The organism is Sphingomonas lacusdianchii (genome assembly GCF_022664395.1).
GTDB classification, from domain to species: Bacteria; Pseudomonadota; Alphaproteobacteria; order Sphingomonadales; family Sphingomonadaceae; genus Sphingomonas; species Sphingomonas lacusdianchii.
Window position 1 is genome coordinate 111,207 of record NZ_JAKRET010000009.1, and the last position, 55,292, is coordinate 166,498.

A 55,292-nucleotide genomic window follows, 5' to 3' on the forward strand; every position below is an offset into this window, starting at 1 on the left:
GGTCAACAGCCTCGGCCTCATCCGACCCGGCGCGGAAGGGACGGCGCAGGCGGCCCCGGCCAAGACCTTCACCGCGCAGGCGCCGGTGGCGATGCGGGCATCGGCGGTCGCCTCCGCTAAGGTCATCCGCACCTTGCCGGTCGGCAGCATCGTCTATCCCACCGGCAACAAGAGCGGGCTGTTCTGGGAAGTCGCCGACGAAAACGACAATGTCGGCTGGGTGCTGAACACGAAGCTGGCTCCGTCGCAGACCTCGCCCGACGCGCCCGATATCCACTGATCGGCTAGAGCGGTTTCCGATCAGGTTGGATCACCGGCACGGAGGTGATTTTGGTTCGGGGCAAGGCGCAAGGAGGGAGCGATGCCGAAGCATCGTGACCGACGAAGCAACGCTGCCCCGAGCCGAAATCACTCCGCCGCGTCAGCGGTCGCCCGTAGGGCGATGATGGTGGTTCAAGCTGGTCGGAAACCGCTCTAAGGGCTCTGAAGCCCTTTACGTCGAACCGGCGTCATCCCGGTGCAGACTGGGATAATCTGGCGTCCGATCCTGCCAACCGGAACGTCGCCCCAGCGAAGGCTGGGGCCTCACGCGGCGCTTGTCCCGTGCCATCACCGGGAGATCCCAGCCTGCGCTGGGATGACGTTTTGGTCGGCCGGATCAGGCCTTGAGGAGCCGGTCGCCGGGCAGGAGGCGGAGGAAGGCGTTTGCGCGACGGCAAGCGCCCGCGCGGGCGTTGCGTCCGTGGCACGCCCCCTCCACCGTCCTGCGGACGGTCCCCCTCCCCGTGAACGGGGAGGATCACCAATTAGTCGAACAGGCTCGACACCGACGATTCGTCGGCGATGCGGCGGATCGCTTCGGCCAGCAAGGGCGCGATGGTCAGATGGCGGATCTTCTTGCCCTGCGCGATGACGTCGTGGTTGCCGATCGAGTCGGTGATGACCAGTTCTTCGAGCGCCGACGCCTCGACCCGGGCGACCGCGCCGCCCGACAGGACGCCGTGGGTGCAATAGGCGACGACGCCGACCGCGCCGGCCTGTTTCAGGGCGGCGGCGGCGTTGCACAGCGTGCCGGCCGAATCGACGATATCGTCGATCAGGACGCAGAAGCGCCCTTCGACATCGCCGATGATGTTCATCACCTCCGATTCGCCGGCGCGTTCGCGACGCTTGTCGACGATGGCGAGCGGGGCGTTGTGCAGGCGCTTGGCGAGGCTGCGCGCGCGGACCACGCCGCCGACGTCGGGCGACACGACCATCAGATTGTGTTCGCCGAAGCGGGTCTTGATATCCTCCGACATGACCGGCGCGGCATAGAGATTGTCGGTCGGGATATCGAAGAAGCCCTGAATCTGCCCGGCATGGAGATCGACGCACAGCACGCGGTCGGCGCCGGCTTCGGTCACGATGTTCGCAACCAGCTTGGCCGAGATCGGGGTGCGGGGCCCGGGTTTGCGGTCCTGCCGCGCATAGCCGAAATAGGGGATGACCGCGGTGATGCGCCGCGCCGACGCGCGCTTCAGCGCGTCGATCATGATCAGCATCTCCATCAGATTGTCGTTGACCGGATAGCTGGTCGACTGGACGACGAACACGTCCTCACCGCGGACATTCTCCAGCACCTCGACGAAGATTTCCTCGTCGGCGAAGCGGCGCACGCTGGCTTTCGTCAGCGGGATTTCCAGATAGTCCGCGATCGCGGTCGACAGGGGAAGGTTGGAATTGCCCGCCAGCAGCTTCATGGGTGCGCCCGTATCCACGATGAAAAGAATGGGTGCGCCATAGAGTGCGCGGACGAATTGTGAAACCCATGTGACGCCCGCGTTTGCGCCGATGCGACAAATGGGCGATTGGGCAGCCCCATGACCGTCACCCGTTTCGCCCCCAGCCCGACCGGCTTCCTCCATATCGGCAATCTGCGCACCGCGCTCCACAACTGGATGTTCGCGAAGAAGGCGGGGGGCAGGTTCCTGCTTCGTATCGACGATACCGATGGCGCGCGCAGCGAGGAGCGGTTCGTCGACGCGATCCGTGCCGATCTGGCGTGGCTGGGGCTGGTGCCCGATGGCGAGGAACGCCAGTCGGCGCGGTTCGACCGGTACGAGGCGGTGTTCGCCGATATGGTGGCGCGCGGGCGGATCTATCCGGCGTATGAGACGCCCGAGGAGCTGGACCTGCGGCGCAAGATTCTGGCGGGGCGGGGGTTGCCGCCGGTCTATGATCGCGCGGCGTTGAAGTTGAGCGACGAGGATCGGGCGCGGCTGGAGGGCGAGGGGCGGCGGCCGCACTGGCGGTTCCGGCTCGAGGCCGAACCGATCGAGTGGGACGATATGGTGCGCGGCCCGCAGCGCTTCGACGGGGCGCTGCTGTCCGATCCCGTCGTGCGGCGCGCCGACGGGTCGTGGCTGTATCTGCTGCCCTCGGTGATCGACGATGCCGATATGGGAGTGACCCATGTCGTGCGCGGGGAGGATCATGTGTCCAACACCGCCACGCAGATGCAGATGTTTCGGGCGATGGGGGCGGTGCCGCCGGCCTTTGCGCATGAGGCGCTGCTGGTCGGGAACGAAGGCAAGCTGTCGAAGCGTCTGGGGTCGCTGGGCGTCGCGCATTTCCGCGACGCGGGCATCGAGCCGGAGGCGGTCGTGGCGCTGCTGGCGCGGCTGGGGACCAGCGATCCGGTCGAGGCGGTGATCGATCCGGCACCGTTGATCGCGGCGTTCGATTTCGCCCGGTTCGGGCGGGCGCCGGCGCGGTTCGACGAGGGCGAGCTGGCGCAGGTCAATGCGCGGATCGTGCATCAGCTGCCGTTCGAGCGGGTCGCGGCGGCGTTGCCCGCGGGGATGGATGCGGCGGCATGGGGAGCGGTGCGCGGCAATCTGGAGCGGGTGGCGGATGCTGCCGACTGGTGGCGGGTAGTGACCGGGCCGGTCGCGGCGCTGCCGGTGGCGGAGGAGGATCGGGCGTTCCTGACGCGTGCTGCGGAAGTCGCGGCGGGGCTGGACTGGGCCGATCCATGGGGGCAGCTGACCGGTGCGCTGAAGGCCGAGACCGGGCGCAAGGGCAAGGCGCTGTTCCTGCCGCTGCGCCGCGCGCTGACCGGCATGGACCATGGACCGGACATGGCGGCGCTGCTGCCGCTGATCGGACGCGAACGCGCGGTGGAACGGTTGCGGGGCTGACGCGCACGTCAGCTTTACAGCCCCTTCGATAGGGTATCTCATCGCATCAGCCGACTGGACGGCAGGAGATACGAATCGAAGGGACGGTGGCATGGCATATCAGGGACAACGTGGCCTGAGCCCGGTGGGCTTGGGGATTGCGATTGCGATCAATGGCGGCCTGCTGGCGCTGGCGATGATGACGGCGACGACCGTCATGCGCGGGCCGGTCGACAAGCCGCTGGAAACCGAAGCCATTCCGATCGACCCGCCGCCGCCGCCGATCGACGAGGTGAAGCCGGTCGAGCGGGTCGTCACCGATCCCACGCCCGCGCCGCTGCCGGTCGTGCCGCCGGCGCCCTATCCGGTGCCGGGGCCGGCGATGGAGAGCACCGACGTCATCCCGCCCGCACCGCCGCCGCCGGTACCACTGCCGACGACGCCGAGCGGGGTGGGGACGGGCACGCCGGTGACGGTCGCGACGCCGCTGCCGGTGCTGGTCGAGGCGAGCGTCGATCCGCGCTATCGCGCCGATTTCCAGCCCGACTATCCCGCGTTCGAACGCAATATCGGCCGCGATGGCGTGGTCGTCGTCCGGGTGCTGGTCGGCAGCAACGGCCGGGTGAGCGCGATCGAACCGGTGCGATCGACCAGCGATGCGTTCTTCGAGGCGACGAAGAAGCGCGCGCTGTCGAAATGGCGCTTCCGTCCGGCGACGCGCGACGGGGTGGCGGTCGAAAGCTGGCGCCAGATGACGGTGCGCTTCACGATGCAGGATAGCTGAAGGCGGAGCCCCCGATCTCGGCTGGGGTTCTGGGGTCAAGGAAGAAGGTTGGTTCCCGCGAAGGCGCGGAGTCGCGAAGGGGTTGCGTCCGTTGCAACCTGATCCGCGTCAGCGGCTTGGATGCCCCTTGGCAACCGACGCAATGGTCTCCCGTTTGCGACAGGCTCGCCCAGAACGCGACCGCTTCGCGTCTCCGCGCCTTCGCGTGAACCAACCTTCTTCCGTGGCGGCGGGGGCTGGCGCATATACGCCCCCGCGCCTATCTTGGCCCCTGTGAAGCTGCGCCACCTATTCTCACCGGTTCATGCCATCCGCGATTTCGCGAATTTCGCCCGTGCGCGCGAAAAGCATGAATGGTGGTTCCTGCTGGCGTCGATCTGCGTCGTGCTCGTGATCGGCTGGGCGTTCGTCCACGATTCTTATTTCGAACGGGCGTACAAGCCGAACATCATCTATTTCGAAAGCTGGCCCGCGAACCGCACCGATGCGGAGATCATCGCCCAGCAGAAGATCGATCAGGCCAAACAGGAGGCCGAGCAGGCCGAGTTCGAACGCGAACGCGCCAAGCGGCAGGCCGAGTGGAAGAAGATCGACGACAAGCTGAAAAGCTGGGGCATCTGAACCAGCCCGAAGAGGATGCGCGCTGGATGGGCGCGGCGCTGACGCTGTCGGCACGCACGTGCGGGACGACCGCGCCCAATCCCAATGTCGGTTGCGTCATCGTCGCGGACGACCGGGTCGTCGGGCGCGGCTGGACGTGCGCGGGCGGGCGCCCGCATGCCGAAGCCGCTGCGCTGGCGCAGGCGGGCGATCGGGCACGGGGGGCGACCGCCTATGTCACGCTGGAGCCGTGCGCTCATGTCTCGGCGCGGGGGCCGGCCTGTTCCGATTTGCTGATCGAGAGCGGCGTGGCGCGGGTCGTCATCGGCCTGACCGATCCCGATCCGCGGACCGATGGACGGGGGATCGCCCGGTTGCAGGCGGCGGGGATCGAGGTGGTTGCCGGCATCCGGAGCGAGGAAGCGGCGCGGGCGATGGCGGGGTTTTTGACGCGACGCGCGCTGGGGCGGCCGTCCGTCACGCTGAAACTGGCGCTGTCATTGGATGGCGCGGTATCGCGCGCCGATGGGCAGAGCCAGTGGATCACCGGACCACAGGCGCGCGCGCACGGCCATCTGGAGCGCAGCCGCCACGAGGCGATCCTCGTCGGGCGCGGTACGGCGGAGATCGACCGGCCGAAGCTGGACGTGCGGCTGCCCGGCCTGACCGGTCGCAGCCCGCAGCGGGTCGTGCTGTCGGCCGATTGCGAAGCCATGGACGGGTTCACGATGCTGCCGGGGATCGAGGCGCTGGTCGATCTGCCGGGCGACCATGTGCTGGTCGAGGGCGGGGCGGCGACGGCGGCGGCGTTCCTGCGCGCCGATGCGGTCGACCGGCTGCTGTTGTACCGCGCGCCGATCCTGATCGGGCATGGCCGGACGCTGCCCGATATCGGGCTGACCGATCTGGCGGCGGCGCATGGGCGATGGCGGCTGCACGATGCCCGGATGCTTGGCAGCGACCGGTTGGAAGTCTACGAGCGCGTCAGGATCGAGCGATAGCAATCGGTCGTCATCCCCGCGCAGGCGGGAATCCATACACGCTGTCGGCGGGGAAAGTGCCGAACCGTCAGCGGCTATGGAGTCCCGCCTTCGCGGGATGACGGGTGGGTCCGCCTGTCGAACGATCCACGATGAGGAGCGAAGCGTGTTTACCGGAATAGTCAGCGACGTGGGGCGCATCGAATCGATCGACGGGCCGGGCGACCTGCGGGTGCGGATCACCTGCGCCTATGACACGACCACCATCGACATGGGGGCATCGATCGCCTGTTCGGGCGTGTGCCTGACCGTGGTCGACAAGGGGCCGGGCTGGTTCGCGGTCGACGTGTCGGGCGAGACGGTGTCGCGCACCGCCGATCAATGGGTCGCGGGACGTCCGCTGAACCTAGAACGCGCCTTGAAGCTGGGCGACGAACTGGGGGGCCATATCGTCACCGGCCATGTCGACGGCGTCGGCACGGTCGTTGCGACCGAGAGCGACAAGGATTCGACCCGCGTCACCTTCGCGATCGATCGCGCGCTCAGCCCGTTCGTCGCGACCAAGGGGTCGGTGACGATCGACGGCGTGTCGCTGACCGTCAACGAGGTGGTCGACGATGCCGAGGGCACCCGCTTCACCGTCAACCTGATCCCGCATACCCAGGCGGTCACGACGCTTGGGGGCCTCATGCAAGGGCAGTCGGTCAATATCGAGATCGACGTGCTCGCCCGTTATCTGATGCGAATGGAACAAGTCCGTGGCCAACGCTGAACTGGCGGGTCTCCGCCACGCCTTCCTGTCATCCCCCGAAGAGATCATCGACGAAGCCCGCAACGGGCGGATGTTCATCCTGGTCGACGACGAAGACCGCGAGAATGAAGGCGATCTGGTCATTCCGGCGCAGATGGCGACGCCCGATGCGGTCAATTTCATGGCGCGGCACGGGCGGGGGCTGATCTGCCTCGCCATGACCAAATCGCGGGTTGAGCAGCTCGGCCTCGACCTGATGGCGCGCAACAACGGTACGCGGCACGAGACCGCCTTCACCGTCTCGATCGAGGCGCGCGAGGGGGTGACGACCGGCATCTCCGCCGCCGACCGCGCGCGGACGATTGCGGTGGCGATCGACGCCAGCAAGGAAGCGTCGGAGATCGTGACGCCGGGCCATGTCTTCCCGCTCGTCGCGCGCGAAGGAGGCGTGCTGGTGCGCGCGGGCCATACCGAGGCGGCGGTCGACGTGTCGCGCTTGGCCGGCCTCAACCCCTCGGGCGTGATCTGCGAGATCATGAACGAGGACGGGACGATGGCGCGGATGGACGATCTGGTCGGCTTTTCGCAGCTGCATGGCCTCAAGATCGGGACGATCCGCGACCTGATCGCCTATCGCCGTCGTCACGACCATCTGGTCACCAAGCGCGCCGAAACCGTGTTCGAGAGCGAATGGGGCGGCGAGTGGCGTGCCATGACCTTCTGGAACAAGGCGACGGGCAGCGAGCAGGTCGCGCTGGTCAAGGGGCTGATCGATCCGGGCAAGCCGACGCTGGTACGGATGCACGCGCTGTCGCCCTTTGCCGACCTGTTCGGCGAAGGTGGCGACCGGGGCGGGTTGCTGCGCAAGTCGATGCGGATCATCGGCGAGGAGGGGGCCGGCGTCGTCGTGGTCATCAACCGGCCGCGGCCCGATGGGCTGACGCTGGCCATCCATGCGCGCAGCGGTGCGCCGGTGCCGGACATGGAGGAACTGCGCGACTATGGCGTCGGCGCGATGATCCTGAACGAACTGGGCGTCGAGGACATGGTGCTGCTGACCAACACCCATCACACGCTGGTCGGGCTGGACGGCTATGGGCTGAAGATCGTCGGCGAACGGCCGATCACGGAGAATTGATATGGCGAAGATACTGATCGTCGAGGCGCGGTTTTACGATCATCTGAACGACCTGCTGCTCGAAGGCGCGCGGGCGGCGATCGAGGCGGCGGGGCATGACCATGAGACGGTGACCGTCCCCGGCGCGCTGGAAGTGCCCGGCGCGATCGCGATCGCCGATGCGGCCGAAACCTATGACGCGTTCGTCGCGCTGGGGGTCATCATCCGCGGCGAGACCTATCATTTCGAGGTCGTGTCGAATGAGAGCGCGCGCGGGATCATGAACCTGTCGCTGGAGGGGGTGCCGGTCGGCAACGGCATCCTGACCGTCGAGAACGAGGCGCAGGCGCTGACCCGGGCGAAGCGGACCGAGAAGGACAAGGGCGGCGAGGCGGCCAAGGCGGCGCTGGCGATGCTGGCATTGCGCGAGCGGTTTTCGGTTTGAGGTAGTTCCTCCCCGCTTTGCGGGGAGGGGGACCAGCCGCAGGCTGGTGGAGGGGGGCGGCCGCTTGCGGACCGTTTGTGGATGTCCCCCTCCACCACCGCTTCGCGGCGGTCCCCCTCCCCGTGCCGGGGAGGATGTTACGCCGGTGCGGTTGCGCCTACCGGCCCGACATCGGCCGGTTCGCCGCGCGAATACACGCCGGTGAGCAGGCCCGCCGCCAAGACCCGGCCGGCCATTGCCTCGACCACCGTGCTACGGCCCGGATTGGGGTCGAGCTGTGGCGCGTCCTTCAGCGCGAAGAGCTGGAAGGCGTAGCGATGCTCGCCATGGCCGGTCGGCGGATCGGGCGGCAGCCAGCCTTCGCGTAGATAGCTGTTGCGGCCGACATCGCCCTGTACGGCATCGCCGTCGCCGTCGGGACGGATCGTGCCTTCGGCGAGTTGTCCGTCGCCGGGCGCGATGTCCCACAGGATTGCGTGGACGAGGGGCTGGGTCGAGGGGGCGTCGGGGTCCTCAACGATCAGCGCCAGCGACGTCGCCTCTGCGGGCACGCCGCGCCAGTGCAGCGGGGGCGACACCCCCGCGCCATCAGCGGTGAAGCGCTCGGGAAGGCGCTGTCCGTCGGCAAAGGCGAGGCTGGCAAGGTCGAGGCTGGCGAAGCTGCCCAGCGCCGGATCGACGATCGTCAGCTTCGATGCGCCCGCGCGGACATTGTGCAGCAGGGCGCCGAGCCATCCCGGAACATGTTCGAGCATGATGGTCCTTTCGTCGCGAGATACCGCCCGATAACCGGCGAAACCGCCATTGGGGTCCTTCGGCGCGTATCATTGCAGGGCAGGACGGGACGATCGCAGCGCGGCCCGCCCGTCACCGGATACGATCCGTGTTTGCTGCGTTGCAACATACGGATTGAACCGGAGACCGTCATGACCGCAACCGACCGACCCCGTCTCGCGCTCGCGCTGCAAGGCGGCGGCGCGCATGGCGCCTATGGCTGGGGGGTACTCGACCGGCTGCTCGAAGAGGATCTGCCGATCGTCGCGGTCAGCGGCGCGTCGGCCGGGGCGCTGAACGGGGCGGCATTGGTCAGCGGCATGGCGATCGATGGACGGCAGGGGGCCAAGGATGCGCTCGCGCGGCTATGGGGCAGCGTCTCGCGCAACTCGCCGTTGCAGGCGTTCGATACCGATTTCTGGATGATGCCGGCGTTCGAGCCGCTGCTGCGGCGATCGCTGGAATTCAGCAAGCTGATCAGCCGCTATATCGCGCCACTCTCGCCGGGGTTGCGCGACATGCGGGCCCTGCGGCGGGTGGTCGGCGACAGCCTCGACCTGACCGCGCTGACCGCGCGCCATGCGATCCCGCTGTCGATCGCCGCGACGCGGGTCGCGACCGGGGCGGCGCGGCTGTTCCATAATGACGAGATCACGCTCGACGCGCTGATGGCATCGGCTTGTCTGCCGGAATTGTTCGGGCCGGTGACGATCGACGGCGAGCCCTATTGGGATGGCGGCTTTTCGGCCAATCCGGCGCTCGAGCCGCTGATCTTCGGCGGGCATGGCCAGACCGACATGCTGATCGTGCAGATCACGCCCTTCGCCACCCGCGAGACGCCCGATACGCTGGTCGAGGTGATGGGGCGGATGAGCGATATCGGCTTCAACGCCTGCCTGCTCCGCGACCTCAAGGCGCTGACCGAGGTGCAGGCGATCGCCCGGCGCGCGCCGCCGATCGACGACAATCTTACCGCGCTGGCGCGGACCAACCTGCATCTGATGGAGGCGGCACCGGCGCTGTCGGACCGGGGACCGACCGGCAAGAGCGATACGCGCCGGTCGCAGCTGGAGGGCCTGCGCGAACTGGGCCGGGCGACGGCCGATGCGTGGCTGGCCGAACATGGCGCGCGGCTGGGGCAGGGATCGACGCTGACCGAATTGCCCGAGGCGGTGGCGGCCTGATCAGGCGGTGACGATCGCGCCGTCGTCGACCGTCACCGGCAACGGCGTCAACGACTGGCCGGGGCAGGGGCCGCCGAGGCATTTGCCGTCGTCGATCGCGAAGAGCGCGGCGTGCCAGCTGCAGGTGATGGCGCTGCCATCGGGCGTCAGATAGGCGTCGAGCGTCTGCGCGAGCGGCAGGCCCATATGCGGGCAGCGATCGACATAGCCGACCACCGCATCGCCGCGTCGCACGACGAAGCCGTGGAACCGGCCGGCGCGCAGTTGCAGCACATAGTTGCGCGCGCGCCCATCGGCGATGTCGGTCAACGGGCCGAGCTTCACCCCCGCCGGGGTGGCGAAGACGCGGGCGTCGCTCATCCGGGCAGGCGCGCCTTGGCGAAACCGGTCCAGACGGCGTCGTAATCGAGCTGCATCGTCGGTGAAGTCACCGCCCAGCGGCTCGGCTTCACGACGTGGCGGGTTTCGAACATGAACGCCATGGTGTCGGCGATCCGATGCGGCTTCAGGTCGGCGGCGACCGCCTTGTCATAGCTCGCCTGATCGGGGCCGTGGCCGTTCATCTGGTTGTGGAGCGATGCGCCGCCGGGGGCGAAGCCGCCCTCCTTGGCGTCATAGGCGCCGGTGACGAGGCCCATGAACTCGCTCATGACGTTGCGGTGGAACCAGGGCGGGCGGAAACTGTCCTCGGCGACCATCCAGCGCGGGGGGAAAATCACGAAGTCGCAATTGGCGGTGCCGGGCGTGTCGCTGGGGCTGGTCAGCACGGTGAAGATCGACGGATCGGGATGGTCGAAGCTGACGGTGTTGATCGTGTTGAACCGGGTCAGGTCGTAGCGGCAGGGCGCGAGATTCCCGTGCCACGCGACGACGTCGAACGGGCTGTGGTCGAGGGTGGTCGTCCACAGGCCGCCCTGGAATTTCTGGATGACCTCGTGAGGGGTGTCGCGGTCTTCGAACCACGCCGACGGCGTTTCGAAATCGCGCGGGTTGGCGAGGCCGTTGGCGCCGATCGGCCCGAGATCGGGCAGGCGGAACAGGCTGCCGTAATTTTCGCAGACATAGCCGCGGGCCGCCCCGTCGGGCAGGTTGACGCGGAAGCGGACGCCGCGCGGAATGACCGCGATCTGTAGCGGCGCAAGGTCGATCCGGCCGAGTTCGGTGTCGATCGCGAGGGCACCCTGCTGCGGCACGATCAGCAGCTCGCCATCGGCCGAGAAGAAGGCACGGTCCATGTCCTTCGTCGCGGCGTAGAGATGGATGCCGACCCCGCTCTGCGCGGCGACGTCGCCGGTCGCGCCATAGGTGACGAGGCCGTCGACCCAGTCGGTCGGTTCGGTCGGCAGCGGCAACGGGTCCCAGCGCAGGCGGTTGGGGCTGGGCGGCGGGCCGGCGATGGGGGCGGTCTGGAGGTTCTTCGCGCCGGCATAGGGGGTGAATGCCCCGTGGTTGGCGGTGGGGCGCAGGCGATAGAGCCACGAGCGGCGGTTCTCGGCGCGCGGCGCGGTGAAGGCGGTCCCGGACAATTGTTCGGCGTAGAGGCCGAAGGGCACATGCTGCGGGCTGTTGCGCCCGATCGGCAGGGCGCCGGGAACGGCTTCGGTGGCGATATGGTTGGCGAAACCGGGATGGTAGGTCATGGTCACCTCATCAATCCTCCCCGCGCGCGGGGAGGAGTTGGTCGTTGCCCGCCGGGCCGTCAGTCGCGGCGAAGCCTCTCCTTGTGGCCCGGCTCCGCTGCGCTGGCCGGCGCGGGGCCGGGACCGCTGTCCCGGCATCCGCTCGACGCTCAGGCGTCGACCGTGATTACCCCGCGCCGAATCTGATCCAGTTCGATGCTTTCGTACAGCGCCTGGAAATTGCCGTTGCCGAAGCCCTCATTGCCCTTGCGCTGGATGATCTCGAAGAAGATCGGGCCGAACATCGGTTCGGTGAAGATCTGCAGCAACAGTCCCTCCTCACCGACATTGCCGTCGATCAGGATGCGGTTGCGCTTGAGCCGTTCAAGGTCCTCGCCATGGTTCGGCACGCGCTTGTCGACCAGTTCGTAATAGGTCTCGATCGTATCCTGCAGCTTCACGCCACGCGCGCGCAGTTTCTCGACAGTTTCGAAAATATCTTCGGTGGTGAAGGCGAGGTGCTGGATGCCTTCGCCATTATAGTCGCGGATGAATTCCTCGATCTGGCTCTTGTCGTCCTGGCTTTCGTTCAGCGGGATGCGGATCGCCTTGTCCGGTGCGATCATCGCCTGGCTGAACAGGCCGGTGGCCTTGCCCTTGATGTCGAAATATTTCTGCTCTTCAAAGCCGAAAATCTGGTTGTAGAAGGTCGACCAGGTCCGCATCTGCCCGCGCTTCACATTGTGCGTGAGGTGGTCGAGCAGGTCGAGACCGACATTGTTTTCGGCCTCCGCTTCGGCTGCGCCGGGGATCGCGTCCCAATTGTCGTACAGCGACCCGGCGGCACCATGGCGGTCGACCAGATACAGCATCGACCCGCCGATCCCCTCCAGCGCATAGCCTTCGCCCAGCACGCCACGCGCGGGATTGGCCGGTTTGGCACCGCGCGTGACGGCAGCCTCGAACGCAGCCTTCGCATCGGCGACGCGGAACGCCATGCCCGCTGCCGATGGTCCGTGCTGCGCAGCAAAGTCCGCAGCATGACCGTCGGGAATACGGTTCAGCAGCAGGTTGATGCGACCCTGTTTGTAGCGCACAACGTCGCGCTCACGATGCTTCGACGCGGCGACGAAACCGAATTGTTCGAGCTGTTGCGCCATGCGGTCGAGATCGGGGGCAGTGAATTCGCAGAATTCGAATCCGTCGAGACCCATCGGGTTGACGTCCATATGCTCCACCGGTGCATCCTCCTAATTCGTATCAATTGATACGAAACTGATCCTAACCATGGCCCGTGTCAAGCGCCTCCCACGGTGGCGGCGAGAAGCGGTCGGCGAGGGAATCGACGAAGGCGGTAACCGCCGGGCGCGGTTGTGCGGCGTGCAGCGCATGGATGGCGAGGTCGCGCGCACCCTCCCATTCGGGCAGGAGACGGATCAACCGCCCGTCGGCGAGCGCCGTGCCGACGTCCCAGAGCGAGCGCAGCGCGACCCCGACCCCGGCAAGTACCAGTTCGCGGACGATCTCGCTGGAATCGGTGCGGACGTGCGATATCCCTTCGACCAGCGCGCGCTTGCCGGGACGCAGCAGCGTCCATGGCAATTGCCCGTCGGCGGCGAGCAACCGGTGACCGGCAAGTGCGGCGGGCGTGGCCGGCGTGCCGTGTGCGGCAAGATAGGCAGGGCCGGCGCAGACCACGCGCCGATTGCCGGCCAGCCGCCGTGCGATGTAGCCGGCGGGCGGATCGGCGGTGATGCGGATCGCGCAGTCGATCCGCTGCGCGGCGAGGTCGACATAGCCGTCGGAAAGCGTCAGTTCGAGCGCGATGGCTGGATAGGCACGCAGGAAATCGCCTAGATGCGGTGCGATATGCAGTCGCGCGAACGAGGTCGGCGCGGCGATGCGCAACGGGCCGGCCGGGGTTGCGGCGGCGCCGGTGACACGTGCCTCCGCTTCGGTCAGTGCGGCAAGAAGCTGCGTCAGTTCGGCATGGAGTTGCGCGCCGACCGGGGTCGGGTGGAGCCGCCGCGTGGTCCGCTCGATCAGCCGCACGCCGAGCCGCGCCTCCAGCCGTGCCAGTCGCTTCGACACCATCGCCGGCGAGATGCCCCAGGCCCGCGCGGTCGCGGCGATGCTGCCGTTGTCCAGGATTGCCACGAACAGCGCATGGTCGGGATCGAACGCCATTCGTTCCTCCATGGAATGACTGTGCTGCGATTATGATCGCTACCGATGCGAAAGGCGAGGTGGTAGTTCGGGGTCGGAAAACGAGAAAGGGTGCAGTGATGTCGCAAGCCTATGTCGATCGCGCCGGATTGTCGGTCGCCGCCGAACTGGCCGAGTTCGTCGAGGCGCGGGCGCTGCCCGGTACCGGCATTCCCGCCGATTCCTTCTGGGAAGGTGTTGCCGCGATCTTTGCCCGCTTCGCCCCAGAGAACCGCGCGTTACTCGCCCGGCGCGATGCGTTGCAGGCGCAACTGGATGCGTGGTTCGTCGAGCGCATGGGGCAGGCGATCGACCCGGCCGAGCAGGAGGCGTTTCTGCGCTCGATCGGCTATCTGGTCGACGAACCCGCACCGTTCACGGTCGATCCGGCCGATGTCGATTCGGAGATCGCGACGCTGGCTGGGCCGCAACTGGTCGTGCCGATTCTGAATGCGCGGTTCCTGCTCAACGCCGCCAATGCGCGCTGGGGCAGCCTGTACGATGCGCTGTACGGGACCGACGCGATCCCCGGCACGCCGGCACCGGACGGCTATGATGCGGCGCGCGGGGCGGCGGTGATCGACCGAGCGAAGGCGTTTCTGGACGATGCGGTCCCACTGGCGGGGGCAAGCTGGCGCGACTGGACCGGCGATGCGCCGATGCTGGCCGACGCCACGCAACTGGTCGGGCGCGCGGGCGACAATCTGCTGCTGCGCCATCATGGGCTGCACATCGAACTGGTCATCGACCGCGACCATGCGATCGGCCGCACCGATCCGGCGGGGCTGGCCGATATCCTGCTCGAATCGGCGCTGACCACGATCTGCGATCTAGAGGATTCGGTCGCGGCGGTCGATGCCGAGGACAAGGTCGCCGCCTATGCCAACTGGTTGGGGCTGATGCAGGGCGATCTGTCGGCGAGCTTCGCCAAGGGCGGGCGGACGGTCACGCGCACCCTCGCCGCCGATCGCCGCTATGTCGGCAGCGATGGCGGGGAACTGGTGCTGCCGGGTCGTTCGCTGTTGTTCGTCCGTAATGTCGGCCATCTGATGACGACGCCCGCGCTGCTGCTGGCCGACGGCAACGAGGCACCCGAAGGCATACTCGATGCGATCGTTACCAGCATGATCGCGCTGCACGACGTGAACGGTCCGCAGGCCAACAGCCGGACCGGATCGATCTATATCGTCAAGCCCAAGCAGCACGGGCCGGAAGAGGTCGCCTTCACCGATCGGCTGTTCGACGCAGTCGAGGATCTGCTGATCCTTCCCCGTCACACCATCAAGGTCGGGGTGATGGATGAGGAGCGGCGTACCTCCGCCAATCTGGCGGCGTGTATCCATGCCGTCCGCCACCGGATCGTCTTCATCAATACCGGTTTCCTCGATCGCACCGGCGACGAACTGCACAGCGCGATGCATGCCGGGGCGATGGTTCCGAAGGGCGAGATGAAGGGAGCGGCGTGGATCGCGGCCTATGAGGATCGCAACGTCCAGATCGGCCTCGCCTGTGGCCTTGGCGGGCGGGCACAGATCGGCAAAGGCATGTGGGCAGCGCCCGACCGGTTGGCGGACATGCTCGATCAGAAGATCGCCCATCCGATGAGCGGAGCGAGCACCGCATGGGTGCCGTCGCCGACCGCCGCCACGCTGCACGCGCTGCATTATCATGGCGTGGATGTTGCGCAGCGACAGGCGGTCCGGGCGAGCGAACCGGTCGCGCCGCTGACGGAGTTGCTGACCCTGCCGCTGGCGACGGGACGCAACTGGGACGCGGGCGAGGTCGCGCGCGAACTCGACAATAATGCGCAGGGGATCCTCGGCTATGTCGTGCGCTGGATCGATCAGGGCATCGGTTGTTCGAAGGTGCCCGATATCCATGACGTCGGGTTGATGGAGGACCGCGCGACGCTGCGCATTTCATCGCAGCATATCGCCAACTGGCTGTTGCACGGCGTGTGTTCGGCGGCCGACATCGATGCGGCGTTCGATCGGATGGCGGTGAAGGTCGATGCGCAGAATGCCGACGATCCGGCGTACCGGCCGCTGGCGGGCGGCGTCGCGCTGGCGGCGGCGCGGGCGCTGGTGTTCGAGGGGTTGGAACAGCCGAACGGGTATACCGAGCCGTTGTTGCATGCGTATCGGAAGGTGGCGAAGGCAGCGGTGTAAGGGGCAGGTTTGTCTCGCGACTATCCGCAACTCTTATTCGCCCAATATGCACGTACCAGTAGAAGACATCCTGCTCTTCGCAAGATCACAAAGCTGACGATTGGCGGGATGCGTCAGATTGGCCTTCTCGCCAAGGCAAGCCTCGTAGTCCGAAATGCCTACATCGAACTCTTCATGCTCCCTTTGCGGTTCGCGCAGGTGACGACAAGCGTGTCTGGCGGACCGGATTGCCGTTGGTTCTCTTGCCTCCAAAGCATCACGCACCGCGTTCGCTTCGGGGGTAGTGTCGGCACCTGACGAGCAAGCGGCCAGCAAGATCGACGTGCAAAAGAGTATGCAAAGTCGCATGGCAGGAACCTCTTCGCGGAACGCCACCTTTACAACGCTCGTATCGAAATTCGCCAGTTTTACCCTGCCGCCACGCCCCCCGCCGCCGGTTCCAGCGCATTGATCGCGGCATGGACCCGCGCCTCGATCTCCTCGCGCGGCAGACCGGGCGGGATCGGGTCGAGCAGACGGATCGTAATGACCCCCGGCCGGCTCGGCCCGCGGCGCGGCATGCAGTGGCCGCTGTCGAGCGCGACCGGGATCACCGGCATGTTCAGCGCCTTGTACAGTCCGGCAAAGCCCGAGCGCAGCGGCGGGGCTTCGCCGACGGGGACGCGCGTACCTTCGGGAAAGATCAGGACCGAGCGGTTTTCCTTCCGCGCGGCGGCGGCTTCCTTCAGCATCTGGCGCAGGGCCTTTGACGAAGCATCGCGGTCCACGCCGATCGCGCCATAGGCGCGGGCGGTGCGGCCCCAGAAGGGCATGTCGATCAACTCACGCTTCATGACGATCAGCGGGCCATCGATCAGCTCGGCCATTTCGAGCGTCTCGACCATCGCCTGATGCTTGACCGCGAACAGATAGGTGCCGGGTGGGCGCACTCCCTCCACCCGGACGCGGACGCCCAATATCCAGCGCGCGAGGAAGCGGTGGACGCGGATCCAGACATGGGCATGGGCGTGCATCGCATCGCGACTGACCGCGGCGGAGATCGGCGCGCTCAGCACGATCGGCACCGACGCGCCATAGAACAGGATGCGGAACAGGAGGGTGCGGGCCCATGCGATCACAGGTCGATCCCCAGCCGCATCACGATGCCCCGCACCACATATTTGTTATATTCGCCGAACAGCAGGGCGAAGCCCGGATGGCCGGTTACCGGATCGCGCACGATCTCGACCGAATTGCCCAGCGCATGGCGCAGTTCCATGGTCGCGCGCGCCATATGCCAGTTCGATGTGACCAGCCGGATCGAGCGATAGCGGTTGCGCCGGACCCATTCGGCGGTCTCGTCGGCGTTGGAGCGGGTGTCGACCGCCTCCTTGCCGAGATCGACGCAGCAGCGGAACAGCGCGCGCGGCGCATCGATCGCGGCGGCCAGTTCGCGCGGGCGGACATCGGGATCGACGCCGGTGATGAGCATCCGCCGCGCCTGCCCCGCCGCCAGTACCGCCAGCCCGCGCTCAATCCGGCCCGAACCGCCGGTGGGCACGACGACGCCGTCGGTCCGCCGGTCGAGGGCACCGGGTTGCGGCAGGGTCACCGCGAACAGCGCGAAGCCGAGCGCGTAGAGCAGCAGCAGGACCGAGAGGATGCGTCCCATCACAACACCCGCGCCAGCCGCCGCAGCACCGCGACCCGCGCGGCGAACATGGCGAGCAGGGTGAAGGCGACGGGCAGCAGCGCGATCACCAGCCAGTCGAGCGGTTGCAGCGAGACGCCATCGGCCAGCTGCGAATCGAGCGATGCCATACGCTGGCCGAGCAACGCCACCAGCAGGGCGCCGGCCAGCGCGCCGATCAGCCCGCCGGTCAGCGTGTCCTGCCCGATGCGCCGCTGGAACAGCCGCGCGATCTGAAGATCGGTCGAACCCAGCATGTGCAGGATGTCGATCGTTCCGCGGTGCGTATCAAGCCCCGCCCGCGCCACCAGCAGTACGACCGCCCCCGTCGCGCTCGCCATCACCAGCACCAGCCCCAATGCGGTCCAGCCGAGCGCGGCGACGAAGGCGCGGACCGGGGCGAGCCACGTCGCATGGCGATCGACGCGGATGCCGTTGCCGGCAGCCTTCGCCAACGCCTCGACCCGCGCCACCGTCGCGTCGTCGCCGCTGCGCAGGTCGACATCGATCATCGCCGGCATCGGCAGATCGGCGTCGAGTCCTGCCTCGCCCAGCCACGGTTCGAGCAGTTCGGCAAGGCGGGCGCGGTCGACCTCGTTCGCGCGGGCGACATCGGCGGAGGCGCGCAACCGGCCGAGCAACGCGGCGGTCACCGCATCGCGGCGGGCGGCGTCGCCCTCGATCACCTGTACCGTCAGCCGCGCCGCCAGTTGCCGGTCGAGCGCACGGCCCGCCCCCTGCGTCGAGAGGCCAAGCGCCGCGCTCAGGGTCGTCAGGAAGATCATGATCGCCATGATCCACACCATCGCCCGCCGCCCCTGCCGGTCGTCGAGCAGCGGCTGCACCGCCGCACGCCCGATCATGCCGCGGCCCTGGGGTCGAGCAACCGGCCGCCGTCCAGCTCCATGACCAGCGCATCGGGGACGCGATGGAGCAGGTGATGGTCGTGGGTCGCCATGACGACGGTCGTGCCGAGCCGGTTGAGCGAGGCGAACAGCTTGAGCAGGCGTTCGGCCATGATCGGGTCGACGTTGCCGGTCGGTTCGTCCGCGACGAGGATCTCGGGACGGGTAATGACCGCGCGGGCGATGGCGACGCGCTGTTGCTCGCCGCCCGACAGCGTCGGCGGACGGGCATCGGCGCGGTCGGTCAACCCGACCCATGCCAGCATCTCGGCGACCGGCCCGGCCAGTTCCTCCTCGGGCATGCCGGCGACGCGTAGCGGCAGCGCGATATTGTCGCGGGCCGACAGATGCGGCACCAGCCGGAAATCCTGGAATACCACCCCGATCCGCCGCCGGAACCCGGGCAGGCGTTCGCGCGGCGACAATACCATATCCTCCCCGAACAGGCGGATCACGCCCCGGCTGGGCCGCTGCGCAAGATAGAGCAGGCGCAGCAGCGAGGTCTTGCCCGCGCCCGACGCGCCGAGCAGGAAATGGAAGGTGCCTTCGCGGAGCGTGAAGCTGAGGTCGCTCAGCGTTTCCGGCCCGTGACCATAGCGAAGGCCGACATTCTCGAACTGAACGATACTGGCCACGTGCGCCCTTGGATTCCGCCGGTGACCCACGCCAATCGCACATGGGGGCGTTTGTCTCAAGCCGGGCAACATCGCGCCTTGCCCGGATGGCGTCTGCGCCGTAGATTCAGCGTTCGATTTCAAGCCGCGCCCGGTTCGCTCCGCATCAACGGTGGCGCGGCGCGGCTCATGCAGGGGGCAGGGGACGCGATGATCCTCGAATGTACGCAATGCCATATGCGCTATCTGGTCGCCGATTCGGCGATCGGACCGGCCGGGCGCACGGTCCGTTGCGCGGGATGCCGGCATAGCTGGTTCCAGCCGCCGGCGATGGTCGATCTGGGCCATGGCATGCCCGAAACCCCACTGCCCGCCGAACCGGTCCGCGTGCCGCAGCCGGTGGTTGCCGATGCCGCGCCCGACATGGCGCGCGCCGCGCCGGCCAGCGACTATGCGCCCGCCGCCGCCCCGGCCTTTGCCGAATCGGCCTATGCTGCCGACGTGCCGCGTCCGCTCCGCGCGCGTACCGCCGAACCGGCGCGGCGCTATGTCGATCCCGATGCCGAACGCGCCGAGCGTGGCGAGACGGTCAGCGCCTTCGCTCATCAGCCGCCCTTCGTCCCGCGCCGCAATCCCGCGCGCCGCCGCACCGCGATGGCGGTCGCCGCCGGCGTCGCGATGCTCGCCGCGACGGGCGCGATCCTCTACACCGGCACGCCGGGCATCGCCGAGCAACTGGGCCTGCCGATCGCGGCCAACGCCGACAATGCGCTGAAATTCGCGATCAACACCCCCGAACGGCGGCTGTTGTCGAGCGGCAACGAATTGTTCGCGGTATCGGGCAAGATCATCAACGAGACCGGCAGCCGTCAGCGCATTCCCGATATCCGCGCGGTGTTGAAGGACGATCAGGATCGCAGCGTCTATAGCTGGACGATCAAGCCGCAGACCCGGGTGATCGGGCCAAGCGGGGCGTTGAGTTTCAACAGCGCCGCGCTCGACGTGCCGGCCAATGCCAAGGAACTCGAACTGAGCTTCGCCTCCGGGTTGTAAGTGACGCGCAGCAATCGCTGATCGCCGGGCTACGCCTTGCGTTCGGCGGCGGCATTTGCCACTGCGCGGACCCATGAACGCGCCTGCTCCCAAGCCCTGGATCCTCGACATCGCTCCCTATGTTCCCGGCCGGTCGAAGACCGATGACGGGCGGCAGGTGGCGAAGCTGTCGTCGAACGAGAATCCGCTCGGCACCTCGCCGCATGCCCGCGCCGCCTTCGCGACCGCGGACCGCAGCCTCGAACGCTATCCCGACGCCGGTGCCGCCGATCTGCGCGCGGCGATCGGGCAGGCGCATGGGCTGGACCCGGCGCGGATCATCTATGGCACCGGATCGGACGAGGTGCTGCATCTGGCCGCCGGCGCCTATGCGGGGCTGGGCGATGAGGTCATCTTCGTCCGCTACGGTTTTGCCGTCTACGAGATCGCGGCGCGGCGGGTCGGGGCGACGCCGGTGATCGCGCCGGACAAGGATCATGCGACCGATGTCGATGCCATCCTGTCGTGCGTGACCGATCGGACCCGGGTCGTGTTCGTCGCCAATCCCAATAATCCGACCGGCACCTATGCGCCGCGTGTCGAAATCGCACGGCTGCATGCCGGGCTGCCGTCGCATGTGCTGCTGGTGCTCGATCAGGCCTATGCCGAATATCTCGATCCGGCCGAGGACGATCACGGCCTCGAACTCGCCAAGACCCAGCCCAACGTGCTGGTCACGCGGACCTTTTCGAAGATCCACGGGCTTGCCGCCGAACGGATCGGCTGGGGCTATGGATCGGCGGAGGCGATCGATGCGATGCACCGCATCCGCGCACCGTTCAACGTGACCACCGCCGGGCAGCAGGCGGCAATCGCCGCGATCCGCGACAAGGGCTTCGTCGAGGCGAGCCGCGAACATAACCGGCAGTGGCGGACGTGGTTCGAGGGCGAGATCGCGGCGATGGGCAATGCCGGCCTGCGCGCCGTGCCATCCAAGGCGAATTTCGTGCTGGTGCTGTTCGAAGGGCCGGTCAGTGCGGGCGATGCCTACCAAGCGCTGATGGACAAGGGCTATATCGTCCGCTGGCTGCCGGAACAGGGGCTGGCCAACGGCCTGCGCATCTCGATCGGGACCGAGGCGGAAGTGCGCGGCATCGCCGCCGCGCTGCGCGAGATCGTGGGCGGCTGATGCTGCCCTTTTCCCGCGTCGCCATCATCGGGCTGGGGCTGATCGGATCGTCGATCGCGCGGGCGGTGCGCGCCGAGATGCCGACGGTGCGGCTGACCGGGCATGACGCCTCGGCCGAGGCGCGCGAGCAGGTCCGCGCGCTGGGGTTGGTCGACGATTGTACCGACCATGCCGGGGCGGCGGTGATCGACGCCGATCTCGTCATCCTGTGCGTACCGGTGGGCGCGATCGGCGCAGTCGCCGCCGAGATTGCCGACGACCTGCCCGCCGGCGTGATCGTCAGCGATGTCGGGTCGAGCAAGGCGGGCGTCGCCGCCGCCTTCGCCGAGGCGTTGCCGGGCGTGACGGTGGTACCCGCGCATCCGGTGGCGGGGACCGAGCGCAGCGGGCCGGACGCGGGCTTCGCGACGCTGTTCAAGGGGCGGTGGTGCATCCTGACCCCGGCGGCCGATGCCGATCCGACCGCGGTCGAGCGAGTGGCTGAGTTCTGGCGGCGGCTGGGGGCGGATATCGATACGATGGACGCGCAGCATCATGATCTGGTGCTGGCGGTGACCAGCCATTTGCCGCACCTGATCGCCTATACCATCGTCGGGACCGCATCCGACCTCGAGGCGGTGACGCAGAGCGAGGTCATTAAATATTCGGCCGGCGGGTTTCGCGACTTCACCCGCATCGCCGCGTCGGACCCGACGATGTGGCGTGACGTGTTCCTGGCCAACAAGGACGCGGTGCTGTCGATGTTGCAGCGATTTTCTGAGGACCTGTTCGCGCTGCAACGCGCGATCCGCTGGGGCAATGGCGACGAATTGTTCGACCTGTTCACCCGAACGCGCGCGATCCGGCGGTCGATCGTCGAACAGGGGCAGGACGATGCGCGCGAGGATTTCGGGCGGAATCACGGGTAGGGCTGATCCCAGTCCCGACCTATATTTGCCAACTCCGGCCACAAGTGTCACCCCGGCGCAGGCTGGGGTCTCCCGGTTGGTTTGCGGATCGGACATGACGGGGAGACCCCAGCCTGCGCTGGGGTGACGTAGTCCATTCAGGCGCCCCTTGTCACTTCGCCTCGACCACCGGCAACCACACCGCGCTCGGGCTGTTGCCGCCGCGCTCGATCGTCACCGTCGCCTTCTTGTACGCGTCCTTGGGCGCGGTGAAGATGTTCGGGACATAGGTTTGCGGGTTGCGGTCGTAGAGCGGGAACAGCGACGACTGGACCTGCACCATGATGCGGTGGCCCGGCTGAAACACATGGTTCACGGTCGGCAGGCGGAAGCGATAGCGCTGCGTCTTGTTGGCCGGAATCGCCGAGGGTTTGGCGAAGTCGTTGCGATAGCGGCCGCGGAAGATGTCGAGGCTGACGGGCAACTGATAGCCGCCCATCGCCGGCTGGCCCGGCACGACGTTGGGATAGACGTCAATGACCTTCACCACGAAATCGCCGTCGGTGCCGGTCGTCTTCGCAAAGATATCCGCGATCGGCGCGCCAGCGACCTTGACCGGCTGGGTCAGGACCGGGGTCTGGTAGGTCATGACGTCGGGGCGGCCATCGGCATGGCGCTGGTCGCTGACCAGCCATGCCTTCCACCGGCCGTCGTCGAAATTGACTGGGCGCGAGAGGTGCGGGACCGGCTTGGCGGGGTCGGAGACATAGGCGTCGCCGCCGGCCTTGGCCGCGGTAAAGCCCAGATCACCGTCGGCACCGAGATAGATGGGTTTCAGCGGGGCGGCGCACCCCTTCTCGCACGCCAGCGGCCACTGGGGCAGTTCGTCCCAATGATTCTCGCCGGTATTGTAGATCAATGCCTGGGGCGGGGTGAAGGCGGGGCGGCCGTCGCGCAGATACTGGTCGAAGAAGGGGAAGAGGTAATTCTCCCGCCATTGCAGTGCGGTGTCGCCGTTGAACTTCAGGTCGCCGAGCGTCGAGCCGTCATAGTTCGCGCCGCTGTGGCGCCATGGCCCCATCACGAGGAAATTGTTGCCGCCCTTGCCCTTTGCCTTCAGCGCCTCCCAGGCTGTGATCGCGCCGTACATGTCCTCCTGATCCCACAGCCCCTGTTCCCACATGGTCGGCACGTTCGAGGGATTGGCGGCGATCAGCTTGTCGAGCGCCTGTCCCTGCCAATAGGCGTCGTAGGCAGGGTGGGCGACGAAACGCTGCCAGAAGGGGAGCTGGGCGTAACCCGACGCCTTGGCCCAGTCGTTGGCGGAGCCGACATTCCGGAACTGGTCGTAATCGTCATAGGTGGTCGAGGGCGGCGCGGCACCGGCGCCCTTGTAGCCGGTCTGGCTGCCGATCCAGCCGATATTGGCGAGGCGGAACGCGCCGTAGTGGAACCAGTCGTCGCCCATCCAGCCGTCGATCATTGGGCTTTCGGGGGCGGCGACCTTCAAGGCCGGATGCGGGTTCAGCAGCGCCATGACGACGGTGAAGCCTTCATAGGACGACCCCAGCATCCCGACGCGGCCGTTGCTTTCGGGCAGGTTCGCCTTGTTCACCAGCCAGTCGATCGTGTCGTACGCGTCGGTGACATGGTCGACGTTCGTTGGGTTGAGTGGCCCGCGGACCGGGCGGGTGACGACATACTCGCCCTCCGACCCGTATTTGCCGCGAATGTCCTGGAACACCCGGATATAGCCGGCGCGGGTGAACACCTCGTCGCCCTGCGGCAGCGTCGCGACATAGCTGGTGCTGTCGGAACGGGCGACGCGGCCCGAGGCGTTGTAGGGCGTGCGGGTCAGCAGGATCGGGGCGTTCACCGCGCCCTTCGGGATCATGATGACCGTGTGCAGCTTCACCCCGTCGCGCATCGGGATCATCACTTCGCGCTTCACATAGTCGTATTTGTCGGTCGGCGGCACGAACTTGGCCGGGATGTCGCCCTTGGGCGGCCAGATATCGGGGCCGGGGGCGGCGGTCTGCGCGGCGAGCGAGGTGGCGCCGAGGGCGAGGGTGCAGGCGAGAAGCAGCGGGCGGATACGCATTGATACGGGCTCCGGGGGAGATGATGTTTCATCGTCCGGCGGTGCGAGCGTGAAGTCAATACGGACTGTTTCGAAGGTTACGAAGTTGCCACGCAGCGAGCATCAAACAGCAGCGGCGCCGACCCTGTCACAGGGACGACGCCGCGGCATAAGTTGACACTCGGAGGGTTTACGCGCCCTGCGGGGTCGGCGATCCGAAGGGGCCGCGCGGGCGGCGGGTCTTGGGTATTGAGGTGCCGCCAGCCGCCAGCGGGGCGGTGGGCGTGCCTTCGTCACGGCCGATTTCTTCGCCCGCGATCAGGCGCTTGATCTCGTCGCCCGACAGGGTTTCATATTCGAGCAGCGCGCCGGCCAGCAGGTGGAGCTGATCGACATGATTGGTCAGCAGCTTGCGGGCGCGGTCCAGACCACCTTCGACGATGCGCTTGATCTCGCTGTCGATCAGTTCGGCGGTCTTGTTCGACATCCGTGCCGGAGCCGAGGACGAATAGCCGAGAAAGCTCTCGCCCTGCGGTTCGGCATATTCGACCGGCCCGACCGCGTCGGACATGCCCCAGCGGGTGACCATGTCGCGGGCGAGGCTGGTCGCCTGCTGAATGTCGCCCGAGGCGCCTGACGACACCTTGTCATAGCCAAAAATGATCTCCTCGGCGATGCGACCGCCCATCGCGACCGACAGGTTCGCGTACATCTTGTCGCGGTGATAGCTGTACGAGTCCCGTTCGGGCAGACGCATGACCATGCCCAGCGCACGGCCGCGCGGGATGATCGTCGCCTTGTGGATCGGGTCCGATGCCGGTTCGTGGAGCGAGACGATGGCGTGGCCGGCCTCGTGATAGGCGGTCATGCGCTTTTCATCGTCGGTCATGACCATCGAGCGCCGTTCGGCACCCATCATGACCTTGTCCTTCGCTTCCTCGAATTCCGAGTTGGCGACCAGCCGCTTGCCCTTGCGCGCCGCCATCAGCGCCGCTTCGTTGACGAGGTTGGCGAGATCGGCACCCGAGAAGCCGGGCGTACCACGGGCGATCACGCGCGGATCGACGTCGGGCGCCAGCGGCACCTTCTTCATATGGACCTGCAGGATCTTGATCCGGCCCTCGATATCAGGGCGCGGGACCACGACCTGACGATCGAAGCGGCCCGGACGCAGCAGCGCGGGGTCGAGCACGTCGGGACGGTTGGTCGCGGCGACGATGATGATACCCTCGTTCGCCTCGAACCCGTCCATTTCGACCAGCAGCTGGTTCAGCGTCTGCTCGCGCTCGTCATTGCCGTTGCCGAGCCCCGCGCCGCGATGGCGGCCGACCGCGTCGATTTCGTCGATGAAGACGATGCAGGGGGCCGACTTCTTGGCCTGTTCGAACATGTCGCGGACGCGGCTGGCGCCGACGCCGACGAACATCTCGACGAAGTCCGAACCCGAAATGGTGAAGAAGGGCACGCCCGCCTCACCCGCAATGGCGCGGGCGAGCAGCGTCTTGCCGGTACCGGGCGAACCGACCAGCAGCGCGCCCTTCGGGATCTTGCCGCCGAGGCGGGCGAACTTGGTCGGGTCCTTGAGGAAGTCGACGATCTCGGTCAGCTCGGCGCGTGCCTCGTCGATGCCGGCGACATCGTCGAAGGTGACCTTACCTTCCTTCTGCGTCAGCATCCGCGCGCGCGACTTGCCGAAGCCCATCGCACCGCCGCCGCCGCCGCCCTTCTGCATCTGGCGCAGGACGAAGAAGGCGATGCCGAGGAACAGCAGGAAGGGCAGCGACTGGTACAGCATGACCAGCCAGATATTCGGCCCTTCGTCGGGACGCGCGTTCATGACGACGTTCTTCGCGCGCAGCCGTTCGATCAAATTGGGATCGTTCAGCGCGTTGGTGCGGAACTTGTCGTCGTTGGTATAGGTGCCGGTGATGGTGCTGGTCGCGATGTTGACGTCGCGGACCGACCCTTCGTCGACCTTGTTCAGGAAGGTCGAATAGGGAATCACCTGACCCTGATTCTGCGTCGACGGGCCGTTGAACAGCTGGACGAAGATCGCCAGCGATACGAGGATGCCGACCCAGATCAACAGGCTCTTCATCCACGGATTGCTGCCGCCGTTATTGTCGGGGCCGTTCTGCTTGTCGTTGTCGTTCATGCGGACGTGCTACCTCTCAGTAACCACAAGATAGGCCGGTGAAGGTTAATGACAATGGAACAACGTCGATCAGACTGATCGGCGCGCCGGAGCGGGCGAAAACCGCCAGATTTGGCGCTTCGGCGTAACGAGGATGCCGGCCTGGGTTGCGGATTTTCCGGACTCGAGGGCGTCGAGCAGCGATTCGATGTTGGTCGCATCGAACCAGCGGCCTTCGGTGACGTGATGAGTCGCGCGGGTCTCGGCGATGGCACGGCGGGCGAGGCGGCGGCGCAGCTCGCGCGGGCAGTCGGTGACGTCGATATGGGTTGCCGCGTCGTCGGCGGTGCGGCGGGTGCGCCAGAGTTGGTCGACGATATCGTCGAGCGCCGCATCGACCTCGCGGCAATGGGCGGCGGCGGCGGCGAGGGCGAGTGGGTCGAGCTGCCCGGTTGCGAGCAGGGCGCGGGCGTGGGTGCGGTCGTGGCGCGGGTCGGTGTTCGACGGGTCGTCGATGAACGGCAGGCCGGCGGCAAGGGTGCGCAGGTCGGCGCGGCGCCAGTTCAGGAGCGGACGGACGATGGGGAGGCTGCCGACGCTTCCCTCGTACCGTACCCCGGCGGAGGCCGGGGGCCAGTTGGATAGGGTGGTGGGGGATGCGGTGCCGTCCCCCAACTGGGCCCCGGCCTTTGCCGGGATACGAATCAGGTTGGGCGCTTGGGTTGCCCATCGGTCGGCATCAAATTCCCAGCGCGGTCGGATGCCGGCGAGGCCGGCGGGGCCGGAGCCGCGGGCGGCGCGCATCAGGAAGGTTTCGGCCTGATCGTCGGCATGGTGCGCGGTGGCGAGGGCAACGGCATTGGCGGCGAGCGCCCAGTCGGCGAGGAGGGCGTAGCGGAGGTGGCGGGCCTGTGCCTGGATACTGGCACCGGCCGGGGGGTGATCGGGCGACAGGGTGGCGTGCGGGATGTGGTTGGCGTGGCACCAGCCTGCGACCATCGCGGCTTCTTGCGCGGAGGCTGCGCGCAGGCGGTGGTCGACGGTGGCGGCGATGACCGCGTTCGGGAAGGCGGCGGCGGCGAGGGCGAGCATCGCCATCGAGTCCGGGCCGCCGGAGACGGCGAGCGCGAGCGGGGTGGCGGTGGTCGGCGTGGGCGCCAGCGCGCGGAGGTCGGTTGCGAAGCGGGCGATGGCTTCGGGGGGGAGGGTCATCGGGCGCGGGGGAACGGGTTGTTGGGAGTCGGCCTCGACCAGCCTTGCTCGCCCTCACCCTTTCGCGGCCGCGCCGGTCCTTCAATCTTCCGCCGGGAGGGGGAAGAGACGCCGACGGCCAGGACAGGTTGCGTGCGACCCTGTTCGCGCGATCGCGACCTAGGTCCCAACCGTTCGCTCAACCCTCTCCGTTCGCTTCGAGCGTAGGTTCGAGCCTGTCGAGAACCGTAGTCGAGAAGGGGGCGCCACAAACGACCCGTTCTCGACGGACGCTTCTCGACTTCGCTCGAAGCTGCTCGAACCGAACGGGATAGGTGGGGCGGGGGCATCTGAAACCCGATCGTATCCGGGCCTCCGAACGCAACCTGCCGCCGTTCGTCCTGCGTAGCGGTCAAGCCCGTCGAAACAGCGTATCGAAGGACTGCTGTGGGTGCTTCGATACGGGCCTTCGACAAGCTCAGTCCCTACTCAGCATGAACGGTGTGCGTCAGGTGCTCTTACGCACACTTATTCGCCGTCCGCCCTTTCGCGACATCGGCCTTCATCGTCGCCGAAATCCTGTCGCCATAGACATCGGTCAGCTCGCCATAGACGTCGCAGGCTTCCTTGGTCTTCTTGAGCTTGGTCAGTGCGTCGGCGAGGTAGAACAGGCTGTCGGGAGCGCGTTCTCCATCCGGTAAATTCTTGTAATTATCGTAGAATTCGCGACTGGCGAGGCTGGGCTTGCCGTCGTCGAGATAGGCGCGGCCGATCAGGTTCTGGGCGAAGCTGGCGCGGCGGTGCTTGGGATATTGCTGGACGACGGGGCGGAGCGCGGCGATCGCCTCGGGATAGAGCTTCGCATTCCACAGGCGGTAGCCATAGGTATAGCCGTCCTCGGCCGCGTCGCCGGTCGAGGGTTTTTCGATCGCGTTGACGCGCGCAGCGCGGGCCGGGTCGGCGGCGGGCGTCGCGGCGGGCGCGCCGAGCGTGCCGCCGCCATTACCGGGGCCCCGCGTCGACGTCGGCGGCGAGGTGTCAGTGCTGGTGTCGCCCGATGCAGCGACCGCGCCGGGGGTGGCGGGGGGCAGGGCGCCCGCCTCGATCGTCTTGAGGCGCGCGTCGGTCGCGGTCTTATAGGCGGCGAACGCCTCTTCGAGCTGGCGTTGCTTGTACTGGACCTGTTCGAGCTGGCCGGTCAGCGACTGTTGCTGCGATTCGAGCGCGTCGACACGCGCGGTCAGTGTGGCGAGCGGACCGCTCGACGGCGTGCCGGGGATCTCGGTCGGCTGGGTCGGCGCGGTGATCTGCGGCTCGACCTGATTGGGGGCGCCGCCGGGAAAGACCTTCCGCTGCACGGCGCGCATCTCGCGCTCCAGCTTGTTGACGCGACCGTCGAGCGCGCCCTGATCCTGGGCGGCGGCGGGCAAGGCGAGGAGCAGGCCGAGCGCGGCGAGCGGCAGGCCAATGGGAGTACGCATGGAAGGCCCCTTCGAGGCGGACAAAACAGGGATATGGCGCATGCCGCCTGTCGCCACGCTTAACCCGCCGGGCTGGGGGTCGGGGTGGGCGTGGCGCGGTTGCGGATCGCGTCGGCGCTGATGCCGGCGGTGATCGCGCGTTCGGCGGTGCCGAGCGGCGGCACGTTCGATCCGTTGAGCGTGACGGTCAACAAATCGGGGCGGCCGGTGCGGATCTGCGGGTTCTTCGCGGTTTCCGGCACGTCGTAGCGCTCGTTCGCCGCCATCTCCTTGTTCACCAGCGTGCCCGAATCGTCGAAGATGCGGACCCAGACCGGGCCGGTGGCGGTCAACGTCACCTGTCCGCCGCTGGCAGGGGCGGCGACCGGCACGGTGGCGCCGCCGGGGGCTGCGGTCGGGGTGGCGGTGGGCAGCATGCCGAGATCGCCGGCGACGGTCGCGGCCGGCGCCGCCGGTTCGTCCTGCCGGAACAGCGAGGTGCCGAAGAACACGCCGACGATCAGCAGCACCACGATCGCGATCGCGGCGGCGGCGGCGACCAGCCCGCCCGACGGACCGCGGCGCGCATCGATCGGCTCAAGGTCCTGCAAAGGCTCGGGCCGCTGGTAGTTGGCGGCGAGTTCGGCGCGCAGCGCGCGGGCGACCTCAGTCTCGTCCACCCCCACCGCGCGGGCATAGGCGCGGCCGAAGCCCATCGCATAGGTGGTGGAGGGCAGCGCCTGGAACTTGCTGTCCTCGACCGCTTCGAGGTGGCGGAGCGGGATGCGGGTGCGCTGCGCGATGTCGGACAGGGTCAGGCCCTGCGCCTCGCGTGCGGAGCGCAGCATCATGCCCGCCGTCCGTGGCGTGCCCGTGGTGCCGTCGCCGTCCATCATCACTGTCCTTCTTACCCGCTGCTGCCCGCCCCCGGTCGCGGAGGGGTTTCGGCCAGCGGGCAGCGCCTGTCAACGCCGGAGCGGGGAGGCGGCGGGGAATTGGGGTAGGGGAGGTGTTCGAAACGCAAATCCTCCCCGGGACGGGGAGGGGGACCAGCGCAGCTGGTGGAGGGGGGTTGGCGGCACGCGGTGCCGTTGCGTTGCGGAGGGACCCCCCTCCTCCATGCTTCGCCCGCGGCTTGCTTCGCAAGCCGACTTCGCGGCTGCGACCTGCCCCCGGCAGGTCGCTGATCGCCGCTACGTCCCCCTCCCCGCGGAGCGGGGAGGAGCTTCAGGACAGCTCTACGCCGTTTTCGCGCGCCCATTCCTCCAGTGCCGGGCGGAGGGTTCTGGCTGGGCTTGCCAGCAACCGGTCGATTTCGGCCATCGCCGCCTGCCGGTCCAGTGAGCGGATCATCGCTTTCACCGGGCCGACCGCCGCCGGGGTGATCGACAGGCGGTCGATGCCGAGCGCGATCAGCGCCATCGCTTCCAACGGCCGTCCGCCCATTTCGCCGCAGACCGCGACGGGCTTGCCCGCTTCGTGTGCAGCCTTCGTAACCCGGCGCAGGAAGCGCAGGATCGCGGGCGACAACCAGTCGTAGCGCATGGCGAGGCGCGGGTCGGCGCGGTCGGCGGCGAACAGGAATTGCGTCAGGTCGTTGGTGCCGATCGACAGGAAGTCGAGTTGCGGCCACAGGAAATCGAGCACGTCGGCGAGCGCCGGCACCTCCAGCATCGCGCCATAGCGGATGTCGTTGGGCAGCGACTTGCCGCGACCGCGCAGCCATTCGCGCTGCGCCTCGAAAATGCCGCGGGCTTCCTCGAACTCCCAGGGTTCGCTGACCATCGGGAACATGACGTTGAGCGTCCGGCCCGAGGCGGCCTCGATCAGCGCGCGGGCCTGTGCCTTCATCAGCCCCTCGCGGCCCAGTGCGAGGCGCAGCGCGCGCCAGCCCATCGCCGGATTTTCCTCGTCATGCCCCTCGGCATGGTCGAGATAGGGCAACGCCTTGTCGCCGCCGATATCGACGGTGCGGAACACGACCGGGCGGTCGCCCGCCACGTCGAGCACGTCGCGATAGAGGCGCTGCTGACGCTCGCGTTGCGGCAGCGTCGCCGATACGAGGAACTGGAATTCGGTGCGGAACAGGCCGATGCCGTCGGCGCCGGTCAGGTCGAGCGCCGCCACGTCGTCGCGCAGGCCCGCATTGACCATCATCGTGACGCGGTGGCCGTCGCGGGTCACCGGCGGCTCGCCCTTCATCGCGGCGAAGGCGGCGCGGCGCTTCTGGGTCAGCGCCAGCTTGGCCTCGAACGCTTCCTCCATCGCCGGGGTCGGGCGGAGGATGAGCAGGTCCTCGACCGAGTTGAGCAGCAGCCGGTCGCCCTCGGCGATCTGGCGCTTGATATCGCGGACGCGGCCGAGCACCGGCACGCCCATCGCCCGCGCGACGATGACGACATGGGCGGTCAGCGACCCTTCCTCCAGCACGACCCCCTTCAGCCGGCGGCGGTCATATTCGAGCAGTTCGGCCGGCCCGAGATTGCGCGCGATGAGGATCGTGTCCTGCCGCAGCCCCATCTGCGCGGCGGTGCCGAGCTGTCCCGACACGATGCGCAGCAGGCGGTTGGACAAGTCCTCCAGATCGTGCATCCGGTCGGCGAGCAACGGATCCTTGATCTCGCGCATCCGCATCCGGGTGCGTTGCTGCACGCGTTCGATCGCGGCTTCGGCGGTCAGGCCGCTGTCGATCGCCTCGTTGATCCGCCGTGCCCAGCCTTCGTCATAGGCGAACATCTTGTAGGTCGCGAGCACCTCGTCATGTTCGCCGCCGACGCCGAATTCGGCCTGGTTCGACATGCGTTCGATCTGGTCGCGCATCTTGTCGAACGCGGCATAGACGCGGTGGCGCTCCGCCTCGACATCCTCGGCCACGGTATGTTCGATGACGATGCGCGGCTGGTGGAAGACGGCGACGCCCGCCGCCATCCCCTCGACCAGCTTGAAGCCCGGCACGCGCACCGCGCCGGTCGCCTGCGGCCGGATCGACGTGCCGCCGGTCGCGTCGATCAGATCGGCATTGGCGATGAGTTCGGACAGGACCATCGCGACGGTCTGCAGCGCCTCGATCTCGACATCGGCATAGCGGCGCGGATCGGCATGCTGCACGGTCAGCACGCCGACCGCGCGTTCGCGGCGGATGATCGGCACCCCGGCGAAGCTGTGATATTTGTCCTCGCCCGTTTCCGGGCGATAGGCGAAGTCGGGATGGCTCGCCGCCTCGGCGAGGTTCAGCGTCTCGACATTGGCGACGATCGTGCCGACCAGCCCTTCGCCCGGTGCGAATTTGGTGACATGGACCGCCTCCTGCGCCAGCCCGACCGTCGCGAAAAGTTCGAGCAGCCCCTCGCGCAGCAGGTAGATCGAGCAGACTTCGCTATCCAGCGCCTCGGCGATGATGCGGACGACCGAGTTGAGCTTGGACTGTGCCGGACTTCGCGACGCCATCACGTCGTGGAGGTTCGTCAGGATTTCGCGGGCGGAAGCGGTGGCCGAGGGCATGGACGAAAGGGCTAACACGGGAAGGCGGGGGCGTCACGACGCTTTAGGTCGAGGGTGGGGGAAATGGGGGTTCGGCGCAGGGTGTCGTTGCTCCCCTTCCCTTGTCGGGGAGGGGTGGGGGCGTCACAGGTTCCGCACCAGCCGTTCCGCCACCGCGATCCACGGCGCGAGCAGCCCGACCGGGCTGGCGCCGAGGCGGGTCGGCAGCAGCGACACCGCATCGCCGTCGAACGCCAGCAGCCGGCCGAACAGGAAACGGCCGGCGGGGCCGGGGGCCAGCACGTCGCGGTGGAGCGCCGCCAGATAGTCGGCGGGCGCGAGGCGGCGGCACCACACCATGTCGCCCGCGCGATAGTCGCCGGTCGCGCTCTGCACGATCACCGCGACCAGATCGGGTTCGGCGCGCGGCGGGGTGACGCTCATCGCCCGGCGCGGGGCGGTGGCGCCGGTTGCGTCGAGCAGCGCCGCCACCGGCAGGTCGGGGCGTTCGGGCAGGCGGACGAGATCGGCGGCATCGACCGCCAGCGCCTCGGCAATGCGGTTCAGCCAGCCGACCGACACGGTGCGGGTACCGGTTTCGAGACGGCCGATCGTCTGCGCGGTCGTGGGGGGCACGCAGCGTATCGCCACCTCCTCCAGCGTCAGTCCGCGCGCGCGGCGCACCTCGCGGATGGCGGTAATCATGCATGGCCCTTTCGCAAACCCATCTGGTTCAAACGCTTTCCTACAAGCGTCGAGCTGTGACAAGCCCGTCGGGGCGAACGGGAGATGCGGGATGCGCGAACTGGTGGAACGGCGGCTGGTGGCGGGGCGGATCGACGATGCGCCGGGCGGGCGGCGGGTGACGGTCAATCTGCGCGAATCGCCGCTCGACTGGCTGCGGTCGCGGTCGCTGGTCGACGGGCGGCAATATGATGCGGGCGAGCGGCTGCGCGGCGATTACGAGCGCGCGGCGCTGGGGGCGCAGGTGACGATGCGTTGGGACGGAGCGCCGCGGGGCGCCAAGGGCGTCGCCGTCGGTCCGTCGGACGGGCAGATCGCCGCCAAGGCGCGGTTCGACGCGGCGATCGCGGCGGTCGGGCCGGGGCTGTCGGATATCCTGTGGCGGACGGTGTGTGCGAACGAGGGGTTGCCGGCGGCGGAGAAGGCGCTGGGCTGGCCGGCACGGGCCGGGCGGCTGGTGCTTACGCTGGCGCTCGATCGGCTGGCGGCGCATTACCGGCTGGGGTGAACCTCCGGTAGGCCCAGCCGATCGCGATGAGGGCCGCGCCGAGGCCCATGAAGGAGAGGATGCGCAGCACGCCTGCCAGGGCGGCGGCGTCGATCAGGAAGACTTTGAGGGTGGTGAGGGTCAGCAGCGCGAGGCCGAAGCGGCGCAGGTCGCCGCTGCCGACCGACAGGCCGCGCCACAGCCAGACGATGGCGAGGCCGAGCATCGCCGCCGAATAGCCCCAGTTCTCGGGCGTCGAGACGGGGCCGGTCAGGATGCTGCCATGGGCGAGCTGGCGGATGGTGGCGAGGGTCGCGGCGAGGGTGAGCAGCGCCGCGATCAGGCTGCGACGGGGGAAGCCGGTCAGGCGCCAGATGAGCGCGGCGGCGAAGCCGACATGGAGCGTGGCGGCGTTGAGGATCGGCAGCGGCCCGACGGCTTGCGCGATCCACACCGGGTTGAGGCCGAGCAGATCGTACCAGACGAGCCGCGCCAGGCCGAGGGTGAGGAAGGCGGTGGCGAGGCGACGATGGCGGTGCCACGACAGCGCGCCGATCAGCAGCGTGAGATCGGTGAGCAGCGCGCGTTCGATGAAGCCGTTCGCCTGAAAGGCGGGCTGGGTGGCGATGGCGAAGGGCTGTTTGAGCAGGACATAGCCGCCGAGCACGGTCAGCGCGATCTGCACGTGCAGGACTACCCGGCGGAGCGGGCCGAACAGCGCCGGGGCGCGCCATGAAGCTGCCAGTATTGCGATGCCGGGGAGGAGGAGCAGCGTGGCGGCATCGATGGCGGGCGGCAGATAGGCATAGGGGAAGACGTCGAAGCCCAATGAATTGCCGAGCGCGACCCCGATCTGCGCGATCGGTTCGGCGGCGGCGAGGAGCAGCAACAGCCAGGGCAGGGCGGCGAGTCGTCCGATCGCCTGCGCGTCGAGACGGAGCGCGGCGAGCAGAACGCCGCCCGCCGCCAGCGGGGCGAGCGCCAGCCATGGCGCGGGCAGATAGGTGGCGAGGAGGATGCCGAGCGCCAGTGCGACGGTGGCGACGCCGCCGACCAGTCCGGCATCGTCCGCAGCGGTGCGGTCGCGGTGGCGCCATGCCAGCGCGGCGCCGGCGAGTGCGAGCAGCAGCCACAGCGCGGGACGGGCGACCGATGGCGTGCAGAGCTGCAACGCGAGGAGCGGGCCGATGGTGCCCGTCAGCGCGACCCATGCCCAGCCGGCGCTGCGGCGCGACAGGGCGGCACCGGCGGCGGCGAAGACCAGCATGGCGAGCGGGACCATCGCTTCGGTGGCGTTGCCGTCGTCCTGCACCATGCCCGCGCCGGTCAGCAGCGTGACGAGGATCGCGGCGGCGAGCGCGGCGGGAAGCAGGGTCGCGTCGCGCCATGCGAGGAACAGCGCCGCCGACGACAGCGTCAGGTAGAAGCCCCAGGCGAGCGGCGAGAAGTCGAGCATCGGCGCGATCGCTAGCATCTGGACCAGCGCGGCGAGCAGCGGGGCGGCGCGCAGCCAGCGGCGCGCGACCGCGGCGCGCGGGGCGGCGAGGCTGCCGGCGATCGCCAGCGCGACGAGGAACGCGCCGATCCCGGCCAGCCGGTCGGGCGGGACCAGCGCGATCAGCAGCGCCGCCCAGCCAAAGGCGGCAACCAGCGCGCTGACTGCCAGCCATGCCCAGCCGCGCACGATCGCGAGGGCGAGCAACGCGGCGACGAACAGGCCGAGATAGGCGAGCAGCGCGCCGATGCCGGCGGCGTCGTAGCCGGCGACCAGAGGTGCGGCGAACCCACCGATCAGCGCCATGATCGCGGTCGGCGGGCCATGGCGCAGCGCCAGGAACAGGCCGAGCGCGGTAATGGCGAGCATGATCGCGAAGCCACCAAGCGGCGCGACCAGCTGATAGAGGGCGGCGGCGAGATAGAGCGTCGCATAGGCCGAGGCGATGCCGGCGCCCGCCAGCACCTGCGCGATGCGTGGGTCTTCGCGGGTAGCGGGCAGGCGGCGGGCGGCTTCGCTGCCGATCAGCAGGGCGAGCGCGAACAGCGCGGCGAGCGCGGTGCGGATCGCCGGGGTCAGCCATCCCGCCTCGATCGACAGGCGGACGAGGAAGATGCCGCCGACGACCAGCGCCAGCCCGCCGATCCATACCGGCAGGCGGCTGCCGACCAGCGTTTCGAAATCGATGGTTGGCAGGCTCGGGTGCGGCAGGCTGGGGCGGGGCAGGGCGCGACGGCGCGGCGCGGGCGAGGGTGGAGGCGGCGCGACTGGTTCGGCCGGTTGGATCATCGCGACCGGATCGGCCAGCCGCGCCTCCAGCGCCGCGACGCGCCGGTGCAACCGGGCCAGCGCGATCGACAGCGCGATCACCGCGAGGAGGAGGACTATCGTCACCGCCACCGGTTGTGGCACAGGCGGGGGGCCGGTGTCGCCCCTTGTCGGGGCCAATGGAGACGCACCCATGAAGATATACGGATCGACCATCTCGCCCTTCGTCCGCAAGGCGGTGGTCTTTGCCGAGGAAAAGGGGCTGGCGGTCGAGCTGGTCCCGACCGCGCCGGGCGATACCGCGCCCGCGTTTCGCGCGATCAGCCCGTTCGGGCAGATCCCGGCGATGGTCGATGACGACTTCACGCTGGCTGATTCGAGCGCGATCATCGCCTATCTGGAGGCGAAACATCCCGAACCGGTACTCATCCCGGCCGATCCGCGGCTGCGCGGGCGGACGATCTGGTTCGACGAGCTGGCCGATACGGTGATCTTTGCCACGGGTCGCACGATGCTGTTCAATCGGGTGGTCGGGCCGTTGCTGCGCGGGGTGCCGGGCGATGCGGCGGCGGCGGACAATGCGGAGCGCGACCAGTGGCCGGCGATCCTCGCCTATCTGGAACAGGCGGTGACAGGGCGCGATTTTCTGGTCGGGGACGGCTTCACGCTGGCCGATATCGCGGTGACCAGCGCGCTGGCGAGTTCGCTGCACGCGACCGCGCCGATCGAGGCGGCGGGGCATCCCGAACTGGCGCGCTATCTGGACAACATGCTGGCGCGACCGGCCTTTGCCCGGCGGCTGGAGGCGGAACGCGGATTTCTGGCCAAGGTGCGGAGTAAGGTGGCGTGAGGTTTACCTTTGTGCATTGCCATGGGTCGGGGAATGATTTTCCGTTGATCGATGCGCGGGGGATCGACCTGTCCGATCCGGAATGGGCCCGGGTGGCGCGGGCGTTGGCGGACCGGTCGGGCGATGTCGGCGGCGATGGGCTGCTGCTGCTAACTGCGCAGGATGGTTCGCATATTTTCGGGATGCGCATGTTCAATCCCGACGGGTCGGAGGCGGAGACGTGCCTGAACGGCCTGCGCTGTACCGCGCGGCTGGGGTTCGAGGTCACGGGCGCCGAGGCCGGACGGGTGCGGTTGAAGGTCAGCGACGCCGAGGCGCGGCGCGTGGCGCCGATCGCGGACGGCGTGACCACGATCGAGACCAAGGTCGGGCCGGTGTCGCTGGCACCCGGGGACGTCGGCCTGACCATCGGCGATGCGCCGTTCGTCGAGGCCGCGATTCCCGGGTTGCCGAGCGAACGCAAGTTCACCGCGGTGGCGATGCCCAACCCGCATCTGGTGGCGTTCGTCGATGCGGTCGACGATGGCGAGCTGGTGGCGCTGGGCGACTGGTGCGAGGCCGGGCCGGCGCTGATCCCGACGCGGGCCAATGTCAGCTTCGTCGAACTGCGCGAGAAGGGGCATGCCCCGGCGCTGTTCGTGCGGACCTATGAACGCGGCGTCGGGCTGACCAACAGCTGCGGCAGCGCGATGGCGGCGTCGACGCTGGCGGCGGCGCGGACGGGACGGATCGGCTGGGGCGTGGAGACGCGGGTCTTCAATCGCGGCGGCATGGTGCGGGCGACGGCTGCGATCGGCGACGTGGTGACGATCGCGGGCAATGCGACGTTTACGTGGGACGGGGAGATCGAGGTCGATCCGGCGACCGGCGCGGTCGGGCCGGTGCGGATCATGGGGCGGCGCGACGAGGAGGTCGCGGCGTGGGAGGGGATGTTGGCGGGGTTGTGAGGACCGCCCCCGTCCCCTGATCCGGTTGGTTCGAGCTTGTGGAGATGGGGCTGTCCCAAACAACGGCGTTCTCGACAGACGCTTCTCGACAAGCTCGAAGCTGCTCGAACCGAACGGGTAAGGGGCGAACGGGTTCGGGGGACAGGGGACCGAGCTACCCGTGCTTCGATACGGGTCTTCGACTTCGCTCAGCCCCTACTCAGCACGAACGGTGGAGGTAAATCAGCTTGGGCGCCTCAACCCGTCCGCTCCGCCATCGCCGCCTCGACGCTTGCCAGCCCTTCGGCGCTGGCGATGGCGAGGTCGAGCGGGCGGCCGCCCAGTGCCTCGTCATGGCCGTTGAGGAAGGCCATCGCCTTGTCGCGTTCGCCGAAGCGGCGGAAGGCGCTGGTCGCGACCTGGCCCTGACGGCTCGCCTGATCGGGGGTCAGGCGGACGGTCGTGTATTTGCGCTGGAAGCGCATCGCCCCGGGCTTGCGCGGGTTGGTCGCGGGTGCCTCGACCGGCACGTCGGCGAGCGTTTCTGCGGCCGCGGTCATGCCGTCACCATCCGGCCCGACGCGCCGAGCATCGTGCGCAGCGAGACGATCTTGTTTTCATAGCAACGCGCGGTGCCGTCGTGCGACTGACGCGCCTGCGGCGTGGCGGCGGTGGCGGCCCGCATCAGCGCGACCTGATGGCGGTGCAGCAAATCGTTGAGGTCCATGGATGACGCTCCCAACAGCGTAAGCGGAAGCACGCGGGTCTCCCGGTCGCTGGCGCCTACGGACCATCTGCCAGCGATGACTAGGATATGGGGACGATGGCCGTCCCGCGCCATGGCTGAACTAAAACGAACCAAATGGGAACATTGTGCTTGACATCGTCACGCTGATATGGCACAAAACAGGAACAGTGAGGAATTGCGGATCGGGGCCGGGCGGGAACGTCGTCGGCCCCGAATGGCGTCTTGGGGGTGGGGATATGGCAACAGCTAGCGTGATCCGCAGTGCGACGAACCGTCCGCTGCAACGGCGACGTGTGGTGCATGGCTGGACCGACGCGCGTCAGGCAGCGTTTCTCGATCAGATTGCCGCTACCTGCAACATGGCAGCGGCGTTGGCGGCGGTGGGGATGACCAAGCCCGGCCTGTACGCCCTGCGCCGCCGCGATCCGGTGTTCGCCGAACAGATGCGCAACGCGATGCTGGTCGGGTATGAACGGCTGGAAGCCGAATTGCTGCGCAAGGCGGTGGCTGCGTTCGAGGATGGCGATACCGGCGGTACGGAAACGGGGGACGTGATCGTCGCTCCGATGACCGTCGATCAGGCGATGCGGCTGCTCGAACGCTATCAGGTATCGCAAAAGGGGACCGGCGGTCCCGGGGTTCGCGAGGTCCGGCATCGCGCGACCCAGGCCGAAACCGACGCGATGCTGCTGGAACAGCTGCGCATCCTGCGCCGCCAGCGCGAGAAACAGGCATGACGGCGCCCGATGCGATGATCGAGGAGCTGATCGGCCTGAACGATGCGGATCAGGCGCGGATCGTGTCGCGGCTGACCCCCAGCCGACGGCTCGAACTGGCGACGCGGTGGAGCGTCTATGCCCATGCCGGGCAGACGGTTGCGGACAATGACTGGACGGTGTGGCTGATCCAGGCGGGGCGGGGCTTCGGCAAGACCCGCGCCGGGGCGCAATGGGTATGCGCACAGGCAGCGGACCGGCCAGATCTGCGGATCGCATTGGTCGGCGCGAACCGGCGCGACGTCGAAACGGTGATGGTGCGGGGACCGGCCGGGCTGCTGGCGGTCGGGCGGCATTATGGTACCGTCCACTATCGGCCGTCGCACAACATGGTCGAATTCGGGTCGGGCGCGCAGGCGTTCGTCTATGCCGCCGAGAGCCCGGACGGGCTGCGCGGGCCGGAGCATCATATCGCGTGGTGCGACGAACTGGCGAAATGGCGCAACGCCGATGCGACGTGGGACAATCTGATGATGGGGATGCGGGTCGGGGAGCGGCCGCAGACGCTGGTCACGACCACCCCCCGCGTGATCCCGCTGCTGCGGCGGATCCGCGCGATGCCGGGGGTGCGGATCACCGGCGGACGGTCGCGCGACAACCGGCATCTGGCTGAAAGCTACTTCGCGCAGATCGAGGGAGCCTATGCCGGCACGCGGCTGGGGCGGCAGGAACTGGACGGCGAGCTGATCGAGGATGTCACCGGAGCCCTGTGGTCGCGCGCGATGATCGAGCAGTGTCGGGTCGACACGGTGCCGACATTGGTGCGGGTGGTCGTCGGCGTCGATCCGCCGGCCGGGGTCGATGGCGATGCGTGCGGGATCGTCGCGGTCGGGCTGGGCGAGGATGGCCATGGCTATGTGCTGGCCGATGCAAGCGTGCACGGCCTGTCGCCCGAGGGCTGGGCGAGGGCCGTCGCTTCGTGCGCGGCGCGGCATGGCGCCGACCGGGTGGTGGCGGAATCGAACCAGGGCGGGGCGATGGTCGAAAGCGTGCTGCGCGCGGCGGATGCGGGACTGCCGGTGACGCTGGTCCACGCATCGCGGGGCAAGGCGGCGCGGGCCGAGCCGATCGTCGCGCTGTACGAAAAGGGCAAGGCGTTCCATGTCGGAGCCTTCCCCGCGCTGGAGGACGAATTGTGCGGGATCGTCGCCGGGGGCGGCTATGAGGGGCCGGGGCGCTCGCCCGATCGCGCCGATGCGCTGGTATGGGCGATGCAGGAACTGATGCTGGGGCGGCGGGGTCAGGCGGCGGTGCGGGTTTTGTGAGGGAACATTGATCGCAACCGTCGCGTAATTACTTCAGGCTATGGCCGGCCATCGCCGTTGCGAGGACGGTCGATTTGAGCGATGAAGAAGGCGATGCGAATTACTCCTGCCCGGACCGGTAAATCCCTGCTGAATGGCGCGATGCGGATCATCGTGCCGTCGCGCATGGAAAAGACATGGTCGTCGCTGGAACAGGGATCGATCGTGTCCGATTGGCAGGCGGTGGGCGACGATCTGCGCCGGTCGATGAAGCACAAGGGCGATCGCCCCATTGGGTGACGGTCCGCGGCCGGACGATCGAGACGGGCGGAACGCGCGGGCGATCGTTCCCGACCGCAGCAGCAGCAGCGAGGAAGAGGCCGTGGAACGGGTCGAGGCGATACTCGAACCGTTCGAGCCGGAGGTTCGGCGGGAGATCGTCGAACGGACGATGCTGGTCCATCAGGGGCCGTTGCCGCCGGCCAGTCTGCTGCGCGATTATGATGCGGTCGTGCCGGGGCTGGCGCGCGAGATCGCCGATGGTGCGGCGGAAGAACGGCGGTTTCGCCATGCGATGGTGCGGCGGACCGGGACGCAGGAATTCATCCTGAACATTGCGGGGCTGGCGGCAATGCTGATCGCGCTGGTCCTGATGCTGGGGATCGTCGCCTATATGGTGGCGAGCGGCGAGGCCAAGGCGGGAGCGGCGCTGGGCGGCGCGATCATCGTCGGGGTGACGGTGGCACTGTCCAATTACCGCAAGGCGCAAGGGACGCGCGAGACGGTGGACAAGCCGGAGGAATAGGGGCGTTCGCCGGGGTGCGGCGAGCGGATCTTGCGAACGCCTCTGGCTTAGCGAACGTCGGGCCTTTCAATCCCAACTCTATCGTACCCCGGCGGAGGCCGGGGTCCAGCTGGCAAGGATTTTTCGTACGTTACGAACCTCCCCCAACTGGGCCCCGGCCTTCGCCGGGGTACAGGAAAAGCAGTTTCGCAAAGGTCGCTCTTTGCAGGGCTGATATTGCGGGAGCGGGTTCGGCGTCGGATCGAGCGAGCCTTGCGCTCGCGCGCTGCGCTTACCCCTCTCCCAGCTTCGACCAAGCCTTTGCCTTGCAAAGGCCAAGTCTGCGCATCCCTCTCCCCTTGGCAGGGGATAGGGTAATAATCGCTTCGGTTTCAGGAGGATCACCATGAAATGGTTCGGACGCAGGTCCGGGCGCGACGGGTCGCGTCCGGTGTTGGCGCGTGGCGGCGCGGGGGCGGTGTTGTGGCGGGAGGGGAGCGGACCGGCGGCGGGCGGCTGGGCGCAAGGATATGAGGCACAGGTGCGCGCGGCGTATCTGAACAATCCGGTGGCGCAGCGTGCGGTGCGGCTGGTGGCCGAAGGGGTCGCGGCGATGCCGGTCACGGGCGATGCCCGCGCGGTGGCGCTGGTCGCGGCGCGATCGGCGGGGCAGGAATTGCTGGAGAGCGTGGCCGCGCAACTGCTGCTGCACGGCAATGCCTATGTCCAGTTGATCGAGGACGGGACGGGCGGGATCGGCGAACTCTATGCACTGCGGCCCGAGCGGGTGACGGTCGAGGCCGATGCGGCGGGGTGGCCGGTCGCGTACCGCTACCGCGTGGGTGAGCGGGTGACGCGGATTGCGGCGGAGGACGGCGCGGGGCGACCGGCGGTGGTGCATATCCGCGGCTTCCACCCGCTCGACGATCATTACGGGCTGGGGTGTCTGGGCGCGGCGGCGGGGGCGGTCGCGATCCATAACGAGGCGGCGCGGTGGAACAAGGCGCTGCTCGACAATGCCGCGCGGCCTTCCGGGGCGCTGGTCCATGATCCGGGCGATGGCGGGGTGTTGTCGGGCGAGCAGTTCGACCGGCTGCGCGCGCAGATGGACGATGCCTTTGCCGGGGCGGCCAATGCCGGGCGGCCGATGCTATTGGACGGGGGGCTGAAATGGCAGGCGATGAGCCTGACCCCGGCGGACATGGATTTCGTGGGGCTGAAGGGGCAGGCGGCGCGCGAGATCGCGCTGGCCTTCGGGGTGCCGCCGATGCTGCTCGGGCTGCCGGGGGACAATACGTTCGCGAATTATCGCGAGGCGAACCGGGTGCTCTGGCGGCAGACGATCGTGCCCTTGGGCGGGCGGGTGCTGGGTGCCTTGGGGCAGGCGATCGACGGGTGGCTGGGGAGCGGGGCGCTGGGCGTCGATCTCGACCGGGTGGTGGCGCTGAGCGACGAGCGCGATCAGTTGTGGGCGCGGGTCGGGGCGGCGGATTTTTTGAGTGCCGAGGAGAAGCGGGCGTTGGTGGGACTGTGATTTCCCACGCCGTACCGCCGCGCAGGCGGGGGTTCAGGGATCGAGGCGCAAGCCGCTGTTTTGCTGGGCTCTGGACCCCCGCCTGCGCGGGGGTACGGCTTCTTCATGGAGCGGTTCAGTAGGGGACGCTGCACGTCATCGACAGGCGGTCGAAGCTGCCGCCCGCCTGGGCGCAGCGTTTCCCCTTCAGGATCGGCATGGCGAAGGTGAAGGCGAGGAGGGCCGCCCCGAAGGCGGCGAGGATGATGCGCAGGCGGGGTCTCACGGGGACGCCGCCTAGCACGGGATCAGGAGACAGGCGATGGGCGACGGGGTGCTGCTGGCGCAGCTGATGGGGCAGGCGCCGGACGATGGCGCCGACCTGCAGACGCTGCGCGCGATTGCGGAGGAGGCGGGCGAGCTGGGCGCAAGCCGGGCGATGGCGCGGATCGGGCTGTCGGATGCGGCGGCGGCGGGCGATGTGCAGGAGCTGCGCGAACTGTTGAAGGCGTGGCGCGATGCGAAAAGGTCGGCGGTGCGGGCGGCGCTCGCATGGGTGATGCGGATGGTGTTCGCGCTGCTGCTGGTCGGGATCGCGGTGAAGAGCGGGTGGCCCGAATGGGCGCGGTGAGGTTCGCAGGGTACGCCGCGATCTTCGGGCGGGCGGACCGGGGTGGCGATGTGGTCTTGCCCGGCGCGCTGACGGCGGCGGGGCGGGTGCCGCTGTTGTGGCAGCATCGGGGCGAGCCGATCGGGACGGTCGAGCTGCTCGGCGAGGATGCGCGGGGCTTGCGGGTCGTCGGGCGGATCGAAGGGGGCGAGGCGGCGCGGCTGGTGGCGTGCGGGGCGGTGACCGGGCTGTCGTTCGGCTATCGCGCGACGCAGGTGCGCCAGGGCGCGTGGCGGACGATCGCGGCGGCCGAGCTGGTCGAGGTCAGTATCGTCGCGCAGCCGATGCAGCCGCTCGCCCGCATTCATGCCGTCGAGGACGGGTGAGTTTGTTTGGAAACGCGCGGAGGCGCGCGTTTCGGCGGTGCCGGCCGATGCTGAGCGGCGCGGCGCCGGGGGGTGGCTTCGGCGCGTTCGTGCGTAGCGGGTCCGAGGTCGAGACCAAGGCGGTGGCGGGGACCAGCGACGCGGCGGGCGGCGTGGCGGTGCCGCGTGAGATCGATGCGATGATCGGCGCGACGCTGAAGAGCGCCAGCCCGATCCGCCGCATCGCGCAGGTGGTGAGCGTCGGCACGGCGGGCTATCGCAAGCTGGTGACCAGCGGCGGCACGCCGTCGGGCTGGGCGAGCGAAGGCGGCGCGCGGCCCGAGACGGCGACGCCGACCTTCAACGAGATCGCGCCGCCGATGGGCGAGCTCTATGCCAATCCGGCGGCGAGCCAGGCGATGCTCGACGATGCCGCGTTCGATGTCGAGCAATGGCTGGCGGGCGAGATCGCGAGCGAATTCGCCCGCGCCGAGGGGCAGGCGTTCGTCAGCGGCAATGGCGTGGGGCGGCCGCGCGGGTTCCTGACCGGGCCGACCGCCGCGACGGGCGACGCGACGCGGCCGTTCGAGACGATGCAGTATCTGGCGAGCGGGGCGGCGGCGGACTTCGGCGCCGAGCCGGAGAACCGGCTGATCGATCTGGTGCAAGCGCTGCGCGGGGCGTACCGGCAGGGGGCGAGCTTCGTAATGAACGCGCAGACCGCGGCGCGCATCCGCAAGTTCAAGAGCGCCGAGGGCGCGTTCCTGTGGATGCCGGGGCTGGCGGCGGGGCAGCCCGATACGCTGCTCGGCTATCCGGTGGTCGAGGCGGAGGACATGCCGGATATAGCCGCGGGTGCCTTCCCGATCGCGTTCGGTAATTTCAAGGCGGGCTATCTGATTACCGAGCGGGCCGAGACGCAGATCCTGCGCGATCCCTATTCGAACAAGCCGTTCGTCCATTTCTACGCGACCAAGCGCGTCGGCGGGGCGGTGGTCAATTCGGAGGCGATCAAACTGCTGAAGATCGCGGCGGCGTAAGTCGTCGGGGCGGGCGCAGCCCGCCCCGGGACGGTGCCGGCCCACTCCCCCGCCCGGCCACCCATCGAGGATACCGTGTGGGTGGCCGGGAGGGGGAGCGCGCCGGCACCGCCATCCGCGTGCGCGGATCAAAAAACGGGAGAATGAAATGAGCGCAGCGCCTTTTCCGGCGGCGGCGATCGCGGGGGTGCGCGCGGCGGTGCGGGACTATCTGCGGATCACCGGCGATGCCGAGGATGCGGCGATCGATCGGCTGGCGGCGAGCGCGCTGGCGCTGGCCGAGGCCTATACCGGGACCGCGATCATCGAGCGGACGCATGATGCGATGATGGCCGGGTGCAGCGACTGGCGGGCGCTGCCGGTCGTGCCGGTCAGCGCGATCATCGCCGTGCCGCCGGTCACGGCGATCGATATCGATGGCGACGGGACCGGATGGGTACGGATGGCGGCGGCCAGCCCGGTGCACTTCACCGCCGGAATCGCGGCGACATGGGACGCGGTGCCGGCGCCGGTCGCGCAGGGGGTGGTCCTGCTGGTCGCGCATCTGTTCGACCAACGGACGGCGAGCGCCGCGCCACCGGCGGCGGTGGGGGCGCTGTGGCGGCCGTGGCGGCGGATGCGGCTGACGGGGGCGCGGCGATGAGGGCGGCGCTGGTGCTCGGCCAAGCCGTGGCCGAGCGGCGGGCGGAGATGGTGCGGGCGCGGGTTGCGGCGGTAGCGGAGGACGTGCCGGGGGTGGCGGTCGCGGTCGAGGGCGACGCGGTCGTGCTGTCGGGGCGCAGCCTCATGCGGCGGACGATCGTCGATCCGCGATTGCAGGATATCGCGGGGTGGAAGCGATGATCGCGGGGACGCTGTTGCAGGCGATGCTGGTCGCGCGGCTGCGCGCGGTGCTGGCGGGGGCAAACGTGTTCGAGGCGCCGCCGGTCAGGAGCGCGAGGCCGTTCGTCGTGGTCGACATGCCGGTGCTGTCCGACTGGGGGACCAAGGATGCCGCCGGGCGCGAGGGGCGCGTGGTCGTGCAGCTGTTCGACGATGGCGAGGTGCCCGATCGGCTGCGGACGCTGGCGGCGGCGGCGGAGGGGGCGGTGCTGTCGGCGCCGGTCGCGCTTAGCGGATGGCGGATTGTCAGTCTGGTGTTCGTGCGCAGCCGGGTAATGCGCGACGGCAAGGGCTGGGTCGGGTCGGTCGAGTTTCGGGTGCGGATGCTGGCGGGTTGAGGGTCGCAGGTCGGGAGGGTCGGACTTCGGCGAATGCCGGGGTCCAGGGTTACAAGCGCAAGCGGTTGTTTTGCTTGGCTCTGGACCCCCGCCTGCGCGGGGGTACGGCAAATATGCGGCGTCGCGCGCGGACTTTCGCAGGTCTCGCGAGGGCCGGGGTCCGGTTGCGGCGCGGTTCCGACGACACAGCAGCGTCCCCCAACTGGGCCCCGGCCTTCGCCGGGGTACGAGCGGGGAAAGGGTAGCGTGTGTCGCACTGGGTCCCCGCCTTCGCGGGACTTCTGCGAAAATACCCTACCCAAAAAAAATCCATCCGTACCCCCGCGCAGGCGGGGGTCCAGAGCCAAGCAAAACCACGGCTTGCGCATGTGGCCCTGGGTCCCCGCCTTCGCGGGGACACGGTGGATTTTTGGCAGAGGTGTCGCCTGGGCGGCGATCGGGCGCATCGACAACATCAGGAGGAAAATATGGCGGCGGAGAAGGGTAGCGCGTTTCTGTTGAAGATCGGGAACGGGGCGGTGCCGGTGGCCTATGCGACGGTCGCGGGGCTGCGGACCACGCAGTTGAGCGTCAATGGCGAGGCGGTGGCGATCACCAGCAAGGATTCGGGCGGGTGGCGCGAATTGCTGTCGGGGGCGGGGGTGCGGTCGGTCAGCGTGTCGGGGGCGGGGGTGTTCACCGGGTCGGCGGCGGAGGTGCGGCTGCGCGGCAATGCGCTTGCCGGCACGATCGACGAGTATCGGCTGACGTTCGAAGGGGGCGAGACGATGACCGGGCGGTTCCTCGTCACGCGGCTCGATTATGCCGGCGATTATAATGGCGAGCGCAATTACACGCTGGCGCTCGAATCCTCCGGCCCGGTGGTGTCGGCGTGAGCGGCGCGGCGAACACGGCGCGCGGCGAGGCCAGTCTGCGTGTCCGGGGCGAGACGTTGGTGTTGCGGCCCAGTTTCGCGGCGCTGGTCGCGGCGGAGGGGGAACTTGGCTCGCTGTTCGCGCTGGTCGAGCGCACGGCGGCGGGGCGGCTGATGCTCGGCGAACTGGTCGCGCTGTTGTGGCATTGCCTGCGCGATCCGGTGGCGATGTCGCGCGAGGAGTTTGCCGAGGCGGTGACGGCCGCCGGGATCGCGGCGGCGACGCCCGCGCTGAAAATGCTGATCGCGCAGATATTGGGCGGGCGGTGAGGTTCGCCGAAAGCGCGGCGCGGGCGGCCGGGCTGGCGGGGGTGGCGTTCGGGTGGAGCCCGGATGCCTTTTGGGGCGCGACGCCCGCCGAACTGAACGCGCTGGTGCAAGCGGTGCGGGGCGATGCGCCCGCCCCCTGCGACCGCGCGACGATCGACATGCTGAAGGAGCGTTTTCCCGATGGATGAGGAAATCGAACGGCTGATCGTGCGCGTGCGCGCCGATACCGCCGGGTTCGCGAGCGACGTGGCGGCGATGCAGGCCAGTCTGGACGGGCCGTTCAAGGGCGGGGTCGAGCGGGCGGGGCGCGCGATCGAGAGCGCGCTGGGCCGCGCGATCCGCACCGGCAAGCTCGATCTGGACAGCCTGCGCGACGCGGCGCTGAAGATATTGGCGGAGATCGCGGCGGCGGCGGTGCTGGGCAAGACCGGCGCGGGCGGCGGCACGGCGGGCGGGATCGCCAGCGTGCTGGGGGCGCTGGTGAGCGGCGCGCCGGGGCGGGCCACGGGCGGCCCGGTCAGCCCGGCGCGACCCTATATCGTCGGCGAGCGCGGGCCGGAATGGTTCGTACCGACCAGCAGCGGGCATGTCGTGCCGATGCAGGCAGGGCAGGCGCGCGAGGTGCGGGTTGCGATCACGGTCCATGCACCGGGGCAGGATGCGCCGCGCGCGCTGCAGCAATCGAGCCGGCAGGTCGCGCGGGCGGTGCGCGCCGCGCTGATGGAGGCGTGAGATGGGGCATTGGCTGGCCGAGCAGCGGACGGTGCAGGAAGCGGGGGTGCTGACGCGGTTCGACCCCGTTTACTGGACCGTCGATTTTCCAAGGCCGATGATGGCGTCGGTGGTGACGACCGCGCCGGATGCGCTGCGGGTCGACTGCGTCTTCTACCGGCGCGACGATCTGGCGGGGCTGATCTGGGCATCGGAGGACCGGCACGATCATCCGTTGCTGCGCTATGAAACGTCGCGCGATTATCGCGGCTGTTCGCTGCGGTTTCGCTGGCGGTCGGGTGGGGTGCGGGCGCTGGATGCGACGCATGGCCCCGTGCTGACGATCGAGGGGCGCGATGCCGGGGGTGTCGCACGGGCATGGTATGTGCGGTTGTGGAATTATGCCACGGGCACGCCGGACGATGCCGTGATCGCGATCGATTTCGCGAATGTGGTCGGGGGCTACAAGCTACCCGACGATGCGGTGCCGGTCTGGGCGGGTGACGTCGACCGGATGTTCGTGTCGCTGGTGCCGCCCGATTATGATGGCGGTGCCGGGTTGCTTGGCGGTCCGGCGGAGGGCTGGGTCGAGCTGTCGGCGATCCGGTGCGAGGGGCCGGGATCGGTGCTGACGGTCGGCGACGTGATCGTGCCCGAACATGGGCTGCGCATCGCCAGCGGCTATGACGACAGCTATCACCTGACGCCCGCGCGGTTGCTGCACAATGCGCTGCGGCTGGGGTATCGCGGGGCGCTGGTCCATTATGTGGGCATGAGCCATTATTTCCGGCTCGAGCGGTCGGGCGACGGGTTGTTCGTGTCGCGGGCCGGGGGCGTGCTGAATGCGCCGTGCGCGGCGTGGCATCGCGACTTTGCGGGGCGTGCCCGGACGCTGGGCTATGATGTCATCTGGTCGCTCAGCTACGAATTGTTCGATGCGCATTGCTGGGGCGACTGGAAACAGCGGGCGAGCGATGGGTCGCCGGCGCTGACCGGATGGGTGCCGCCGTCGACGCTGCTGTCGCCGGCGCATTCGGGGGCGATGGCGTATCTGCAGGCGGTGGCCCGGGCGTTTGTCGGGATCGCGCGGGCGGCGGGCGGCAGGGCACGGTTTCAGGTTGGCGAGCCATGGTGGTGGGTGACGGCGGATCATCGCATCTGCCTGTATGATGCCGCAGCGAAGATGGCGTTGGGCGGCGATCCGGTCGTCATCGACGATGTGCGCGGCGATCTGAATGCGGCCAAGCGGGCGTTGCTCGACCGGGCGGGGCAGGTGCTGGCGGCATCGACGGCGGCGCTGGTCGCGGTGGCAAGAAGTGCGGGGGCGGAGGAGGCGTTGCTGCTCGCCTATCTGCCGACGATCCTCGACGCGGCCAGTCCGCAGGTGAAGCGGGCCAATTTGCCGGTCGGCTGGGCGAAGCCGGCATTCGATGTGCTGCAATTGGAGGATTATGACTGGGCGGCGACCGGCAATGTCGGCGCGACCGCGCGCGGGGTGAGCGCGGCGGGGGTGCGGCTCGGCTATCCGGTCGGTGAGCAGCATTATTTCTCCGGGTTCGTGCTGCGCCCGGAAGATCGCGGGCAATGGCCGGCGATCGCGGCGGCGGCGGAGGTCGCGCGGGGGCGAGGTGTGGCGGAGACCTTCGTCTGGGCGCTGCCGCAGGTGCTGCGCGACGGGTTCACCTATTTTGAGGAGGAGGGGGCGATGGAGGCGTATGATGATGTGCGCTTTCCGCTGGCGCTGGGCGCGCAGGCGGAGGTGATGCCCGAGACGTCGACGGCGATCGCGGTGGCGGCGGGGGGCGCCGAGGCGCGCAATGTCGACTGGGCCGAGCCGCGCACCCGCTATGATGTCGGACCGGGGGTGCGGTCGGAGCGCGATGTGGCGGTGCTGCTGGAGTTTTTTCGGGCACGGCTGGGGCCGGCGCGGGCGTTCCGCTTGCAGGACCCGTTCGATCACGCGACCGGCGCGCCGCCGGCGTTCGGCGATGTCGCGATCGGGACCGGCGACGGGGTGACGACGCGGTTCGCGCTGGTGAAGCGATACGGTGCGATGGAGCGGCGGATCACGCGGCCGGTGGCGGGGAGCGTGCGGGTCGGCGTCGGGGGCACCGAAACGCAGGGCTTTGCGGTGGTCGCCGGGGGCTGGGTGCAACTGGATGTCGCGCCGGGCAAGGGCGTGGTGGTGACGGCGGGGTTCGCGTTCGATGTGCCGGTGCGCTTTGCCGAGGACCGGTTGCAGGTGACGCGCGCGACCTTTGGCGCGGGCAGTGCCGCCCGCGTGCCGCTGATCGAGGTGCGCGAGGCATGAGCGCGGTGACGACGCTGACCTGGTGCTGGCGGATCGACCGGCGCGACGGGGTGACGATCGGGCTGACCGCGCATGATCGCGATCTGGAGGTGGACGGGCTGACCTATCGCGCGGCGCCGGGGATGGTGCCGTCGGCGATCGTGCGCGACGATACGCTCGATACGGCGGTGATGGCGGTGGAGGGAGCGCTCTCGCATGGTGCGATCGGGGCAGGCGACCTATCGGCGGGGCGCTATGACGGGGCGCGGGTGGCGGTGTTCGCGGTCGACTGGGAAGCGCCGGGCGCGCCGGTGCCGGTCGCGACCGGGCGGATCGGCGGGGTCGAGACGCGGCGGGGGAGCTTTTCGGCGGAATTGCTGGGGGGCGAGGTGCGGCTGGACGCGCCGGTGGTCGAGACGACCTCGCCCGGCTGTCGCGCGACGCTGGGCGACCGTAGGTGCCGGGTGGCGATGGCACCGCGGCGGCGGATCGTGCGGGTCGTGGCGCAGGATGGCGGGCGGCTGACGCTGGCGGCGGGCGCGCCGTTCGCGCGCGGTCGGCTGCGGTGGATCGGCGGGGCGAATGGCGGGCTTTCGGCGATGATCCTTGATGCGGATGGCGAGGGCGTGACGCTGGAATTGCCGCCGCGCTTCGATGGTGTCGGAGCGCTGGTCGAATTGAGCGAGGGGTGCGACGGGACGCTTGACACCTGTCGCGAGCGGTTCGGCAATGTCGCGAATTTCCGGGGCGAGCCGTATCTGCCGGGGATCGACCTGCTGACGCGCTATCCGGGGGCATGACTCCGGTCGAGCGGGCGCGCAGCGTCGTCGGCACGCGGTTCCGGCGGCAGGGGCGTGGGGGCGACGGGTTCGACTGTGTCGGGCTGGTCGGCTGGGCGCATGGCGTGGCGGTGCCGGCGGACTATCCGGGGCGGTGCGGCGATGCGGCGCGGGTCGCGGCGGTGCTGGCGGATGCCGGGTTCCGGCAGGTTGCCGCGGCGGCGGCGGGCGATGTGCTGTTGCTGCGCAGTGGGCCGGGGCAGCTGCATCTGGGGCTGTCGACCGGCGCGGGGATCATCCACGCCGACGCGGTGGCGCGGCGGGTGGTCGAGCGGCGCGACGTGCCGTGGCCGGTCGTAAGTATCTGGCAGAAATAGGAGAGCGTTATGGCGACGGTAGTGCTGACCGTGGTGGGGGGCGCGATCGCCGGGCCGATCGGGGCGGCGGTCGGGGCGATGGCCGGGCGGGCGATCGACGACCAGCTCTTTGCCGGCCCGCCGCGCGAGGGGCCGCGGCTGCGCGAATTGCAGGTGCAGCTTTCCAGCTATGGCGCGGCGATCCCCAAGCTGTTCGGGGCGATGCGCGTGGCGGGGACGGTGATCTGGGCGACCGACCTGCGCGAGGCGACGACGACCAGCGGCAAGGGGTCGTCGCGGGTGCGGCAGTACAGCTATTCGGCGTCGTTCGCCGTCGCGCTGTCGGCGCGGCCGATCCGGGGGATCGGACGGATCTGGGCAGAGGGGAAGCTGCTGCGGGGGGCTGCCGGCGACTGGAAGACGCGCACGGGGTTTCGCTGGTATCCCGGCGATGAGACGCAGGCGCCCGACCCGCTGATCGAGAGTATCGTCGGGATCGGCAACGCGCCGGCGCATCGCGGCATCGCCTATGCGGTGTTCGAGGATCTGGCGCTCGCCGATTTCGGCAACCGGATTCCGTCGCTGACCTTTGAGGTGATCGCCGACGACGCGCCGGTGGCGGTCGGGCGGATCGCGGAAGTGCTGGGCGAGGGTGCGATCCGGGCGGAAGGCCAGGGGCCGGCGCTGATCGGCTATGCGGCGAGCGGGGCCAGCGTGCGCGATGCGGTGGCGGCGCTGGTCGATCCGCTGGGCGGCTGGTATGCGCCCGATGGCGACGGCACGGTGCTGCGGATCGGGAGCGGGGCGGCGCGGACGATCGTGGATGACGGGCCGGCGGGCGAGGCGCCCGCATGGCGGCGACCGCCGATGATGCCGAGCGACGTCGCCATCGCCTATCACGACATCGCGCGCGATTATCAGGCGGGGGTGCAGCAGGTGCTGCGGCCGGGCGGGGCGCGGCGGATGCTGCGGGTCGAGCTGCCGGCGGTGCTGGATGCGGCGGGGGCGGCGGCGATTGCCGGCGACCTCGCGGCGCGGGCGGTGCTGGCGGGGGAAGTGCGAACGGTCGTGCTCGACTGGCGAACGATCGATATCACTGCCGGCGACCGGGTGGCGATCGCCGGTGAGGCCGGGCTGTGGCGGGTGCGCCGGACCCGGATCGAGGCGATGCGGATCACGCTCGAACTGGTGCGGATCGCGGCGGCGACGCTGCCCGCGCCGGCGGCGGTCGGGCAGCCGCGACTGGCGGCCGATAGGGTCGCGGGCACGACGCGGCTGATACTGGTCGAACTGCCGGCGGAGGCGGGCGATGACGTGCCGGGCGTCGCGGCGGTGGCGGCGGGAACGCGCGATGGCTGGCGACGCGCGATGCTGTTGACCGGTGACGATGGCGGCGGCTGGACCGAGATCGGCGACAGCGCGGCACCGGGCGTGATCGGCACGGTGACGCTGCCCCCCGGCCCGGCAAGCACGCTGATCGAGGATCGCAGCACCAGTATCGAAGTGACGTTGCTGCATGATGCGATGACGTTGACCGGGATCGACGGCCCAGCGCTGGAACGTGGCGGCAATGCGGCGCTGGTCGGCGATGAAATCCTCCAGTTCGCGCGGGCCGAGCGGATCGGTGCTGCCCGCTGGCGGCTGTCGCGATTGTGGCGCGGGCGGCGCGGGACGGCTGCGGCGATGGCGGGGCACCGGGCGGGCGAGGCGTTCGTACTGCTCGACCCTGCCACGCTGCGGCGAATCGAGGAGCCGGTGCCGACGGTCGGGCGGACGCTGACGGCGATGGCGGTGGGGATTGCCGCCGACGATGTCGCGACCGCGACGATCGTGCCGGCGGGGCCGGGGCTGGTGCCGCCGGCGCCGGTGCATCTGACCGCCGAGCTGCGGGGCGGGATGCTGGAGTTACGCTGGATCCGTTGTGCGCGCGGCGTGGTAGCTTGGCGCGACGGGGCGGAGGTGCCGATCGGTGAGGAGCGCGAGGCGTATCGCGTGACGCTGGCCGACGGTCGCACGATCGAGGTCGCCGAGCCGGTGCTGCGGATCGCGCCGCCGACCGCGCCGCTGTCCATCGCGGTCCGCCAGATCGGGACCAATGGCGCATCGGCCGCCGCGACGACGACCTATCGACCGGAGACGAAGTGATGACCGAACAGACGAGCCGCCTGTCGCTGCCGCTGCTGCATGCCTCGCAGGCGCAAAAGGAAATGACGCATAACGAGGCGCTGACCCTGATCGACCTGCTGTTGCATGGATGCGTCGCCGGCGTTGCCGAGGACGTGCCGCCGGCGACCGCGTCGCCCGGTAGCTGCTGGATCGTCGGGCCGGCGCCGACCGGCGTCTGGGCGGGCAAGGCGCGGCACATTGCGGGCATGACCGAGGGCGGATGGCGATTCGCGGCCCCGCGCGAAGGCATGCGGCTATGGTGGTCCGGCAGCGAAACGACCGTGGAGTTCCGCGGGGGCGCGTGGCGCGTCGGCGAGCTGCGCGGGGCCCGGTTGACCATCGACGGCGTGCAGGTGGTCGGCGCGCAACATACTGCGATTGCTGCCCCCGAGGGTGGATCGGTACGCGACGAAGAGGCGCGAAAGACGCTCGCGACGATGCTGGCGGCACTGCGCGGGCATGGCCTGATCGCCAGCTGAATCCGTGACAATCGTGCAACACCGCGAATTTTGTGCGCTTGCGCGGAAACTATCGCTTCGATACTTGGTTTGCGCTGTCCGTAGGACAACTGTGAAAGGGGACTAGAATGCGGAAGCTTGCCGTCACTTTGGCGCTCGCGACCACTGCGCTCGCAACTCCCGCCCTCGCCCGCGACAACGCGTGGTATGTGGGTGTGGAAGGCGGCGCGATGATCGTCGAAGACATCGACTATGATCTGACCACGCCGGCTGGTGGCGTCACCACCGTCGACAGCAACTATGGCTATGACGTCGGTGGCACCGTCGGTTACGATTTCGGTGCGCTCCGCATCGAAACCGAAGTCGCTTACAAGAGCGCGACCGTCGACGAACTGCGCACCACCGGTTCGATCGCAACCGGCCCGACCACCGCGGTCGGCGCAGGCACCTACAGCGGCGGCGGCCGCACCTCGGCGCTGTCGTTCATGGCGAATGCCCTGCTCGACTTCGGCGATGACGACGCGATCAGCGGCTTCGTCGGCGGCGGTGCCGGTGTCGCGCGCGTCAAGGCGCACGACTATCGCGTGAACAACAGCTTTGCTGCACTCGACGATTCGGACACCGTGTTCGCATGGCAGGCTCTGGCGGGTATCCGCGCGCCGCTGAGCGAAAATGTCGACGTTTCGCTGAAGTATCGCTTCTTCAACGCCGATGACGTTCGCCTCGTGAACGTCCGTGGCGTCGGCTATGACGGCCGTTTCCGGTCGCACAGCCTGCTCGGCGGTCTGACCTTCAACTTCGGTGCGCCGACCCCGCCGCCGCCGGCTCCGCTGCCGCCGGAACCGGTTGCTCCTACGCCGCCGGCGCCGGAACCGACCCCGCCGGCCCCGGTCGTGACCTGCACGCCTGGACCGTACATCGTGTTCTTCGAATGGGATAAGTCGGACGTCACGCCGGAAGCGGCTGGCATTCTCGACAACGCCATCTCGAACTACCAGTCGTGCGGCAATGCCAACGTCATGCTGGCAGGCTTCACCGACCGTTCGGGTTCGGCCCAGTACAACGTCGGTCTGTCGCAGCGTCGCGCTGACGCGGTCCGTGCGTATATGGAAGGCCGCGGCATCTCGGGTGGCGTGATCTCGACCGAAGCGTTCGGCGAAGCCCGTCCGCGCGTCGAAACCGCCGACGGCGTCCGCGAACTGCAGAACCGTCGCGTGGAAATCACCTACGGTCCGGGTTCGGGCATGTAATTCAGCTTCTTTCGAAGCAGAATTTCCGGAAGGGAGGTCGGGCAACCGGCCTCCCTTTTCGTATGGGCAGAACAGGGTGCTCAGAACGGGGGGCGGACAT

At 68.8% G+C, this 55,292-nt stretch carries 59 protein-coding genes (2 of these 59 cut by a window edge); 38 read left to right on the top strand and 21 right to left on the bottom strand.

Translation table 11 applies throughout. The annotated features are described in order from the left end of the window. On the top strand, nt 1-280 hold the final stretch of the coding sequence (locus MF607_RS13475; protein ID WP_277925902.1) for a CsgG/HfaB family protein. The gene continues 677 nt to the left of window position 1, outside the view; 280 of the gene's 957 nt are visible here — the last part of the coding sequence; its start codon lies off the left edge, out of view; its stop codon occupies nt 278-280. A gap of 526 nt (nt 281-806) precedes the next feature. Here the strand turns inward: MF607_RS13475 and MF607_RS13480 are convergent. Beyond that, entirely contained in the window at nt 807-1,742 is a 936-nt protein-coding gene (locus tag MF607_RS13480; protein WP_056458326.1) for a ribose-phosphate pyrophosphokinase, read from the bottom strand. Between the two features lie 120 nt (nt 1,743-1,862). Here MF607_RS13480 and gltX point away from each other — a divergent pair, with 120 nt between their 5' ends. From gltX to ribH, 7 genes are all read left to right on the top strand, one after another. Further along, complete coding sequence (gene gltX, locus MF607_RS13485; RefSeq protein WP_242119617.1) at nt 1,863-3,182, top strand: glutamate--tRNA ligase; 1,320 nt, start codon at nt 1,863-1,865, stop codon at nt 3,180-3,182. A gap of 91 nt (nt 3,183-3,273) precedes the next feature. Beyond that, nucleotides 3,274-3,945, top strand: coding sequence for a TonB family protein (locus tag MF607_RS22720; protein ID WP_277925893.1), 672 nt, complete (start codon nt 3,274-3,276; stop codon nt 3,943-3,945). A 273-nt stretch (nt 3,946-4,218) separates the two neighbouring features. Then, complete coding sequence (locus MF607_RS13500) at nt 4,219-4,566, top strand: hypothetical protein (RefSeq protein WP_242119619.1); 348 nt, start codon at nt 4,219-4,221, stop codon at nt 4,564-4,566. A 26-nt stretch (nt 4,567-4,592) separates the two neighbouring features. Further along, entirely contained in the window at nt 4,593-5,546 is a 954-nt protein-coding gene (ribD, locus tag MF607_RS13505) for a bifunctional diaminohydroxyphosphoribosylaminopyrimidine deaminase/5-amino-6-(5-phosphoribosylamino)uracil reductase RibD (RefSeq protein ID WP_242119769.1), read from the top strand. Between the two features lie 145 nt (nt 5,547-5,691). After that, nucleotides 5,692-6,297 (top strand): riboflavin synthase, encoded by a 606-nt coding sequence (locus MF607_RS13510; protein WP_242119622.1) that lies wholly within the window; start codon nt 5,692-5,694, stop codon nt 6,295-6,297. Continuing rightward, nucleotides 6,284-7,414, top strand: coding sequence for a 3,4-dihydroxy-2-butanone-4-phosphate synthase (ribB, locus tag MF607_RS13515; protein ID WP_242119624.1), 1,131 nt, complete (start codon nt 6,284-6,286; stop codon nt 7,412-7,414). Before MF607_RS13510 ends, ribB begins: the two co-directional genes overlap by 14 nt. A gap of 1 nt (nt 7,415) precedes the next feature. Then, nucleotides 7,416-7,838 (top strand): 6,7-dimethyl-8-ribityllumazine synthase, encoded by a 423-nt coding sequence (gene ribH, locus MF607_RS13520; RefSeq protein ID WP_242119626.1) that lies wholly within the window; start codon nt 7,416-7,418, stop codon nt 7,836-7,838. A 137-nt stretch (nt 7,839-7,975) separates the two neighbouring features. Here ribH and MF607_RS13525 read toward each other — a convergent pair whose 3' ends face one another. Next, entirely contained in the window at nt 7,976-8,593 is a 618-nt protein-coding gene (locus tag MF607_RS13525; RefSeq protein WP_242119628.1) for a YbhB/YbcL family Raf kinase inhibitor-like protein, read from the bottom strand. Between the two features lie 171 nt (nt 8,594-8,764). On the opposite strand from MF607_RS13525, the gene MF607_RS13530 reads away from it, so the two are divergent. Further along, nucleotides 8,765-9,796 (top strand): patatin-like phospholipase family protein, encoded by a 1,032-nt coding sequence (locus MF607_RS13530; protein WP_242119630.1) that lies wholly within the window; start codon nt 8,765-8,767, stop codon nt 9,794-9,796. Here MF607_RS13530 and MF607_RS13535 read toward each other — a convergent pair whose 3' ends face one another. The 4 genes from MF607_RS13535 to MF607_RS13550 form a co-directional block, all read right to left on the bottom strand. After that, nucleotides 9,797-10,156, bottom strand: coding sequence for a Rieske (2Fe-2S) protein (locus MF607_RS13535; protein WP_242119632.1), 360 nt, complete (start codon nt 10,154-10,156; stop codon nt 9,797-9,799). Then, nucleotides 10,153-11,436, bottom strand: a complete 1,284-nt coding sequence (gene hmgA / locus MF607_RS13540) for a homogentisate 1,2-dioxygenase (protein WP_242119772.1) — start codon at nt 11,434-11,436, stop codon at nt 10,153-10,155. Before hmgA ends, MF607_RS13535 begins: the two co-directional genes overlap by 4 nt. Before the next feature lie 149 nt (nt 11,437-11,585). Then, complete coding sequence (hppD, locus tag MF607_RS13545) at nt 11,586-12,644, bottom strand: 4-hydroxyphenylpyruvate dioxygenase (RefSeq protein ID WP_242119774.1); 1,059 nt, start codon at nt 12,642-12,644, stop codon at nt 11,586-11,588. Nucleotides 12,645-12,696: 52 nt separating this feature from the next. After that, nucleotides 12,697-13,602: a LysR family transcriptional regulator gene (locus tag MF607_RS13550; RefSeq protein WP_242119633.1), complete on the bottom strand. Its 906-nt coding sequence runs from the start codon at nt 13,600-13,602 to the stop codon at nt 12,697-12,699. Nucleotides 13,603-13,700: 98 nt separating this feature from the next. On the opposite strand from MF607_RS13550, the gene MF607_RS13555 reads away from it, so the two are divergent. Continuing rightward, nucleotides 13,701-15,788, top strand: a complete 2,088-nt coding sequence (locus MF607_RS13555; RefSeq protein ID WP_242119635.1) for a malate synthase G — start codon at nt 13,701-13,703, stop codon at nt 15,786-15,788. Between the two features lie 407 nt (nt 15,789-16,195). Here MF607_RS13555 and MF607_RS13560 read toward each other — a convergent pair whose 3' ends face one another. From MF607_RS13560 to ftsE, 4 genes are read right to left on the bottom strand one after another with little or no spacing between them, the layout of a single operon-like run. Continuing rightward, nucleotides 16,196-16,906, bottom strand: coding sequence for a lysophospholipid acyltransferase family protein (locus tag MF607_RS13560; protein ID WP_347340887.1), 711 nt, complete (start codon nt 16,904-16,906; stop codon nt 16,196-16,198). Further along, the gene (locus tag MF607_RS13565; protein ID WP_242119637.1) at nt 16,903-17,442 is read right to left on the bottom strand and encodes a YdcF family protein; all 540 of its coding nucleotides are present in this window, start codon (nt 17,440-17,442) and stop codon (nt 16,903-16,905) included. Before MF607_RS13565 ends, MF607_RS13560 begins: the two co-directional genes overlap by 4 nt. Beyond that, nucleotides 17,439-18,320, bottom strand: a complete 882-nt coding sequence (locus MF607_RS13570; protein ID WP_242119639.1) for a cell division protein FtsX — start codon at nt 18,318-18,320, stop codon at nt 17,439-17,441. The genes MF607_RS13565 and MF607_RS13570 overlap by 4 nt, the downstream gene beginning before the upstream one ends. Beyond that, entirely contained in the window at nt 18,317-18,997 is a 681-nt protein-coding gene (gene ftsE / locus MF607_RS13575) for a cell division ATP-binding protein FtsE (RefSeq protein ID WP_242119642.1), read from the bottom strand. The genes MF607_RS13570 and ftsE overlap by 4 nt, the downstream gene beginning before the upstream one ends. Before the next feature lie 189 nt (nt 18,998-19,186). On the opposite strand from ftsE, the gene MF607_RS13580 reads away from it, so the two are divergent. The 3 genes from MF607_RS13580 (at nt 19,187) to MF607_RS13590 (ending at nt 22,105) form a co-directional block, all read left to right on the top strand. Beyond that, nucleotides 19,187-20,029, top strand: coding sequence for a zinc-ribbon domain-containing protein (locus MF607_RS13580; protein WP_242119644.1), 843 nt, complete (start codon nt 19,187-19,189; stop codon nt 20,027-20,029). 73 nt (nt 20,030-20,102) lie between these two features. After that, nucleotides 20,103-21,197 carry a histidinol-phosphate transaminase gene (hisC, locus tag MF607_RS13585; protein ID WP_242119647.1) on the top strand — a complete coding sequence of 365 codons (1,095 nt, stop codon included), beginning with the start codon at nt 20,103-20,105 and terminating at the stop codon, nt 21,195-21,197. Continuing rightward, nucleotides 21,197-22,105 carry a prephenate/arogenate dehydrogenase family protein gene (locus MF607_RS13590; protein WP_242119648.1) on the top strand — a complete coding sequence of 303 codons (909 nt, stop codon included), beginning with the start codon at nt 21,197-21,199 and terminating at the stop codon, nt 22,103-22,105. Before hisC ends, MF607_RS13590 begins: the two co-directional genes overlap by 1 nt. 151 nt (nt 22,106-22,256) lie before the next feature. Here the strand turns inward: MF607_RS13590 and MF607_RS13595 are convergent, their stop codons facing one another. The 7 genes from MF607_RS13595 to MF607_RS13625 form a co-directional block, all read right to left on the bottom strand. Beyond that, complete coding sequence (locus MF607_RS13595; RefSeq protein WP_242119650.1) at nt 22,257-24,185, bottom strand: CocE/NonD family hydrolase; 1,929 nt, start codon at nt 24,183-24,185, stop codon at nt 22,257-22,259. A gap of 169 nt (nt 24,186-24,354) precedes the next feature. Beyond that, entirely contained in the window at nt 24,355-26,319 is a 1,965-nt protein-coding gene (gene ftsH, locus MF607_RS13600) for an ATP-dependent zinc metalloprotease FtsH (protein WP_277925896.1), read from the bottom strand. A 69-nt stretch (nt 26,320-26,388) separates the two neighbouring features. Beyond that, the gene (gene tilS, locus MF607_RS13605) at nt 26,389-27,510 is read right to left on the bottom strand and encodes a tRNA lysidine(34) synthetase TilS (RefSeq protein WP_242119653.1); all 1,122 of its coding nucleotides are present in this window, start codon (nt 27,508-27,510) and stop codon (nt 26,389-26,391) included. A gap of 497 nt (nt 27,511-28,007) precedes the next feature. Further along, a complete protein-coding gene (locus MF607_RS13610) occupies nt 28,008-28,970 on the bottom strand; it encodes a tol-pal system YbgF family protein (protein WP_242119655.1) in 963 nt (320 codons plus the stop codon). A gap of 59 nt (nt 28,971-29,029) precedes the next feature. Beyond that, nucleotides 29,030-29,845: a helix-turn-helix domain-containing protein gene (locus MF607_RS13615; RefSeq protein ID WP_242119657.1), complete on the bottom strand. Its 816-nt coding sequence runs from the start codon at nt 29,843-29,845 to the stop codon at nt 29,030-29,032. A gap of 331 nt (nt 29,846-30,176) precedes the next feature. Further along, on the bottom strand, nt 30,177-32,450 hold the full coding sequence (gene ptsP, locus MF607_RS13620) for a phosphoenolpyruvate--protein phosphotransferase (protein ID WP_242119659.1): 2,274 nt from the start codon (nt 32,448-32,450) through the stop codon (nt 30,177-30,179). Between the two features lie 123 nt (nt 32,451-32,573). Next, nucleotides 32,574-33,134, bottom strand: coding sequence for a helix-turn-helix domain-containing protein (locus tag MF607_RS13625; protein ID WP_242119661.1), 561 nt, complete (start codon nt 33,132-33,134; stop codon nt 32,574-32,576). Nucleotides 33,135-33,225: 91 nt separating this feature from the next. Here MF607_RS13625 and MF607_RS13630 point away from each other — a divergent pair, with 91 nt between their 5' ends. Further along, nucleotides 33,226-33,681, top strand: a complete 456-nt coding sequence (locus tag MF607_RS13630; RefSeq protein ID WP_242119663.1) for a DUF6456 domain-containing protein — start codon at nt 33,226-33,228, stop codon at nt 33,679-33,681. Here the strand turns inward: MF607_RS13630 and MF607_RS13635 are convergent. Further along, nucleotides 33,635-36,049, bottom strand: coding sequence for a DUF2339 domain-containing protein (locus MF607_RS13635; RefSeq protein ID WP_242119666.1), 2,415 nt, complete (start codon nt 36,047-36,049; stop codon nt 33,635-33,637). The genes MF607_RS13630 and MF607_RS13635 overlap by 47 nt on opposite strands. Nucleotides 36,050-36,116: 67 nt before the next feature. On the opposite strand from MF607_RS13635, the gene MF607_RS13640 reads away from it, so the two are divergent. Both MF607_RS13640 and dapF read left to right on the top strand, forming a co-directional pair. Beyond that, the gene (locus tag MF607_RS13640) at nt 36,117-36,773 is read left to right on the top strand and encodes a glutathione S-transferase family protein (RefSeq protein ID WP_242119667.1); all 657 of its coding nucleotides are present in this window, start codon (nt 36,117-36,119) and stop codon (nt 36,771-36,773) included. Beyond that, on the top strand, nt 36,770-37,720 hold the full coding sequence (gene dapF / locus MF607_RS13645) for a diaminopimelate epimerase (protein WP_242119670.1): 951 nt from the start codon (nt 36,770-36,772) through the stop codon (nt 37,718-37,720). Before MF607_RS13640 ends, dapF begins: the two co-directional genes overlap by 4 nt. 236 nt (nt 37,721-37,956) lie before the next feature. Here the strand turns inward: dapF and MF607_RS13650 are convergent, their stop codons facing one another. After that, complete coding sequence (locus MF607_RS13650) at nt 37,957-38,259, bottom strand: antitoxin Xre/MbcA/ParS toxin-binding domain-containing protein (protein ID WP_242119672.1); 303 nt, start codon at nt 38,257-38,259, stop codon at nt 37,957-37,959. Next, entirely contained in the window at nt 38,256-38,426 is a 171-nt protein-coding gene (locus MF607_RS13655; RefSeq protein ID WP_242119675.1) for a hypothetical protein, read from the bottom strand. Before MF607_RS13655 ends, MF607_RS13650 begins: the two co-directional genes overlap by 4 nt. Before the next feature lie 257 nt (nt 38,427-38,683). On the opposite strand from MF607_RS13655, the gene MF607_RS13660 reads away from it, so the two are divergent. The 5 genes from MF607_RS13660 (at nt 38,684) to MF607_RS13680 (ending at nt 42,785) form a co-directional block, all read left to right on the top strand. Then, nucleotides 38,684-39,184, top strand: a complete 501-nt coding sequence (locus MF607_RS13660) for a hypothetical protein (protein ID WP_242119677.1) — start codon at nt 38,684-38,686, stop codon at nt 39,182-39,184. Beyond that, nucleotides 39,181-40,488, top strand: coding sequence for a DNA-packaging protein (locus MF607_RS13665; protein ID WP_242119679.1), 1,308 nt, complete (start codon nt 39,181-39,183; stop codon nt 40,486-40,488). The genes MF607_RS13660 and MF607_RS13665 overlap by 4 nt, the downstream gene beginning before the upstream one ends. Before the next feature lie 81 nt (nt 40,489-40,569). Then, complete coding sequence (locus MF607_RS13670; protein ID WP_242119681.1) at nt 40,570-40,767, top strand: hypothetical protein; 198 nt, start codon at nt 40,570-40,572, stop codon at nt 40,765-40,767. After that, nucleotides 40,760-41,272: a DUF2335 domain-containing protein gene (locus tag MF607_RS13675; protein ID WP_242119683.1), complete on the top strand. Its 513-nt coding sequence runs from the start codon at nt 40,760-40,762 to the stop codon at nt 41,270-41,272. The genes MF607_RS13670 and MF607_RS13675 overlap by 8 nt, the downstream gene beginning before the upstream one ends. A gap of 385 nt (nt 41,273-41,657) precedes the next feature. Continuing rightward, entirely contained in the window at nt 41,658-42,785 is a 1,128-nt protein-coding gene (locus tag MF607_RS13680; protein ID WP_242119684.1) for a phage portal protein, read from the top strand. A 115-nt stretch (nt 42,786-42,900) separates the two neighbouring features. Here MF607_RS13680 and MF607_RS13685 read toward each other — a convergent pair whose 3' ends face one another. After that, entirely contained in the window at nt 42,901-43,050 is a 150-nt protein-coding gene (locus MF607_RS13685) for a hypothetical protein (RefSeq protein ID WP_242119687.1), read from the bottom strand. A gap of 36 nt (nt 43,051-43,086) precedes the next feature. Here MF607_RS13685 and MF607_RS13690 point away from each other — a divergent pair, with 36 nt between their 5' ends. The 17 genes from MF607_RS13690 to MF607_RS13770 all read left to right on the top strand — a co-directional run. Next, nucleotides 43,087-43,395 (top strand): DUF6127 family protein, encoded by a 309-nt coding sequence (locus tag MF607_RS13690; RefSeq protein ID WP_242119689.1) that lies wholly within the window; start codon nt 43,087-43,089, stop codon nt 43,393-43,395. After that, nucleotides 43,383-43,760, top strand: coding sequence for an HK97 family phage prohead protease (locus MF607_RS13695; RefSeq protein ID WP_242119690.1), 378 nt, complete (start codon nt 43,383-43,385; stop codon nt 43,758-43,760). The genes MF607_RS13690 and MF607_RS13695 overlap by 13 nt, the downstream gene beginning before the upstream one ends. A gap of 47 nt (nt 43,761-43,807) precedes the next feature. Then, entirely contained in the window at nt 43,808-44,779 is a 972-nt protein-coding gene (locus tag MF607_RS13700; protein WP_242119693.1) for a phage major capsid protein, read from the top strand. 148 nt (nt 44,780-44,927) lie between these two features. Continuing rightward, on the top strand, nt 44,928-45,422 hold the full coding sequence (locus tag MF607_RS13705) for a head-tail connector protein (RefSeq protein ID WP_242119695.1): 495 nt from the start codon (nt 44,928-44,930) through the stop codon (nt 45,420-45,422). Then, a complete protein-coding gene (locus MF607_RS13710) occupies nt 45,419-45,622 on the top strand; it encodes a hypothetical protein (protein WP_242119696.1) in 204 nt (67 codons plus the stop codon). Before MF607_RS13705 ends, MF607_RS13710 begins: the two co-directional genes overlap by 4 nt. After that, nucleotides 45,619-45,999, top strand: coding sequence for a DUF3168 domain-containing protein (locus tag MF607_RS13715; RefSeq protein ID WP_242119781.1), 381 nt, complete (start codon nt 45,619-45,621; stop codon nt 45,997-45,999). Before MF607_RS13710 ends, MF607_RS13715 begins: the two co-directional genes overlap by 4 nt. 467 nt (nt 46,000-46,466) lie before the next feature. Further along, nucleotides 46,467-46,874: a phage major tail protein, TP901-1 family gene (locus MF607_RS13720; protein WP_056402265.1), complete on the top strand. Its 408-nt coding sequence runs from the start codon at nt 46,467-46,469 to the stop codon at nt 46,872-46,874. After that, nucleotides 46,871-47,182, top strand: a complete 312-nt coding sequence (locus tag MF607_RS13725) for a GTA-gp10 family protein (RefSeq protein WP_242119699.1) — start codon at nt 46,871-46,873, stop codon at nt 47,180-47,182. The genes MF607_RS13720 and MF607_RS13725 overlap by 4 nt, the downstream gene beginning before the upstream one ends. Beyond that, a complete protein-coding gene (locus tag MF607_RS13730; RefSeq protein ID WP_242119701.1) occupies nt 47,179-47,370 on the top strand; it encodes a phage tail assembly chaperone in 192 nt (63 codons plus the stop codon). The genes MF607_RS13725 and MF607_RS13730 overlap by 4 nt, the downstream gene beginning before the upstream one ends. Continuing rightward, nucleotides 47,363-47,914, top strand: a complete 552-nt coding sequence (locus MF607_RS13735; RefSeq protein ID WP_242119703.1) for a tail tape measure protein — start codon at nt 47,363-47,365, stop codon at nt 47,912-47,914. The genes MF607_RS13730 and MF607_RS13735 overlap by 8 nt, the downstream gene beginning before the upstream one ends. Before the next feature lies 1 nt (nt 47,915). Next, complete coding sequence (locus tag MF607_RS13740) at nt 47,916-50,204, top strand: DUF2460 domain-containing protein (RefSeq protein WP_242119705.1); 2,289 nt, start codon at nt 47,916-47,918, stop codon at nt 50,202-50,204. Beyond that, nucleotides 50,201-50,983 carry a DUF2163 domain-containing protein gene (locus tag MF607_RS13745; RefSeq protein ID WP_242119708.1) on the top strand — a complete coding sequence of 261 codons (783 nt, stop codon included), beginning with the start codon at nt 50,201-50,203 and terminating at the stop codon, nt 50,981-50,983. Before MF607_RS13740 ends, MF607_RS13745 begins: the two co-directional genes overlap by 4 nt. Next, nucleotides 50,980-51,339 carry a C40 family peptidase gene (locus MF607_RS13750; protein WP_242119710.1) on the top strand — a complete coding sequence of 120 codons (360 nt, stop codon included), beginning with the start codon at nt 50,980-50,982 and terminating at the stop codon, nt 51,337-51,339. The genes MF607_RS13745 and MF607_RS13750 overlap by 4 nt, the downstream gene beginning before the upstream one ends. Before the next feature lie 9 nt (nt 51,340-51,348). Continuing rightward, nucleotides 51,349-53,463 (top strand): GTA baseplate fiber-binding domain-containing protein, encoded by a 2,115-nt coding sequence (locus tag MF607_RS13755; RefSeq protein ID WP_242119712.1) that lies wholly within the window; start codon nt 51,349-51,351, stop codon nt 53,461-53,463. Further along, a complete protein-coding gene (locus tag MF607_RS13760; RefSeq protein WP_242119714.1) occupies nt 53,463-53,963 on the top strand; it encodes a DUF2793 domain-containing protein in 501 nt (166 codons plus the stop codon). The genes MF607_RS13755 and MF607_RS13760 overlap by 1 nt, the downstream gene beginning before the upstream one ends. Before the next feature lie 107 nt (nt 53,964-54,070). Beyond that, nucleotides 54,071-55,192 carry an OmpA family protein gene (locus MF607_RS13765; RefSeq protein ID WP_242119716.1) on the top strand — a complete coding sequence of 374 codons (1,122 nt, stop codon included), beginning with the start codon at nt 54,071-54,073 and terminating at the stop codon, nt 55,190-55,192. A 98-nt stretch (nt 55,193-55,290) separates the two neighbouring features. After that, a protein-coding gene (locus MF607_RS13770) for an APH(3')-I family aminoglycoside O-phosphotransferase (protein ID WP_242119718.1) crosses the window boundary here: on the top strand, nt 55,291-55,292 show a 2-nt sliver of it. Its footprint extends 808 nt past the window's final position; a 2-nt sliver of its 810-nt coding sequence is all that appears in the window; its start codon straddles the right edge of the window (only 2 of its three bases are visible, at nt 55,291-55,292); the stop codon falls past the right edge of the window.

Bases quoted from the DNA above. Each gene is read 5' to 3' on its own strand.
- MF607_RS13480 (WP_056458326.1), bottom strand. From the start codon at position 1,742: ATGAAGCTGCTGGCGGGCAATTCCAACCTTCCCCTGTCGACCGCGATC.
- gltX (WP_242119617.1), top strand. From the start codon at position 1,863: ATGACCGTCACCCGTTTCGCCCCCAGCCCGACCGGCTTCCTCCATATC.
- MF607_RS22720 (WP_277925893.1), top strand. From the start codon at position 3,274: ATGGCATATCAGGGACAACGTGGCCTGAGCCCGGTGGGCTTGGGGATT.
- ribD (WP_242119769.1), top strand. From the start codon at position 4,593: ATGGGCGCGGCGCTGACGCTGTCGGCACGCACGTGCGGGACGACCGCG.
- ribH (WP_242119626.1), top strand. From the start codon at position 7,416: ATGGCGAAGATACTGATCGTCGAGGCGCGGTTTTACGATCATCTGAAC.
- MF607_RS13525 (WP_242119628.1), bottom strand. From the start codon at position 8,593: ATGCTCGAACATGTTCCGGGATGGCTCGGCGCCCTGCTGCACAATGTC.
- MF607_RS13530 (WP_242119630.1), top strand. From the start codon at position 8,765: ATGACCGCAACCGACCGACCCCGTCTCGCGCTCGCGCTGCAAGGCGGC.
- MF607_RS13535 (WP_242119632.1), bottom strand. From the start codon at position 10,156: ATGAGCGACGCCCGCGTCTTCGCCACCCCGGCGGGGGTGAAGCTCGGC.
- hmgA (WP_242119772.1), bottom strand. From the start codon at position 11,436: ATGACCTACCATCCCGGTTTCGCCAACCATATCGCCACCGAAGCCGTT.
- hppD (WP_242119774.1), bottom strand. From the start codon at position 12,644: ATGGACGTCAACCCGATGGGTCTCGACGGATTCGAATTCTGCGAATTC.
- MF607_RS13550 (WP_242119633.1), bottom strand. From the start codon at position 13,602: ATGGCGTTCGATCCCGACCATGCGCTGTTCGTGGCAATCCTGGACAAC.
- MF607_RS13555 (WP_242119635.1), top strand. From the start codon at position 13,701: ATGTCGCAAGCCTATGTCGATCGCGCCGGATTGTCGGTCGCCGCCGAA.
- MF607_RS13570 (WP_242119639.1), bottom strand. From the start codon at position 18,320: ATGATCGGGCGTGCGGCGGTGCAGCCGCTGCTCGACGACCGGCAGGGG.
- MF607_RS13580 (WP_242119644.1), top strand. From the start codon at position 19,187: ATGATCCTCGAATGTACGCAATGCCATATGCGCTATCTGGTCGCCGAT.
- hisC (WP_242119647.1), top strand. From the start codon at position 20,103: ATGAACGCGCCTGCTCCCAAGCCCTGGATCCTCGACATCGCTCCCTAT.
- MF607_RS13590 (WP_242119648.1), top strand. From the start codon at position 21,197: ATGCTGCCCTTTTCCCGCGTCGCCATCATCGGGCTGGGGCTGATCGGA.
- MF607_RS13595 (WP_242119650.1), bottom strand. From the start codon at position 24,185: ATGCGTATCCGCCCGCTGCTTCTCGCCTGCACCCTCGCCCTCGGCGCC.
- ftsH (WP_277925896.1), bottom strand. From the start codon at position 26,319: ATGAACGACAACGACAAGCAGAACGGCCCCGACAATAACGGCGGCAGC.
- tilS (WP_242119653.1), bottom strand. From the start codon at position 27,510: ATGACCCTCCCCCCCGAAGCCATCGCCCGCTTCGCAACCGACCTCCGC.
- MF607_RS13610 (WP_242119655.1), bottom strand. From the start codon at position 28,970: ATGCGTACTCCCATTGGCCTGCCGCTCGCCGCGCTCGGCCTGCTCCTC.
- MF607_RS13615 (WP_242119657.1), bottom strand. From the start codon at position 29,845: ATGATGGACGGCGACGGCACCACGGGCACGCCACGGACGGCGGGCATG.
- ptsP (WP_242119659.1), bottom strand. From the start codon at position 32,450: ATGCCCTCGGCCACCGCTTCCGCCCGCGAAATCCTGACGAACCTCCAC.
- MF607_RS13625 (WP_242119661.1), bottom strand. From the start codon at position 33,134: ATGATTACCGCCATCCGCGAGGTGCGCCGCGCGCGCGGACTGACGCTG.
- MF607_RS13630 (WP_242119663.1), top strand. From the start codon at position 33,226: ATGCGCGAACTGGTGGAACGGCGGCTGGTGGCGGGGCGGATCGACGAT.
- MF607_RS13640 (WP_242119667.1), top strand. From the start codon at position 36,117: ATGAAGATATACGGATCGACCATCTCGCCCTTCGTCCGCAAGGCGGTG.
- MF607_RS13650 (WP_242119672.1), bottom strand. From the start codon at position 38,259: ATGACCGCGGCCGCAGAAACGCTCGCCGACGTGCCGGTCGAGGCACCC.
- MF607_RS13655 (WP_242119675.1), bottom strand. From the start codon at position 38,426: ATGGACCTCAACGATTTGCTGCACCGCCATCAGGTCGCGCTGATGCGG.
- MF607_RS13660 (WP_242119677.1), top strand. From the start codon at position 38,684: ATGGCAACAGCTAGCGTGATCCGCAGTGCGACGAACCGTCCGCTGCAA.
- MF607_RS13665 (WP_242119679.1), top strand. From the start codon at position 39,181: ATGACGGCGCCCGATGCGATGATCGAGGAGCTGATCGGCCTGAACGAT.
- MF607_RS13670 (WP_242119681.1), top strand. From the start codon at position 40,570: ATGAAGAAGGCGATGCGAATTACTCCTGCCCGGACCGGTAAATCCCTG.
- MF607_RS13680 (WP_242119684.1), top strand. From the start codon at position 41,658: ATGAAATGGTTCGGACGCAGGTCCGGGCGCGACGGGTCGCGTCCGGTG.
- MF607_RS13690 (WP_242119689.1), top strand. From the start codon at position 43,087: ATGGGCGACGGGGTGCTGCTGGCGCAGCTGATGGGGCAGGCGCCGGAC.
- MF607_RS13695 (WP_242119690.1), top strand. From the start codon at position 43,383: ATGGGCGCGGTGAGGTTCGCAGGGTACGCCGCGATCTTCGGGCGGGCG.
- MF607_RS13700 (WP_242119693.1), top strand. From the start codon at position 43,808: ATGCTGAGCGGCGCGGCGCCGGGGGGTGGCTTCGGCGCGTTCGTGCGT.
- MF607_RS13705 (WP_242119695.1), top strand. From the start codon at position 44,928: ATGAGCGCAGCGCCTTTTCCGGCGGCGGCGATCGCGGGGGTGCGCGCG.
- MF607_RS13710 (WP_242119696.1), top strand. From the start codon at position 45,419: ATGAGGGCGGCGCTGGTGCTCGGCCAAGCCGTGGCCGAGCGGCGGGCG.
- MF607_RS13715 (WP_242119781.1), top strand. From the start codon at position 45,619: ATGATCGCGGGGACGCTGTTGCAGGCGATGCTGGTCGCGCGGCTGCGC.
- MF607_RS13720 (WP_056402265.1), top strand. From the start codon at position 46,467: ATGGCGGCGGAGAAGGGTAGCGCGTTTCTGTTGAAGATCGGGAACGGG.
- MF607_RS13735 (WP_242119703.1), top strand. From the start codon at position 47,363: ATGGATGAGGAAATCGAACGGCTGATCGTGCGCGTGCGCGCCGATACC.
- MF607_RS13740 (WP_242119705.1), top strand. From the start codon at position 47,916: ATGGGGCATTGGCTGGCCGAGCAGCGGACGGTGCAGGAAGCGGGGGTG.
- MF607_RS13745 (WP_242119708.1), top strand. From the start codon at position 50,201: ATGAGCGCGGTGACGACGCTGACCTGGTGCTGGCGGATCGACCGGCGC.
- MF607_RS13750 (WP_242119710.1), top strand. From the start codon at position 50,980: ATGACTCCGGTCGAGCGGGCGCGCAGCGTCGTCGGCACGCGGTTCCGG.
- MF607_RS13755 (WP_242119712.1), top strand. From the start codon at position 51,349: ATGGCGACGGTAGTGCTGACCGTGGTGGGGGGCGCGATCGCCGGGCCG.
- MF607_RS13760 (WP_242119714.1), top strand. From the start codon at position 53,463: ATGACCGAACAGACGAGCCGCCTGTCGCTGCCGCTGCTGCATGCCTCG.
- MF607_RS13765 (WP_242119716.1), top strand. From the start codon at position 54,071: ATGCGGAAGCTTGCCGTCACTTTGGCGCTCGCGACCACTGCGCTCGCA.